Genomic DNA, 55,653 nt, shown 5'->3' with positions numbered 1-55,653 from the left:
CGCGGCGAGCGGCAGACGAACGTCTGGCTGTCGGAGCCGATCAGTGAGGCACTCGATCAGGCTGTGAGGAGCGGGGTTTTCCCGTCCAAGCAGGTTGCGATCTCCCACGCGCTGGAGACGGTCTTCATTCGCAAGGAGGCGAAGACAGTGACGTAACCCGGCAAAGCAAAAGGCCCACGAAGCTGGAAACTTCGAGGGCCTTTGGGATCACCGCCGGAGCGGCAATAAGGATTTGTCTAGCAACAACCTTATGCCATCCGGACAGTCTGACGTCAATAGCATCGGATTCGGTGAACGCTCCCGCTTTGCCCTGACATGGAGGGTGCGATGCAGGTGGCATCGACAGGAGGCCGGCGGCTCAGCCATGCCGCTCTGGCCGCGAGGAAACTCGCGCTCGAAAACGGCCGTAGCGTGACTCGTAAGGAACTCTCGGCTGCCGGCCGGGAGGCGGAGAAGGCGCTCCAACTGCGCCCTGCCCTGCGACTGGTGCTTTCGGAACTCGTCGCCTGCTGGGGCGAGCAGGATTGGGAAAGGCTTCTGGTCTGGCCGTCGAACGATTACCTGGTCAGCCGGACTGGGCTCAACGAGCGCACGATCCGGTTCGCGTTGAAGGCCCTCATCGAGATGGGACTGATCATCGCGAAGGATTCTCCAAACGGGAAGCGGTATGCCGTGAAGGATCTGGCAGGGGAGATTATTGATGCGTTCGGGTTCGATCTGACGCCGATCTACGCCCGTCGGGGTGAATGGCAGGACCTTCTCATTGAGCAGAAGCAGCTGCGGGAGGTCCGGAAGCGTGAATTCGACGAGGTGACCATCTGCCGGCGAGCGAGCGAGGAGGCTCTGGCGTCCCTTGCGGAGCATTATCCGGAGGTCGATCGCACCGACCTCGAGGAGCAGTATCGCAATCTGATGGCAGAGACGCCGCGGAGGTCCTCGGGGGCGATCCCAGCAGGGGTTCTAAACGCGTGGCAAGCATTGCGGATTAGTACAGAACAAACGTTCTATGACTCCGGGAAAGGCGGAATCGGATTCCGCCACATAGAAGCAAACAACGGATCTCCTAGCGAATCTTGTAACAAAGGCTTTCCGAAGAAAGCTGAGGCGGTTCGTTCAACCGAACAAACCCCAGAGCACCTATCACCGGAATTGATCCTTGAGGCCTGCCCTGCCGTTAGCGAGTACGGACAACCGATCCGCGATGTGGCAGATATCGTGGCGGCCGGGCGGTTCCTGCGGGCATCGTTGGGCGCTCACGAGAGCGCCTGGCGTGAGGCCGTCGATGAGCTGGGGGCCGTCAAGGCGGCGGTTGCCGTGTTGCTCGTTGTGCAGCGTTACGAGGACGACGTCGCATCCGGAGAAAACAGAATCCGAAACCCGGGTGGGTATTTCCGCGCGGTGGTTCGGATGATCAAGGACCGCAAGATCGATCTTGAGGTCGAACTCCTGGCCATGAGGAGGCGCCGGATGTCATAGTGGGTCAATACCAGGTCGTTCAAATTTAGCCTCACCGCATAGCGCGCCGCTTTTTATCTTTGAGGAACATCCTATGCGCCGACGTCCCTCAGCCCGACTGCTCGTCCTCGATCCGGACGGAAGAGTGCTGTTGTTTCGCTTCTCCTTCCAGCGAGGAGCCCTTGCGGGTCAAACTTACTGGGCCACACCGGGAGGCGGCCTCGAAGAGGGGGAAACGTTTGAACAGGCGGCCATCCGGGAGCTCAGAGAAGAGACCGGCCTCCACGTCGACACGATAGCACCTGAAGTGGGGAGCCGAGAGTTCGTCCTACAGCTCCCAGACGGCGAGCATGTGATGGCGGAAGAACGTTTCTTTGTTGTTCAGGCCGAGCATACGGACCTGTCGCGGGACGGATGGACACCCGAAGAGCATGAGGTCATGGCAGACCATCGCTGGTGGTCAATGGCGGAATTAGCTCAAACGTCTGAGACGGTCTGGCCAGACAATCTCTCCGATATCCTGAGCAGGATTGAGATCCCTGCACCTGCAGGTCGGACTGTCCCATCCAATTGCGTTCCATAAGGCCCGTTCCGCGAAATTCTATATTCCAAGCAGCAGGGTGGCAAAGCCTCCAAGATCCCGCCCGAATGCCACCGCGAGGAGGATCAGGAAAAGGGAAAGCCCCCAGACGGCATGGTGGATGAGCCGGTAAGCCTTACCAGGCGCATCAGCCATAAAGCAGGTCAGCCAGATCCCGCTGACGATGAAAAGGCTGCTCATCCAGAGGAGGAGCCAGACTCCAGTCTCACGACGCGCCCCGACCTCGGTTTGTGCTTCCACGGCTGAGAGGGGCAGCATGAAGAAGCTGATGGCGGCCGCTACCATGACAACGGGGAGACTGAGGAGGAGGGCCAAGCCTAACGAAGTGAAAAATGAAATGGCACGCTTCATAAGCGCCGCTATAGGAAGCAGCGCCGTAAAAGTCGACGAATAGCGCGAGGGGCAATGGGCTCAAACCCCGTATCCAGACAGATCAAATCAGCGGTGGCCTCGGTTGGCTTGGCCGGCCTGATGGCATGCTTCGGTTTACCCCAAGAAGCAGGGGCGACGGGTGCTGAGATGAAGTGGGCCTACAACTACCTGGAGCCTTGCTCAAAAGGCTCCCCGAACCGGCCGGTTTGTGTGCGCTTTATCGATGGATTCCTTCGAGGGGCAAAGGTCCAGGCTGAATATTCGAACACTCGCCTGCCCTATTGCCTTCCGGAGACGACAGGGCCTGAGCAAGTTGCAGACGCCTACTATGCGTTCATGGAGAACTATACCCACTTCCAATATCTTGAAGCGGGTGGGCTCTTACACATCGTCCTAGGGGACAAATGGCCCTGCGTGCAATCTTGAGCCGCGATTTGGATAGGAAGGCGACCAATCGCATGCAGGTACTGCGCTCCGCCCTTAGAACGCTAATTGTACTGGCTATCACCTGTGTCCTGGCCGCAAGCCCGGCCGCCGCCAAAACAAGTCGCGGAGCCCAGATCGGCGGGAGATTTTCGGGCTTCTTGTATGAGATCCTGTTTGCCGCAATCGCGGGTGAGCGGCTCCCTCAGGTGGTCACAGTTCACGCTCCGCCGTGCTCAGCCGATGATTATCGTCGTTTCGAGTCCTTCTCAGCCGCAGGGGACTTGGCTGGAGCTCGGCAGCTCTACAGCACCTGCGCTCTGAGCAAGACACTGACCCTGCTGGATGAGGATGATACGGTCCTTATTCAAAATCTCTTTAGGGTTCCGGACGAGCACTGCGCAGCCTACGCCACGATCTTTGAGACCGCCTTTGCCCGGTTCCGGCCTCTCAATCCTGACATCACCAAAGACCCGGTCGTTCTGGACAATCCCACTGGCATCCTGCGACCGCAGTTCGCCGTCTCAAGCAAGGCCATGATCCCGAGCCCTGCTAGCGATGGGACGCTTCGGCGCGGCGTCTTTGCAGTTGGTTGCAAACCGGGCGAGGGGCTGCATGCCATCTACATTTGGAAACTCAAACCCGACAAAATCACTCCCTAATCCGATCAGGAATATCTAAGTAATTGTTGCCCAACTGAGGCTCTTTGGAAGGCCAGTTAGACTGGCAATTTACTGAGCCCGGGCCGTCGGTCGGAAATTCATCTTCCGAATAGTTTAAAAAGACATACTATCCGGTTCCATAAAGGCTTATCGGAAATTCGCCGTTGTCCCACAGGCTGCGCTGCCAATGCTCAGCCTGCCATGATGCCCGTCGCTGCGCCTTGTTCGGCAGTGTTCTTGATCTTCTCGACTAGGGCCATCAGTCCCAGCTTTTCGAGTTCTCCTTTAACAGCATCAGCCTCAGTACCTGATGCTGTGTCAGGGACATCAAAGGGCAAAGTTGGGTTCTCCCTGACGGCAAGAGGCGCACCTGGGGCAGCAAGCGCTCCGTCCGCATTGTAAACCTTCTCCCACGCGACAAACGCCTCAGTCCCGCGCAGAGCCTCGAACTGCTGCGACAGTTCATCAAGGCGAGCCTTGATAGCCTTCATGGACTCACCGCCTTTGAGCACCTGCATGGCATAGGTCATCCGTTCCAGGTCGGCCTGGATCATGTCCTTCTGCTCGGCCGTTCGCTCCTGGGATGGGATTGCCGTGAGCTCCTTGAAATCGGCTGTATTCCAGTCAAGAGCATCTTGGTAGCCCTGATAATATCTATGATCCGCCTCAAGAAGTCGGAACTCGTCGAAGATCTTGGCAACAGGTTCGGCCTGCCATTTCAGCAGAACAGGATCATCTGGGGCCCGATCAGACATCAGGATTGATTTGAAGGGGCCAAGCTTTGGCGCTCCGCTACCTGAAGTATAGCCTCCTGCCTTGATCTCCTTCGACGTCGTTTCTTGTGACGTGGCAAGGTTCGCAGAGACTGAATTCTCTGCCTTCGGGCGCATGGTGATGATGGGAGATCGTGTTGCGCGAATTTCCATGGCTGCCCTCAGTTATAGAGCGGGAACGTATCCGCTCATTCAACGACAGGTAGCTTGCTTGGAACTGACCCTGGATTGGCAACTCAGGTTCCGTAAACGGCCTTACGCGCAATTGCGCAGCACATCCTGCGGTCTAAAAGGAGCTATGCCGCCTCCCATCCATAGGTTCAACCCGCCGATGATCAGCTCTCCGACACGAGCCTTTTGGACCATCCTCTGGAGCGGACTTGGTTTTGTCATCCTGACCGTGATGGCTCGTGCGAGCTGGGATGTCTTCTGGATCGATTTTGCGCAGCAGAACCCAAACCGGTCCCAAACTCATGCCCTCATGCTCATACCGGTTATTGGGATTTTCGGGGGGCTGGTGATCACGCTGGTGCATCTGTCTGGCGCCTTGGTCATGGCTGCTGCGGTCACGGCGGCTATCGTGCGTCGCCTCGGGCAGGCCCCAATTTGGACGGTGCCTCTACTTGTGCCCGTCTGTGGGTTGGTCATCTACGGACAGGACGCGCTCCTCGGATATCCACTCTCGCTCGATGGTCCCGACGCTTACACGCCTGTCCGCCGGGCACTCGTAATGTCCGCCACTTTGCTCCCTGCGCTGATCGGCAGTTGGTGGGTGATGCGCTATCGAACCAAGCGCACTTCATCCTCGACCCTCATTCCGTAAAGGGGCTTATCGGAATTTGGAGCTCGGATTTATTCGATCAGCGCGGCCACAAGCCATGAAATCCCGAGCCAGGTGACCCCGCCGAGGACGAACAGGGCTCCGGCCGAAATGCCAGCATTTCTATCTATCCAGAGTGCATCCATGATCCTGCTAGGCTGATCCGCTGCACTGGCAGCCATTCCTTCAGATCCGCCCGTGCTGGAGCCGGCGAACATGATTGCCCCCAAGGCTCCTATCCCAAGCCCCACATAGGTGGCGGTGTCGAGGAGATCGGTGGCAGATCTCTTATCGAAGAGCCAAGCCGCAACAGCCGTCGAGACGAAGGCCGCAATATTGAGGACTGCCAGCCCTTTGGCGATGGTCTTCAGGTTCATGGCATTCGCCCGGGTGCTGTAGATAGGAATACCAGCCTTCAAGCTACATCCTAAATGTGCATTCCATAAAGGCGGTTTTCGGCAATTGGTGCTTGTCTGAGAGCGTACATACCTCTCAATTGAGGCAGACAACGGTAGGGAAGGCACATGTACGAGCTGAAGAGGGTGGAGGCAGCAGAAGATTGGAGACAACTCCACGCAATCAGACGTGCCGTTCTGTTTCCTCCCCATCGACATAGGTTTGAATACAATGAGAACCATCCGGATGATCGTGCGGAGGGCAACGCGCCCTATCTCCTGCTCCTCGACGCAGAGCCCATTGGGGTTGTGCGGCTTGATAAGCGCGGTTCTCTTGGGGTGGTACGATTGGTTGCCATCAGATCAGAGCGGCAGCGGCAAGGGCATGGCCGGATCATGAGTGATCTCATTGATCTGGAGGCGTTGCGCCTTGGGATTACCGAGTTGCGCGTGAATGCGGCAGCCGATGCAGTAGGGTATTACGAGAAAACAGGGTGGTCGCGGAGTAGTTGGGATCCAACAGAGTTGACCGGCGTGGCTGAAAACTGCGTGCAGATGGCCAAGTCGCTATCAAGCATTTCATAAACGGCTTACCGGAAATTCGAGCCGCGAAAGTCAAGGTTTGGATCAAATCCTGAGGCGGCTGAGGCAGCCTGCTCGAGCCTTCACATTTTGGATGAAGCCGTCCAAATCCATGTGATGCACATCGCGGTATAGCAGCCAGATTTCTTCGCCCCGCAGATTAGTGCTCTCAAGGTCCATGAGGATTATGAAGCCGGCGAACGGATCCTGTACGATCCGTCCCAGAACACAGGCAGCGCCTACATTGCCGGCAGCGAGCTTTCCGACCGCTCCAGCGAGGGTGTCCGAGGCTTCGAGCATCTGTCGACGGTAGCCTTCCCGCCGACGACCGTCTAGGCCTATCCTAGGATGCAACCCCTCAGGTTCCGTAAAGCGTCTTTCAATCCCCCGGCGTGAGTTATGCGGCTTTCTGGAGTAGCCCCAAGAGGCGAGCTTCGCGCCGTGACAGCATGGAGCGGATATGCGCTCTCACGCGAGCGGCTTGAGCCTCTTTGATGAGAGTTATCTTGCCAATGAACGCCATCGTTGAAACCGTTTCCTGCTGCTCCCGCTCCACAACACAACGGCTAAGGTTTTGTTCCCGTGGTACGCAAGGCAGTCGGGCAACACTTCAGCGGCCGGGCCGGCTCGATGTGTTGATCGTAACGCGGTTTCCAGTGATCGGATCGAGAATGGTCATGGGCAATACTCCCCGCTCAAGCACACGGTGAACGCCGCCGCCTTCGGGTTGGATCAATTTCGTTTGTGATTGTGGTTAGGGGACCGTTACTGCACAGGAACACCTACCGAAAACAAGCGAGGCGCATGCCTGCGCCCCGTTCGCATTAGTAGGGAGACCTGCTCGTTGTCCCAGATCGATCAGGCAATCTGAATTTGCCCGAGTATGGTTAACAAGGTCTTAATCAGGACTGTGGTTTGGCAATGGCCTCACATCGAAGCCTTGCCATCGGTTTGCGTGACACAGATTCTGTGATCTCTGGACGGCTGTGGGCATGCATGTGGACGAACTGTGATGGTTCCGTCGCTCATCGATTATAGCTGGCTTGGGCCGCTGTCAGGCCGATTGAGCGTGTTTGTCCATCATAGCTTCAATGGCCTCAAAGCTCCTTGTGAGCGCTCGCCAAAGGTTGCCGATCTCCTCTGAACCGGACGACCTGGAGTTTAACTCGTTAACGCCGGCACCATGAGCCAGGGAGAGGGACAGTTCGGGGTTATGTGTGATCTGACCGGCCCATGTCGGAACGTCGAGCGCCTGCATCGCGCTTCGTGCATCCGCAACAATCGGGTCATCCGAGCCACTCTTGGCGGGCGCGGCGTTGATCACCACCGCATAAGGCTTCTTCAGGTCACGGCACATTTGAATCGTGGCCTGAACGGCGTCGACATCGAACAGCCCCGGACGCATGGGGATCACGACCAGATCTGCGTGCCAGATCGCCTCGGCCACTGGGGCTTCGGCGTTGGGCGGCGTGTCGATCAGCACCCATTCAGCCCCAGCTCGCCGCGCCTTCGCCAAGGTGGCTGCCAGATGCTTGGTGCCAACATGGAGCGGAAGGTCCTGTGCGCCCCGAACCTGGTGCCAAAGGGCCAGAGATCCCTGTGGGTCTGCGTCAATCAGGAGCGTCGGCCGAGAATGCTCGGCCATATAACTCCCCAAATGCGCGGCAAGGGTGCTCTTTCCAGAACCACCCTTACGGGAAGCAAAAACCAGGACATTCATGACAGTACCCCCATACTGAGCAAAGCGATTTTGATTATGTGATCGTGACTGAGCTGGAACACTTACGGAAACAAACCAGGTGCATATGCTCGCCCGGCTTGTTTACGTGGAGAGACCCGCCCGTTGTCCCAGATCGATCAGGCAATGCATCGTTGCTTTAGTATGGTTAACGGAGGCTTAATTACGAAGACGGGTTGAAAATCTCACCTCGGAGCCCTCGGTTATCAAGCGTATCAGAAGTAGAATTCAAGCGGGCGTCCAAGCATTCGAAGCTAAAGTTCTCACGGGAACCGCGTCACGTTTCTGTTTAAACCTCGCCCCCTGGAACGGTAATTGCGGAGGATAATGATCAATCACGGAATCGTATGGTGCCCGATCGGATAGAATTGAGTGCTGAATCGAAAACTGAGCGGCGATTTAAAATTCCAGCGAAAGTTGCGGAGTTCCGGGATCATCATCATCCGTGTTCAGGGTGGAAAGGGAAATGCCGAGGAGGCGAACCGTTTTGTCCATCGGAAACAGCATGGAGAGGAGACTGACGGCAGCATGGTCGAGATCGGGTTCACTCTCGATATTTCCCGCGAGCGTGCGGCTGCGGGTGATCTGCTGGAAATCTGAAAACTTCACTTTGAGCGTCACCGTGCGCCCACGTACACCTGTCTTGACGCAGTAGGCCCAGACCTTGCTGATAATCGGCTGAAGGGCTGCTTTCATCTCCTCGAAACCGGCCAAGTCCCTATCAAAGGTGTTCTCAGCTCCGATGGATTTTCTGATGCGATCGGGCTGAACCGGACGATTATCAACGGCTCGAACGATCCAGTAATAATGTGTGCCCGCTTTGCCAAACCGGTCCTGTAGGAACTCGAGGGATTGAGCCTTTAAGTCACGGCCTGTGAGGATCCCGAGCTCGGTCATCTTCCTTGCAGTGGCCGGACCAATGCCATGAAACTTCCCGATGGGTAGAGCTTCGAGGAAGGCTGGAGCTGTTTCGGGAGTGATTACGAACTGACCATTCGGCTTGTTCTGATCAGACGCCATTTTGGCGAGGAACTTCCCAAAACTGATCCCGGCCGAAGCTGTGAGATGGGTCTCCTCCCAGATCCTGGCTCTAATCTCCTTTGCAACTTGGGTGCCGTAAGGAATCCCCTTCAGGTTGTCAGTCACATCCAGGTAGGCCTCATCTAATGAGAGAGGTTCAACCAGTGGAGTGTACTCGAAGAAGATCTCTCTGATTTGCTGCGACACCGCCCGGTACACGTCAAACCGCGGCTTCACGAAGACGAGCTCAGGGCATTTGCGGCGTGCCGTGATTGAGGGCATGGCGGAATGGACGCCAAAGCGTCGAGCCTCGTAGCTTGCTGCTGCAACGACACCCCGTTCACGGGAGCCCCCAACCGCGACAGGCTTGCCGCGCAGATCGGCATTATCCCGCTGCTCCACGGATGCGTAGAAAGCATCGAGATCCACATGGACGATACGGCGCTGCCGCTCGGCCGGGCGTGGTTGCTCGGCAGGGGCTCCGGTCGTGCCGGCGCTGGATTGATGTTGGTCGGTATCCAACATGATCTTGCTCGTGCCTTAGACCCTTCGATTAGAGCGTCCGGGGACTTCTGGAGTGAGTTCGGAGAGCCGTACGGGTACTCATCTCCTGATCGGAGATAGGCCCAATCTCGCCAAAGGGAGCCCAGTTCGCCCAGTGCGTCTGGGAACCCCAGTGCCACTGTGCATGTGGGGTGATCCCAAGATGAATTCCATGGTTCGGTATCGCGATGCCGATCGGAACGACGGTGAGTGTCGGAGAGGCCCATTCCTGAGCTTGGTAGCGAATATCTCGCCGGCAATAAGGGCAACGCGACATCAGACCTTTCCGGAAGGGCTGAGGGTGATCGGCAAGGTCGGGAAGAGCAGCCTGGGCCTTGGTATAGGCTTCGCGATAGCCGGCGAAATCACAGGCCGCGGAGAGATCAATCGGCGTTCCGCGAGTGGTCTGGATCCTGATGGTCAAACGGACCTTTCGCCGGCAGGTCCTGTGCCAGCATTGATCTTCCCTGAGGACAAGCTGAAGGACTCCATGGCGACCGTCCCCGACCCAATGGAGCTGCCTGGAGAGAGCTCCGGAGACGAACTCGGCGATAGGTAACGATTGTCCGTCAAGGAGGACGTGAGCGCCTGGGCGGCCGCGCTCGTCTTTCCAGATGTGGGTCTTGAAGGCAGGGAGTCCTTGATCAGGCTCAAGCCAGTACCGGTTCAGAAGGCTGTGCTCATGGCCGACAAGCCAGAGGGTGCGGATGCCGGAGGCGGCGTAGCGGGCCTGTCGCCGACGATATGTTTCCTCGGCCTGCAGTTGGACCTGCGCCTCGAAGGCGACGCTCCAATCCATCCCGGGTCGTCGGCAAAGGACATCGGCCCGCCAATCTTCCCCCTCCGGTGTGATGCCCGATTGTTCCGGGAGTGCCTCCCAGCCGGCGACCCGGGTGCCGAGCAGACATTGTGCCTTGAGGTAAAGGTGGATGTCCGTTTCCTTTGCGCCCTCACCTGCGTGCCCCGGCGGATGAGCAAAGAAGCGGGTTCCGAGTATGGACTCCTTGGGGATCGCCCTCCCCTTACCGTAAGGCATCCAGGCGTCACGGGCAGCAGACGACTTCAGCCGTTCCCATTCGTCATCTGACAAAAATGGGGCAACAAGGGGCTGTCCCGACTGGGTGTAAGCGAGAAGCGGCATCCACCCGCTTATAGCATTTCGGCGACGATGTTTGGATAGCCAGGGCAGTCGTGATTGCTCCGAGCTGCGGCTAGATTCCGAATCCTTTAGCGCCGCGGTCCGGCTTCCCGCATTTCCGGCTTTGAAGAGGACGGGCCCAAAGAACTCTCGTTCTTGAGGAAATAGGTGTTGATCAGAGCGACAACCCTGTGGCCCAGGGCTTTATCTTCCTCGTGGTTCCCCGTCTCGATGATCTCGATCCGCGTCTCGAAGTCCGGGTCACAAATCAGGACCGCCGGGTCAGGATTGCCCTCGCCCGGGCCGTCGACGAACCAGCCCTCATCCGGGTTTGGATCCGTCGGGCTCAATCCCGCATTCATGTTATCAAGGATGTACCTGGCGAGACGATCGTTGATCCGCATACCATCATCATCATCAAAGATAATCCGAGGTTCCCCCTGAGGGTCTCTAAGGAGGTGCCGCCGGTTATTACCGGGTCGGGCGATGAAGAGGGTCCATTCTGACGACTGGCTCATTGGCAAATCTTCTGGTGAACGATGGTAGGACTAGGGCAGAGCGCAGGTTCTGCGTCAAGTATGGCAGCTATACGTCACCTGTACTGTTTAGATTAGGGTTATCGTGTCGGTGCCGTACTGCCTAAACGACGGTATCGAACGTTACGCCTCCCGTTCAAGGGTGAGCACCTTATAGGTCGCGAATGTGATGGCACCCGACACAGCGATGGCAACTACGCCAGCGATTCCAGCGAAGAATGCAGGCCCGTCGTCCCCTTCTACGCCTTCAAACAGCGCGACATAGATCAGAGCAAGAGCAGGCGCAGCCAGGATTAATCCGAAGATCCATCGGAAACCCCAACGCCAGACCCGGTAAACAAGCTTTTCTCCACCTATTTGCTTGGCGAGAACGAGGATGAGTGCCGGCCCGGCCAGAAATCCGATGAGGATGGCTATTGCTCGCATTTAGTCCTGCCCGATCTACCTGTCGGAAGTAGGAGGGTTAAAGGTGACAGCGGTCAGTTCAGGAGTTTGGCGATGTTCTGTCTGCACTTGTCGACCGAAACAGCCGTTCCGAAAGCGCTACCGATGCGGTCAGACCCGAAATCCTCGGCGCCGAGCGTATAGGCTACGGTTCCGATGACGATATCCAACACAGAGGACTCAACTGTGCCATTTGCACTGGTCATGAGGCATCCGATTAGCTGGCTCGGATCGCTGAATCCCTTGACCTCGTCAATCGATTGAATGACGTGTACTTCGGATCCGTCATCCTGCTTTTGCTCCGCTAGTTTAGCCGTCGCGGCGACATCGTCGTCTCCGATGGTACCGAACTCGAGCTGTTGTGATTTGAAGAACAGCCCTTTCGAGCGGAGACGGACCTGAACGCCCTCTTTCGCGGCGCTGCAAACGAGCGTGGGGAAATCGACATTGACGAGCTTGTCATTGCTCCCGACTACGGCAAATCGCTGCCCCTTGAATACGCCGTCAGGATCGGACACGGGGGCCGCTGCCACGCATCTGCGAGTAGGGATGTCCCTCTGTTTGAAGCTGCAATGGTCCGCGAGTTCCTTGCGAACGCTCATCGTCAGATTGTCCAAAGGACGCTTCTTGCATTCAACGAACCCTGACATGCAGGCTTTGACCTGAAATGGCTCGCACAACGCTGACGGGGCACCCAGGCCATCGTCAGAAAGAGGAGCATGATCGTACTCCTGGCTAATCCTCTGCTTAACCTGTTTAACAAAGGGAGCCATGATAGGCCCCACGACGTTATCGTGCATCTGGCTGTAACGCATGCGAACAGGATGATTGCTGATAAAGGAGAAGGGCTGTATCGGACCAGCGAACTCAGTAATGTCCTCTTCCTTCATGACGAATCCGGCCAAGTCCAGGGTTTCGATATCTTTCTTGGCTCTCAGTTCTGCGGCAACCTTCTCTGCTCTTGCCTTTGCTTTCTCAATTTCTGGCAGGAGTGCACGCTCTCTATACTTTTGCGAGTCTGCCTGACATTCACGATTAGAGGCATAGCCCTTCGTATTCCAAGCTAGATCTCGATCACATAGCATGCCGCCAGACAGGACGGGCCTCGCGTCAATCGAAGCAACTCCCAGGCGCCTTAAGATCGGCTCGATGTCTTCTCGAACGGCTACGGTCGGCTGATTGTTAGTTGGCGTCGAGGCCGTCGGGGCAACATTTGTGGCGGCTCCCCTGGGAGCTTGGGATTTGACCCCGCTGGCTGACACGCCGGCCGATCCTGGAGTAGCGCCCCCCGGAGAGGTTGGCGTTGTTTGGCTCCAAGTTGCGGTAGGGAGGATGAGCAATGCCACTGCAACATTGATTAACGACTTCATTGGGATTGTTCCTAAAAAAACCTACTGGCTTGAGCTTCCAGATTTAAAAAGTGACAAACCTTAATAGTGGCCTTCACTGAACGAAAATTGAGGGTTTGTTAGCACCTTCACAAAGTAGGCCGCCCGTTTGGGCGGCCTACTTTGACTAGTCAGAGGATCAGCTAGCTGCATCCGCCGGCGCTTGTCCCGCAGTTGGTGCAAGTCAAACATTTGCCGGTTCTGACGAGAGAGAAGTTGAAGCAGCTACTGCACGCTTCGCCGGCGAATCCCTTGCTTATCGCAATAGATGCCTCCGAACGAACTTCCTGAGCTAGCCGCACGTCTGCCGGCTGGAAGTCGAGAGCTTCGACAGGATCGAGCGCAAGAGCTGCGTTTCCGTTGAAGGCCGCAACAGGAGCGGAGGCAACCAGGCGGGTTTCCTGGCCGCGGACAAAGCCGCGGGAGATTGGGGAGACCACCTTGAATGCGTCTGGAGCCTGTCCGTCCCCTCGGCCCTTGCCGATCTGATCGAAGCCGATCTCGTTCGGATCCACGTGAGCAAGGTCGTAGCGGCCGAGATAGGAGATGGCGAGCTCGCGGAACACGTAGTCGAGGATCGACGTGGCGTTCTTGATCGACGGATTGTCCTGGACGAAGCCTGCGGGCTCGAAGCGCGTGAAGGTAAACGCGTCGACATATTCCTCCAGCGGCACGCCGTATTGCAGGCCGAGCGAGATCGCGATAGCGAAGTTGTTCATCATGGCCCGGAAGGCGGCGCCTTCCTTGTGCATGTCGATGAAGATCTCGCCGAGGCGCCCGTCCTCGTACTCGCCCGTGCGCAGGTACACCTTGTGGCCGCCGACGACGGCCTTCTGGGTGTAGCCCTTGCGGCGCCCGGGCATCCGCTCACGGTCACGGATGGCGACTACGCGCTCGATTACCTTTTCGATGATCTTCTCCGACACGTGCGCGGCCTTCGCGGCGGCCGGCATGGCGGCCAACGCTTCCACGGCGTCCTCCGAATCCTCCTCCTCGTCGGCGATGAGGGCGGAGTTCAGCGGCTGCGAGAGCTTGGAGCCGTCGCGGTAGAGGGCGTTCGCCTTGAGCGCCAGCTTCCAGGACAGCATGTAGGCGTTCTTGCAATCCTCGACGGTGGCGTCGTTGGGCATGTTGATGGTCTTGGAGATCGCGCCCGAGATGAAGGGCTGCGATGCCGCCATCATGCGGATGTGGCTCTCGACCGAGAGATAGCGCTTGCCGATCTTGCCGCACGGGTTGGCGCAATCGAACACCGCGTAATGCTCGGTCTTCAGGAAGGGGGCTCCCTCGAGAGTCATCGCTCCGCAGATGTGGATGTTCGCGGCCTCGATGTCGGCCTTCGAGAAGCCGAGGAAAGAGAGCAGGTCGAAGGACGGATCGTTGAGCCTGTCCGCCGGCACCTTGAGCGTGCCGGTGAGGAAGTCCTCGCCGAGCGTCCAGCGGTTGAAGACGAACTTGATGTCGAAGGCCGATTTCAGGCCCTTCTCCACCGCGTCGATCTTCTCGTCCGTGAAGCCCTTGGAGCGCAGGCTGCCGGGGTTGATGGCGGGCGCCTGCTTCATGGAGCCGTGGCCGACCGCATAGGCCTCGATCTCGGCGATCTCATGCTCGCGGTAGCCGAGCGCGCGCAGCGCATCGGGCACCGCCCGGTTGATGATCTTGAAGTAGCCGCCGCCGGCGAGCTTCTTGAACTTCACGAGGGCGAAGTCGGGCTCGATGCCGGTGGTGTCGCAATCCATCACGAGGCCGATCGTGCCGGTGGGGGCGATCACGGTGGACTGCGCGTTGCGGTAGCCGTGTTTCTTCCCGAGCTTATAAGCCTGATCCCAGGCCTTGACGGCATGGTCAATGAGCGCCTTGTCCGGGCAGGTGACGTGGTCGAGAGGGACCGGAGGCACTGAGAGACCGTCGTAACCGTCGAGAGCGCCAATGGCGGCACGACGGTGATTGTGGATCACGCGCAGCATGTGCTTGGCGTTGGCCTTGTAGTTCGGGAACGGTCCGAGTTCTTTCGCCATCTCGGCCGAGGTGGCATAGGACACGCCGGTCATGATCGCGGTGAGCGCACCGCCGAGGGCACGGGCCGCATCAGAATCGTAAGGCAGGCCCATGGTCATGAGCAGGCCGCCGATGTTCGCGAAGCCGAGGCCGAGCGTGCGGTACTCGTAGGAAAGCTGCGCGATCTCCTTCGACGGGAACTGCGCCATCATCACGGAGATCTCGAGCACCACCGTCCAGAGGCGGCAGGCATGCTCGAACGAGCCGGCGTCGAACTTGTGGTTCTTCCGGTCGAAGAACTGCAGAAGGTTGGCCGAGGCGAGATTGCACGCCGTGTCATCCAGGAACATATATTCTGAGCACGGATTGGATCCGCGGATCGGACCGCCCTCTGGGCAGGTATGCCAGTCGTTCATGGTGGTGTTGAAGTGCAGGCCCGGATCGGCGGACGCCCAGGCGGCGTGGCCGATCTGCTCCCAAAGGTCGCGCGCCTTCAGGGTCTTCACGACCTTGCCGTCCTTGCGGGCGGTGAGGTGCCAGTCGGCGTCGGTTTCGACTGCCCGAAGGAACTTATCCGTCACAGACACAGAGTTGTTGGAGTTCTGGCCCGCAACGGTGAGGTAGGCTTCCGAGTCCCAATCCGTGTCGTAGATCGGAAAGTCGATCTCAGTGTAGCCCTGGCGCGCGAACTGGATGACGCGCTTGATGTAGTTGTCGGGGATCATCGCCCGTCGTGCGAACTTGATCTCCCGCTTTAGGACCGGGTTCTTCTCCGGATCGAAGCAGGCGTCACCCTCGGCCTCACAATTAATGCACGCCTTGAGGATAGCCTTAAGATGCTTGGCATTGGTCTTGGAGCCGGTGACGAGGGCCGCGACCTTCTGCTCCTCCTTCACCTTCCAGTCGATGTATTCCTCGATATCGGGGTGATCGACGTCGACCACGACCATCTTGGCCGCGCGCCGGGTGGTGCCGCCTGACTTGATCGCGCCGGCGGCCCGGTCGCCGATCTTGAGGAAGCTCATCAGGCCGGACGAGCGGCTGCCGCCGGAGAGTTTCTCTCCAGACCCACGAAGCTTGGAGAAGTTGGTGCCGGTGCCGGAGCCGTACTTGAACAGGCGCGCCTCGCGGACCCACAGGTCCATGATCCCGCCCTGGTTCACCAGGTCGTCCTCGACGCCCTGGATGAAGCAGGCATGCGGCTGCGGGTGCTCGTAGGCCGACTTCGACTTGGTCAGCTTGCCGGTCTTGTAATCCACGTAGAAGTGGCCCTGGCCGGGACCGTCGATGCCGTAGGCCCAGTGCAGGCCCGTGTTGAACCATTGCGGGGAATTGGGCGCCACCATCTGGTTGGCGAGCATGAAGCGCAGCTCGTCATAGAACGCCCGGGCGTCCTCTTCAGAGGAGAAATAGCCGCCCTTCCAGCCCCAATAGGTCCAGCAGCCGGCAAGGCGGTCGAAGACCTGCTTGGAGGAAATCTCGGAGCCGAAGCGCTGGTCCTCGGGCAGCTGGCTAAGCGCTGCCTCGTCGGGCACGGAGCGCCACAGCCAGCTCGGGACGTCGTTTTCCTCGACCTTCTTCAGGCGAGCGGGAACGCCCGCTTTGCGGAAGTACTTCTGCGCCAGCACGTCGGAGGCCACCTGGCTCCAGGTCTCCGGCACCACGATGTTCTCGAGCTTGAAGACCACCGAGCCATCCGGGTTGCGGATCTCGCTGTTGGTGAGGCGGAAGGTAATGGCCTCATAGGGCGACTTACCTGGGCTGGTGTAACGACGTTCGATCTTCATAAAACTCTCTCCGTGCGATCGGCGCTAGGCCGATCTCGGCGTTCGCGGGCATCCTTTTGTGGTTTATCGAGGAGCCACTAAGTGGTTCAGGGGCCACCAGCTGCGGAAGATTCCACGATAGAAACCCCATTAGGTGGGTTTATGTATTTTCCAGGATTTCCTGCAGCCGTGTCCAGCGGCGATTCTGTTTATCGTTACGAACCGCCATCGAGATGGCTTTCTTCTGCCCAACCACGATGACCAGCTGCTTGCCTCGGGTCACGCCCGTATAGAGGAGATTCCGGGCGAGCATCATGTAATGCTGTGTCGCCATCGGGATCACGACTACCGGGTATTCCGAGCCTTGGCTCTTATGAATCGTGGTGGCGTAGGCCGCTGTGAGGACGTCGAGCTCGTCGAAGGGGTATTCGACAACATTGTCGAACTTCACAAAGAGTTTTTTCTCCTCGTGGTCGATCCTATCTACGATCCCGAGGTCGCCGTTGAAGACATCCCGGTCGTAGTCGTTGACGGTCTGCATGATCCTGTCGCCGACCGTGAACTTCCAGCCGAACCGCTCGATCGAGTTTTCGTTCGGAGGGTTAATGACTTTCTGAATCTCGATATTCAGGTTTCGGGCGCCCAGGTCCCCGCGTTGCATGGGGCAGAGCAGCTGGATTTCCCGCTTGGGATCGAACCAGAACCGGCCTGGAATCCGCTGGGAGACGAGATTGACGATGACCGTGACCCCCTCCTCCGGGTTCTCGACCGGCCAGATATAGAAATCGCTCGCCTCGCCGTGGGCCGGCGGAACGGGCATCTCGCCCTGGTTGATGCGGTGGGCGTTGGTGATAATCCGGCTGCTGGCAGCCTGGCGGAATACTTCGGTGAGACGGGCGACGGGAATGCGCTTGCTTCCAATCAGGTCGCCGAGGACAGCGCCCGGGCCTACGGACGGTAATTGATCGATATCCCCGACCAGCAGGAGGGCAGCCTTCTTCGGCAGAGCCCGTACGAGGGCCAGCATCAAGTTGACGTCGAGCATACTGGTCTCGTCGACTACCAGAAGATCGCACTCGAGAGGGTTGGTCTCGTCGCGTTTAAAGCCGCTCCCTTGCACTTCGAGAAGGCGGTGCACGGTCTTCGCTTCCAGACCGGTCTGCTCGGTAATCCGCTTGGCGGCCCGGCCCGTAGGCGCCGCAAGGGCGATCGTGATGTTCCTTTGGGCAAGAATCTTCAGGGTCGTGTCCAGAAGCGTGGTCTTGCCGACGCCAGGGCCGCCTGTGACGATCGTGACCTTAGACCGGAGAACGAGACGGAGGGCTTCCTTTTGGGAATTAGAGAGGTCCTTGCCAGTCTTCGTTTGGGCCCAGCCGATCGCTTTATCGGGATCAATGGCCTTCCAAGGGGGAGAGCCATCAAGGAGAGCGAGGAGCTTCTCGGCAATCCCATCCTCTGCCTGGTGGAGCCGTCTGGTGAAAACGCACCCGCGTCCCTGAATTTGATCTTGGACTATGTCGCCATCGTTGATCTCTGCGGTCAAAGCCACTTTGAGGAGGTCGCGGGGCGCTTCGAGCAGTTCGACCGCCTTGTCGAGCAGCATGTCGACCGGCAGACCGCAGTGGCCGTCCGACGTGGCCTCCGAGAGAGCAAACGTGACGCCCGCCCTCAGGCGGCGGGGATCGTCCTTCGTGAAGCCGAGACGCTGAGCAATCTGGTCCGCCGAACGGAAACCGATGCCGCGGATGTCTTTGGCGAGGCGGTAAGGGTTCTCGGACATGATCTTGACCGCCTTTTGCCCGTACGTCTTGTAGATCCTGGCAGCCCTGGCGGTGCCAACACCATGGGCATGGAGAAAGACCATGATATCCCTGATGGCCTTTTGCTCGGCCCAGCCAGACATGATCTGTTCTGCCCGCTTCTTGCCAATGCCTTTGACGGTAAGGAGAAATTCGGGATTCGTGTCGATGATGTCGAGAGCATCGGGGCCGAGGGTCTTTACGATCCGCTTGGCCATCTCCGGGCCGATGCCTTTGATCAGGCCAGATCCGAGATACTTTTCGATGCCGGCGGCGCCCGTCGGCGGGGTGGAAACCATCGAGGAGGCTTTGAACTGAAGCCCGTAGGAGCGGTCGTTGTGCCAATTGCCGACGGCTGTGATTTGTTCACCCTCGATTAGGGAGGGCGCAAATCCGACCAGCGTTGTCAGATCCCTTTGTCCGCGCGCTCGGACCCTTAAGACAGCAAAGCCGCTGTCCTCTTTATGAAAGACAATCCGCTCAATGGTACCGGCGAGGGTCTCGCCGAGTTGAGCGGGAACTGAGGAGGATTGCATCCTGACTACATGTTTCAGTTCAGACTGGGGCCATAGGCGATACTAAGCTTGTGCTCTGGCTCTCTCTCGATAGAGCCGGCGTATAGAAGAGCGTCCCGGACGCTCAGGGCCGTGGCGCGGCTGATGACGCCCTTGCCAAATCGGACATCAATTCCGTTCGGGGCGATAGCGAAGAGGCGGTCCGGATCGGGCGGAACCGTGTCTAGGTCGTCGGACAGTAGCTCATCCAGGACGTCCATAATGATCTGAGCCTCCTGGTCACTGTGAGTGAGCGTGCGTTCGGTGATCTTCTTGACGCCTTGGATATGGGTGAAGATGAGCCTCATCCGCCGTCATCCCCTTCTGCGTGTCTTGGGCTTGGGGACGTCTTGGACGGAATCGTTGTCCTGTTCGTGGACCTGGCCGAGAAGGTGATTGATGGTCTCCACCATTCCGAGCACGACAGGGTTCTTAGAGACTTGCCCCGCAAGGTTGAGGATCTCCTTGGGGGTGACGGAGGATTGTCCGAGCGGCGCGCTCATGAACGCGTCGATTTGGGCGAGGCTGTGCTTCGCGAGGGGCCGGATCGGCTGATTGGCGCCGATATAGTCTACGAGCCGCCGGGTGATCTCGGACGCCTGGAGGCGAAGATCGCTTTCTTGGGCTCTGAAGCTGACGAGCTCCTCTGTCAGAGCTCTGATGGTCCGAGCCGTATCCGCGATTGGCGTCTGCGTATCGGGGTCATCGTGGACTTTGAGACCAGGAAAGGTCTCTTCCCGGCTGTCGAATTCAAGGTGCGTGGCATCGATCGGGTTCTTGTAGGCCGAGGCGACGCAGTCGGCGAGGTCGGCAGGAAGAACAGCGTGCCATTGCGGATCGCCTCTCTGCTCGGGCAGGCTGAGGATCCAGCCAAAGGGAGTGCAGGCAACAACGTGGCCTGTCCTCGCCATGTTCGCGTCGTTTGCCCAGACCCCAAGAATCGTCTTTGTCAGCGGGCTCAGGTGCCGCGTTGACATAATAGCGAAGCGGCGAACCGAGATCCTGTACTGCATGATCTGCCTGTTTGAAGAGGTGAAACAAACAAGACATCCGTCCAACGAGAACAGGTCGGCTGCCTAATGGTATTTTAGCATTGCCTTGGGAATGTAGTCAGCACCCTTGGGCCGATTTGATCCCCTTTTTGGGGTTGATCGAAATAAGGTGGAAGACTGGGGCTTTCCCAGCCTCGGGCCTAGCGGTCTCATAGACTCCGACGACATCGAGAGTGGCGCCGGTAATGAGGTTGTCCCTAAGGCGCTGGTAATTCGGGCCGATCGCAGCGCAGGGGAAGCGCCGTCCATTGGGAGCCGTACCCCAGAAGTCGCAGCGGGGCCGCTTCTTCTGATCTAGAGTAACCTTCATGCCTGAAATCGTCATCGTCACTGGATAGATCTTCGAGTAGGCACGCTTGCGAGCGACCTGACGAGACATCTCTTTCATGGGGTTTGCTCCATCACATGTCCACGTGGTGGAACATCTGACGGGAGGGACGGCGAAGCCGCAGAAAGCTTCGCTAAAATTTAACGACAGCAATGTCTTGCAGAGATTGCGGCTAGGCTTATAGGTTCCCTCAAAACAAAGGGTTGGGGGCAATGCCGCACTGGGTTTTGAGAAGTCTCTGCGTTCTAATGTGCTTGTTTTCGGTTGAAGCGGTGGCTCAATCCGTGCCGCAGAATGCATCACCTAGTCGGTTCGGCGGCGGATGGCAGTGCAATCGAGGGTTCTACCGCTCCAGCGATCGCTGTTTGCCTGTCCAGGTGCCCGTGAACGCGGAGCTTAATGCTCTGGGGAATGGGTGGCAGTGCAGGAGGGGTTATTTCCGTTCCGGAGACAACTGCTCGCCAGTTCAAGTGCCACAGAATGCGGAGCTCAACGCACTCGGAAACGGGTGGCAGTGCCGACGGGGATATTTTCGCTCGGGTGAAAGCTGCTCCCTGGTGCAGGTTCCAGTCAATGCGGAACTGAACGCCCTTGGAAACGGATGGCAGTGCAAGAGAGGATTTTATCGCTCTGACAGCAACTGCCAGCAGGTACAGGTCCCACAGAACGCGGAGCTGAATGCTCTGGGCAATGGCTGGCAATGCCGGAGAGGATTCTATCGGTCGGATGATGGGTGTCGTCTAGTCGTTGTGCCGCAGAACGCGGACCTGAACTCCCTTGGAAATGGCTGGCAGTGCAAACCCGAATACACCCGAGAGGGCGATGCCTGCAGGGTGATGACCACCGAAGAACTCAGGTCATACAGAGAGCGGATGGCACGCCTTGTTGAATTGGCAAGGCAGCGGGCGGCCAAGGGCGACTGCGAGACTGAGAGTCAGTCGGGGGCGGAGGTCTGTGTTTCAGTCAAGCATGCAAGCTTAAACTGTGACGAGGCATTCGATGGAGAGAGCTATCGTTCCTGCTCTCTGTCGATCTCTTATGAAGTGAGCACTGACTACCGGGGGCAATCGTCACTCGATGTAGATGTCGAGTGTGAGGCATCGATCGACACTAAGAAGCGCCAGGGATTTTCTGGCTATGAAGTGGCCCAGGACGATGAATCTCACACACTCTATGCTAATGACAGCGAGAGTGAGACGATGCAGTTGTCGTACTTCTTCTCAGGCTTCGACGAAGTTTATAAAGCCTCGGTCTCAACGGCTTCGTGCGAAATCGACGACGTGTCGCTTAACTGAGGCCTAAGGCCTCAGTACATTCGTTTGGCAGTCCTCAAGGGCTCATAGAAGCGGGTAATCGGCACCTTCAGTGCGGCGGAGATCTCATAGAGCGTTCCGGCTGAGATCCTGTTTGTGCCCCTTTCGTATTTCTGAACCTGCTGGAACGTGACGCCGATTAGGTCGCCAAGAGCTTCCTGAGACAGTCCTGCCGCAAGGCGGGCCGCCCGGATCTGTTCGCCAATGAGCAGATCGTATTCGCCAGCTCTGCGTCTGTTCATGAATATCCCAATAGATGAGAGATCAGTCTGAACTAGAGCAAGGAGCTAGGATTCTGTTCCGGTTTCTCAAGGCGACCCCAGATCATGGGTGATCGGACTTGCTTGCAACCCCTATTCAGGCAGTCTTCTTCGCCTTCTTTGATGCCTTTTTGGGCGCGCCTTTGGCCTGCTTCTTGGTGTTCTCGGCATCAGCCTTGGGCTCGATCACGAGTCGATCCGCCCATTTGAGCATAATCGGCATGTTCTGCGCGTTGCCCTGAGCTAATCGGACTTGGTCCGGGCCTCGTGCCGGGAATACCTTGATGCCCTGCTGTTCGAGGTCACTCTTGCTCAATTCCTTGATCAGAGCATCGTGGTTCTGGGCAGTGGCATAGATGAGGCAGAAGCCAAAGCCCCTCGCCTTCTCCTCCTCGATCTTCTCCGAGATCCATAGAGGTGCAGGATGGCTTCGGGACTGGGTGCTTCCTTCAAGAGCGAGCATAGTCGGTGTTCTCACATACTAGGGTTGGCGCCGGCGCCGACGCTGGTCCGTTAAGGGTTTTGGGATGAGGTCTGGGCACCTTGCAGATAAGCAGGTGCATAGGGGATCAGGTCGGCGTCATATCCAACATAGAGGGAGTGGCGGGGGGATCCGTCCTGTGTCGTGCCGAGGACCCATAGACTATGGCCGTCGGCATGGAGAGCCTTGACGATGTCCCGCCCATAATGGGCAAGTTTCTTGTGAAGGGTGCCGTAGGCCAGGATGATGAGTTCGGCTTTCGCGGCGATCTTAAGGATGCTGCTGATGTTCTCCGAGCTGCAAGGCTGGACCCCTGGCTCAAGGAGCATCTTCGGCTTGGTGGCCCTGAAGTCCATAACATTGCACTTGATGTAACTATCAAGTCCGAGGGCCATCGTGCGTTTGACCTCGCGCAAGCAGGTAGGATCGTCTACCTCCGGGCGATGGAAGGGTTCATGCCGATCCATAGGGCGAACCGTGGATCCTTCTTATCCGTCCACTCCCGCGCAAGGACCGTCCGATAGCGTCCGCACGGGCTGAACCTAGCAGAGCCTCTGATGCCATCTTGGATCTTAATGCGAACCTTGCCGCCGGGATCGTGGAGATGTTCTGAACTCATAGCTGGGCAACCGTTTCTCGGATCTGGCCGATGGAAGGCCTATTGCGGGATTCAAAGCGGATCACACGGTAGCCGCAGGAATTGAGGATGGCATCCCGCTTGCGATCTCTGGTTGGATCATGGGTGCTGTCGTCCAATTCCACGACAGCGATCGGCTTCTGATCCTTGAGGATAACCCAGTCAACCCTTGCGTTGCCGATAGCATTGAAGGTGCGCCAGTAACGCTTGTTCCTGGTCTTCAGATCAGGCTCCAGCAAGGCGAGCATGCTGACTTGGGGCGCAATCTCATAGCCAGGGAGAGCAGAGAGCAGCCGGCGGTGAAACTCCCGCTCGTTATCCGTCAGCAATGGTCGAGGCCGGTATCGGTCTTTACGAAGGAGAGCAACCAGACCGAAGAGGGCGAGCAGGACGGCCATCCCGACAACCAACCCGGTTGCGAGGACATCAAGAGGAAATCCGAAGATAAGCCGTTGAGAGAGCATCGCGCTGCTTAAGATTGCTTTTTGCGCTTATGAGTGAGCCAGTCGTCGCAGACCAGCCTGGACATGTAGGCAGGGCATTCGCTCGTCGCCGGGCGGCTGGCGAGAGGACCTGATGGAGCACCGGTGGCAGCATCGAAGATTGTGACCGGTGCGGACGGCGCTGGTGCAGCATCAACGAGAATCGTCGTTTTAGGCCGGTGGTTCACCGTATGCCACGACGAGAGATTCTGATCGAAGTGCGTTCCAGCAGGGTGACCATCGAGTTCGGCTAGAACGGGCACGGTGAAACCGGATGTTTGGGTGCTATTGCAGGCAGCGAGCAACGCCGTAGCGCAGAGAACGGTGGCAAGTGAACGAAAATGCATTGCTGTGCTCAATCCTTGTAAACCGGACCGGGACCGGCCTTCCTTGATCGTGAGGGGCGCTTGACTGAGGCGGCGCGGGTCTCCGGCAGAGGTTCGATGACTTCCGTGCCCTCATAGATTGTGGTGACGAAGCGCCGGGGATAGCGATAGCCGGCCTCGAACCCGGAGTTATAGCCGAACGTGTAGTCCGAGCCTGCGGGAGCCGAAGGGGACGGATCGAGCACGGACCCGAGACCTGAGATAGGGTTCTGCCCGTAGTCAGGACGGTGCCGATAGGCGCGACGCTCGTTGGGAGCATATCCGGAGACGGAGGTTGCACTGCTGCAGCGATTCCGAGCCTGATTGGAATCGTAGAAGCAATGATGTGGGCTCACGGTGGTGATGGCAGTGGTGCCATCCGACACGCATGCGCCGAGGCTCAGGGTCAGGCCTGCGACAAGAAAGAAGCGACGCTTGATCAAGGGAGATTCCAAATTCCTGGTCGGACGTGATGTTGCCAAGAATACCACGCCTGATCGGGTTCGAGCGATTTGGTGAAAGGGCCTGAAAACCAGGGAAACCGGATCAGAGGGCCCATAGGTCGAAAGAAAGAGAACGGCGGTCCCGAGTTTAGGGGGCAATAAAGCAGGACCGCCGTGTCAGTGAGATTCTCTCTCCTCGACAGACGCCAGAATACAGCAAAGCTTGGCTGCGTGGGAAACCCAGCAGGCCAAATTCAGAAGTAGTTAATGGGATTAAGCTGGATTGTTCCACGCGGCGGTTTCTCATGGAAAACCGCCCGGAACGTGGAGTTCCGAGCGGTGCCGCTGTGTTAGTCGAACATGTCGGCGGATGCAGGCAGCGGGACCGCGAGGGCGATGGACCGCGGTTCGGGCTCGACGTCCGATGCGATTGCGTCAGGCTCCTCCTGGGGAATCTCTGGGGCGACTGGTGCTTGGTCAGCCGTTTCCTCGACCTGACATTCCACCGGGGCGGTAGCGGGGTCCGTTTGAATAGGCGCCTTCGCTTTCGGTTCGGCCAGCTTCACGATGCGGAACGACCGGGTCGGGAGGATGCCGTTCGCGGGATCGGCCTGGCGCTGCTCGTGAGCGCCGAGTACCCGGATCTCCTGACCTTCGACCAAATGGTCTTTCACGCGCTCGTAAGCAGAACCAAGCGCCTGAGTGAAGATTGTGACGGGCTTGCCCGACTTCCGGTCCGTGAAGGCTCCGCGAAAATTGGCGTAGGGCCGGCCCTTACGGTCCATTTTGACTGAAAGATCCTGTACCACGAGCACGCGGTTGTAGAGCTTCTGAGAGGATTGAGCGACGCCAGCGGTTTCCATGGAATTTTCCTTTGTGGGGGTTTGAATCTTGCCCCTTTTCACCTGGGTCCCTTGGCTGACTTTGTCTCGCTACGCGGCTGAAAGAAGATCCTCCCGTTTACTGAGCCCTGCCCTCTCGACCAGGCTGGAGGCACTCACTTCGCCCTGATAGCGTTGCGCGCTGCCGCGTTTCGTCATGAATAGCTTTACCCGGCCGGTGTTGGGGTCGACCTGCTGGATGGCGGCGGTCGAGAACTTCTTGTGGTCGACCATCAAGTCCTTGAAGGTCATTCCGGCCTGAAGGCGATGGTCGCGAATGGCAGTCTGATCCCTAGCCAGCTGGCGCTGGGCTTCTACAACCCTGCGGGCGAGATAGATCTCGTAGCCGATCATCCGCTCGTAGATCTTCGGATAGTCTGGCGGGGTGTCATAGCTGTCGTGACTGCCCCCTGTGGAGATCTCGCCGGTGCCGTCGCTGATGAGGGTACTGTAGAAGATCCTCCCATCGTGGCAATTCGTGACGACGATTGCCCACGTGCCGCGTGGCCCCGATGCAACGCGCCGTGCGAGGTCCTGATTAAAGGCTCGCTGCTCTTTCCATTCCGACGGCTTCGTGAAGGTGCCGAGCGGGAGATCACGAGCTTCTTCGAACTGAGCAATCCGGGGGATCACATAGGCGTCCATGTCGGTATCGTAGTGGATGTTCAGGTCGAGCGCCTGTCCGACGAATTCCTCGAGCTTCGCCTGGCGTATGTCTGCTGCGGTGTTCATAGGAGCTCCAGTTAGATCCACTCGAAGGTGTCCAGGCCATCCACGGTATCGGCGGCTTGGTCGAAGAGGATGAAGTGAACGTCTTGCTTGCGGGCGTAGTCGAAGACCTTGCGGAGATCTTCGGGAACTCCCCTGCCCTCATCACCGCCTGCTGCGGGCAGAGAGATGAACCATCCGTATGGCGTGCCACCAATCGTGAAGGCTGGAGCGGGATCCGCGTCAGTGCGATACGCGGCGGCGAGACGTCCTTGGGCGTCGAGCCAATCTGCGGTGGTCTTCGAGACGTGTTCGGTGGAGAGATCGAGGAAAGATTTGATCATGGGTGCGTTTCGTTGCTGATGGGGCTCAAGCGGCGATGGATGGATCGAGCGTGAGACTGAAAAGGTCCTGCGACTGAGCTCGACGGGCGGCCTGCACCTCGCCAAAGTCAGCAGTCACGATCTCAACCATCGGAGAAGCGCCGCGCCACTGCTTGCGGTAGCCAGAGGTATCGAGGCCGCAGTTGGCTCCGAGCGCGATACCCGTGGTGCGCTGGAAGACTTTGTAGGACTCCGATTCCTCGTGCCGGAACGCGGAGCATCCGCTGTAACGGAATGGCGCGGACCCTTGGGGAATGATGAAGGTTCCGAAGCGGGCGAGGTCCGAGGCGATGTCGATGACGTGGTATTCGAAGAGCGAGCCGGTATAGCGTGGGCTTTGCGAGCGGCCGCGAGGCGTGGCCCCGAACGGCGGGTTGCTGATCGCGGCGTCGAACCGGCCCAATCCCTTCTTGGGAAGGTCGAACACGTCCATGCAGATCCAAGTGGCGTCCGGGAGGAGTTTGCGCCCGACGGCGATGTAATCAGGGTTCTGCTCGATACAGGTAATCTCGTACTCGTCGGAGCAGCCGTTCTGAACCATGAAGGCGAGGCGGCCGATGCCCGCGCAGAGGTCGATGATCTTGCGTCCGGGGACCTCCACCGCGAAGTCGCGAGCGAGATCCAATGGCGTAAAGAAGGCTCCCGCCACGGAGTTGATGTGACGAGCCCCCTCGTGCCAATGCTCAAGTACGAACAGGCGCTCGTCGAGGGAGAGTTTGTCCTTCTTGAGAAGCTCCTCGGCTTCTGCGTGGCGCCTGGCCTCCTCTTTCGTCAGCTTCGACATGGATAATGACCTTCGTGCAAAGGCCCGCTCTCCCAATGGCGACGCCAGCGGGTGATGCAGGATTGTGGTGGGTAGGAATCTGATTGGGCCCGAGATGACGGAGACTAGGCGGGATACCCGCAATCAGATTAGGGATATCCTCGGGCCTGTGCCCGTCAATGAGGCCGGATTAGGCAAGTGCGGGCAAGCCTCGTGCCTGAATTGTTTTCGTGGTGAGTTTCAGATGGCCGCCCTGGTCATGACACAGCCAGCCATTCTCCAATCCATGGATGGCCATCCATAACCGATCGAATGAATGGCCTGAGAAGTTCGGGATGTATCGCCGCTCGCTTTTGGAGGGGCTCATGCTTGTCCCCAGTAGGAGCTGTTCAGATCGTCCGTCGGGCTCCGGGATTTGGGCGGCTTTGAGAACGTGACGGGCGTTTACGGTTGAGAGATAGCCGTAGGAGACCCCGAAACCGACCCCGCCCGCAATGTGCTCAGGCGTCGTGAGATGCCGGGTTTCGAGCAGCTCGCGCCAGTCGTCGTCGGTAGAGAGATCCACGGCGTGATGGTACTGGCGGTGATTGTCGTCCTCATCGAGGACGGGACCTAGGCCCGTGAGTTCGGCGACCTTTAGGACGAAGGGATGTTCCGCCAGCTGATGGGACGCAAGTTTGAGCAGTGGGCCGCCGCGGGCGACGCCGATATAGGTCAGAGGCCATTGCAGTAGCCGAGACTTGGATTTGCAATCTGGGTCTCTGAGCGCGCCCCAGTTGAGCTCGAGGGTGAATTCGGTGACAATCCTATTGCGGATCAGGATGTCTGCGAAGATGTCTGACTGGCGCGGCGTGGGCGGCGGAGATGGGGATTCCGCTCTCTTACGCGCCATGGGTCACCGTCGGACGTTCTAGTTCCACGCCGAGCTGCTTGAGCATATCGCGGAGGCGGCCGACAGCCTCGGTGACGGGCTGTTTGGCGTCGAAGGCGAGGACAACATCCTTAGCGGCGTCGGCGAGCTCATCCTTTGTGACTGGTTCTGGGATGCAGTCCGTTATTTCGATACCTTCCATTGTGTCGAGGAAGTCTTCAAGACCGTCCCGTTCAACGGAGCTTCCCTGGTTCTCGGCCATTTGCCACTTGGCATCGAACATCGCGTCCTCGTGGTCGACGCCGAAGACACAGTCGGACCAGGCGCCGCCGTCGTTGCTGTAGAGTCCATAGACGCTGAAGCGGACAGGGGTGCCGACCTTGGAGATGTTTTCGACAATGCAGGCCCCAGCCCGCCTGTCGATGGTTTCGAGATAGGCGCTGTCATTATCGAAGGCATCAAAGTCCGTCTGGCTGGCTGCAACGCTCTTGCATGCGGCTTGGCCAGCCTCAAGGGCATCATCGAGCATGGAGTTACACTCCTCGCTCTCGACCTCCACGGTCTCGTCGTGGACTTGCTGGTCAGCGTCCCTGACCTGGACGCGATAGGATCTGGTGATCATTGATAGTCACTCGCAAGGCATTGCTGCGCGATGCGCAAAGCACGGTTTTTCTAGGGATTTGGACAATGGACTGCCTGTCCAAGGCTCACGCTCCGAAGGATCTGGCTGTTTCCGCCAACTGTGACTGTTGGGGTTCGGAGCGCATGAAAAGGAGGTCAAGGACTACGGCCGGCAAAAAATCGGCGGGGATAATGGGAACAGATCCTCTGAGGAAACTCGAGGTTTGATAAGAGTTGGATGATTTCGAAAGAGATTCGGGTTGGATCGGATGGCTGCAGCGGACCGCATCACTTGGATCAAAGTCACGACCCATAGGCACAGTGAATGGTCGGACTTCTTCCTACAGTCGGCACCGGATGGGAACGATCCGATCCTTGCTGTTCAGTACGGAAATGGACGCCGGCGGTCAATCGATCCGTGCGAAAAACCGGAAGACCGCGATATCGCGGTCAAGATACGCGCTCTTCTCGACCGTTTTCAGTGAAGCGGTCTTTTCGGGCAGCACGCCGGGAGCCCTTAGGTTCAGGGTTACGGATAGAGGCACAGAAGGTTATCGCAGCCTCCAAGAATGCCTGACGGGCTTCCGTATGGGCGCTTACAGCCTCGATCCATGGCGCGTCCGCGATCAGCGTGACGAGACGGTCCGGGGCAAGGCGCTTCTTGTGATCCTGCGTCTCCAGCATACGCTCGTAGGCTTTCAGCAAAGCGGTTTCCTTAGCCATCGGCACTCCTACTGGACCATGTCCGGCGGACCGAGAATCTATTTCCCGGGCCGCAAGTCTGCATTTTACAGCATCCAGCTTGTAAAGACCGTTAAGTCGGTCCCGCGTTCTCGCCGAAGGCTCCTGCGGGCAAGCGCCATTGCCCGGGCTCCAGGATGATAGGTTCGTCGAAATGCTCAGAGAGGCAGCGACCCATCGTGTACTCATTCGCAGCCTCGTAGGGTGTGCCCTTCGCAGCACGTTCGAGAACGGTCAGGGTCCGGTGGATTGTCTTGCCGAACTGCTTCTCGTAATTGGCGATCGGCATGAATTTATGAGGTGCGAACTTAAGGATCGTACTTAATTGAGCCGGCGAGGCAAAGATGCAATTCATGCACGAAACCCTGCCGAAGCCAGCGTCGTAAGCAGGATGAGGCGCTACCCTGTGTCGCTCAATGATCTCCCAAACCTGGCGCTCATCCCAGCCATGAATAGGCCGCCAGTGATCGACATGTCGGTTGCGCCGGGTACCGTCCCGACGATCCGTGCGATGTGGTTCGAATGTCTTATAGCGCGCTCGTGCAGAGCTTTCTTGGGCTCGTTCGCCAGTAACGAAGAGAGTTTTCTTGCCTAAGAAGCGGTCCTGATTGCATATTGCAGCGGAAGAGACGTCGATTTTGGCGTATGCGCTGCAAAAACGAGTTGTCAAATCTGCTGAAACCTGGGGGAACTGCAGGCGCGTCCCGAGCTTTCCGGAAACTCCGCCTACACTTCTTATCTCACCTTCAGGTGTTTGGAAAGATATTGGCGCAGTTCTAGCATTTTCGCGGAGCATTTCTCGTTCAAGACCGCCCTGCTTCCAGGAGAAGTACAAGGGGAGGTCAAAGGCTTTGGCGAGTGCAGAAACGTAAGAACGTGTCACTGGCCAGTCGAACAATGCCGATCCTTCTCTCCCGTCAACGTCGTGGTGCCATAGCTCTATGCGCTCCAACGGCGCGCCGTTCTCGATGCATGCTAACAGGCACGATACCGAATCCTTGCCACCAGAAGCTGCCACCACGATTGCATCATAGCTCGATAGATCGGGCTGGATTTCGGGAGGGTGCTCGACCACCGGAATCGGAGCCGGATCGAAGGCGAGCTCCATCTGTCCGCGGCCAAGGCCTGCAGAGGATGTAAAGGTCATGTGAGGGTTCCCTATCGGGCGGTTAGCTGGCTTGGTGAAGCAACTCTCGGACGCGCTCGATCTCCTCTGGAGAATGAGCAATGCCACCGGCGTTGAGCTCGAGGTACCAATTCAGCACAGCGGAGCGGGTCGGCAGATCATTTACGTGAGCCGTGAACCGAATGCTGCGCGGCAATCGATCCTGGAATTCATGGTAGCGGCGTCCGAAAGCGCGGATCTTCCCACTGAGAAATGCTTTTGTGGCCGTCAGGCGCTGAAGTCCGTCAACGAGTTGGATCGGTGACTTGCAATCGCCATCCCAATCGACGCAATTGAATAGGAGATGCCTGGAGGAGCGATCCAGACCCCCGCGCAGTGCGAATTCAACGAAAGCCACTTGCTGGCCTTCAGACCAAACGTGACCGCGTTGAAAGTCGGGTTCGTATTCGACACCGCCAGGTGCCCGTTCCCATCGGGCTAGGTCCTCGAACAGGTCGCCCCAGGAGAGATCGACAGAGTAGCGGCCGTTGGCTGTCAGTTGCGGGATATCCCGGAAGCGGGAGTAGGTATCCGTAGGCAAGTGAACCTCGAAGGTGAGAATGCAGAAGAGGTTCAAGAATGGGTGTAGCCGTCGGCTTCGATGCCGATGAACATATTGCACCACCTGGCGCCCAAGCAATCGACCGACGGGAAGTGCTCAAACCGGCGGCGAAAGGCGAGATAGGAGGGAGATCCGTCTGGGCTACGATCGTAGAGGCGTTTGATGGCCACGATCTGTTCACGTGTCGGTCTCTGCTTCATGACAGGAGATCCTTTGAAGGGATTTGGATGCTGAAGGGTTCTGCACGCTAGGCCGAGAACAGTGCTGGGTGCTCTTTCCGGACATCCGTCATATCTGCTCCATCGCGCTCAGCCTGCTGCACGGCCCTGGCCGCGTCGGCGAAAGCGAGCGACATGTCTGCACCAGATGCGTTTCCCTCGTTGTAGCGGCGGCAGGTATCGTGCCAGCGGTTTTTGATCGCGAGGGCGTCTTCACGGGTCATGATCGAGCGGACCATCGAGGGGGTCTCCATCGGGGTTTGTGAGGCTGTCGGTTTCATTTCCACCTCGCGAGGTGGAGAGACTTCATCGCTTAAAATCGGGAAGGGAGGCCGGGGTCGGCCGCGATCGTGTTGGGCCCTGATCACCCGGACAATGAAAAAGGCCGTCATCGCGAGATGACGGCCCTCTGGGCTTCTTGATGGCTAGCCGGCCTACTTGTTTGGTGGAAGGGTCACTATCCGCCCGGCCACGATTGCTGCAGCCTCGTAGGCGCTCAGCGGCCGATCGGCACGGAAATACGGATCTCGCTTGATGGGGAGATTCAGGACGCCCCGCTGTGCGATGATGTCGGAGAGGCGGAACCAACCGCTCTCCGGGGCACCCATGCCTAGATCCGCGAGGCCATACGCCAAATCCGGGTCGCTTGGCTTCAGCTCCGTGATGAGCCAAGTTGCCTGGCTATCCGGCATGAACAATTTGACGACGGGAATGTGGTCACTCTTCGTCCCGTCCTGAGAGGCCTGGCCGTTGGCGATCAGGACCTGGCGAAGGTCTTCGGGAATGAGGTCCATAAGAGTTCCTTTGGGCGCTACTCCTCATCTGATATCCGCTTTGTTGTTCGCAATCCAAGGGGGTGGAGGTCAATCGTCGGTCGAAAACAGGGCATCCGGCATGAAGAGGGTAGCCCGGAGCATCAGAGGCAGGCGTTTGGTATTAACGTCTTCTCCCCTCCTGAAGGAGGGGCGATTTTTTCACGTGGCAGGTGCCGCGCGAGATTTTCGCGCAGAGCTTTCGCCCCGCGACGGCCGCGTTCCGGCCCGGAGGATGTTGATGGCAGCGTTCACGTCGGCATGGGCCTTGTGACCGCATTCAACACATCGAAAGAGCGCTTGGGTTTCGCGATTTCGTGCGCTGACATGCCCGCATTCTGGGCAGCGTCGGGAGGTATTCCGGGCCGGAACAAGGATGAGCGTCCCGGCTCGTTCTGCGACTTTGTAGGTAAGAAGTGTTTCGTATTGGCCCCATCCCGTATCAAGGATGGAGCGGTTAAGCTTAGCTTTCTGCTTTATGTTCCTGCCGGGCTCTTCGAGGGTTCCGCGGGCCGTGCGCGTCATGTTCTTTATGCGCAGGTCCTCGAGAACGACGGTGTGATAGCGCCGCGCGATACGAGTTGTCTCCACGTGGTTCGCATGCTTGCGCTGTCGGGCCGCCCGTGCGCGCTGTCGCGCGGCGAACTTTAATGCTTTGGCGCGGCGGTGCGAACCGTTGCAACGCTTCGAGGCAGTCAACTGATGGGCTCGCGCTTTAGCCTCTGAGACAGTGATGGCCTCGCGCGGAAAGAAGGGCATTTCCCCGTCAGAGGTTGCCGTCGAGCAGGTCACGCCACGGTCGATGCCGACTATCCGATCCGCGGCAGGGGGCGTGTCGATTTCGACGTGCGTTACAAACGTCACGCGCCAACCGAGCGGATCCCTCGAGATCGTCGCATTAGCGACATGCCCTTGAAGCGGCCGCGACAGACGAAAGCGGATCCGTCCGAGCTTTGGAACTCGTATGGTGGCGTTGCGCCGGTTTAAGCGTTTGACTGTCAGCCGGCAAGAAGGGAACCGGATGCTCACGTTCGCATGCTTGCGTCGTGGCCGTGGATATCCAGCGCGACCGGCAAAAAAATTCGTGAATGCCTGATCGAGATCGCGCAGTGCCTGCTGTTGACAATCTATCGGGCAGGCTTCGATCCAGTCGAAGCTGGCACGAAGTTGTGTCAATTCCCGGCCCTGGGACGCGAACGAAATGTGCTTTCCGTGGGCACGTAGAAACGGGCGCCAATAATGTGTTCTTTGTTCCAGAGCGGCATTATAGACGGCCCGGCATGTTCCCGCGAAGCGGCTAAGCGCTTCCGCCTGGGTTTGTGTCGGGTAAAGCCGGTATGTCATGCCACGGGCAACGATCATGTTTGCGCGCTATCGGTTATTCTTGGTCGGTTCCAGCGCCTTCGTGCCTCTCGTAAGAGTGGGATTTCGGCACGGGAGTTTCGGACGAAGATTAAAGGGAGACGACGTGAAGGTTCGGATGCCGACCTGGACCCTGCACAAGACGCGACGGGGCTGCTTCACGGGTGATTTGGAAGCCGGCCAAAGCCAGAGCAGCAGCAATTTGACCTGCCTCCAGCAGGAAACCGTGCCACTCGGCGTCCTGGGCCTCCTCACTCACCTGAGCTTGGGCCTCGCCAAGCATGAGGCAGGCGCGGGTGAAGGCGATCTCCTCGACGGCGGTACGCGTCTTCGGGAGGGAGGACTTATAGGCAGGATAAGCCATAATCAGACCCCTTTTTTAATGGGATTTTGAAGCCGGATGATATCATCGAGGCTCAAGAAGATTCTCGTTCTTAATCAGCACTTTGGAGCCAGCGTTGTTCTCTCGTCATTTCCTCTCGACCGTTATTGCCGGGGCTTCTCTCTTTATCGGGGTTTCATCAGCGCTCGCCGACCAGACATCTGAGGACGTTGTCCGTAAGTTTCTGGGATTGGAAATACCGGGGGCGACTGGGAACATGTCGTCAGAGGGCCAGACGGTAACCGTGTCGGGCCTAAAGGTCGCGATTCCGAAGAACGGAACCCAAGAGTGGGTTTCTGCGGGCAAGATCGTTTTTGAGAATGTGGCCGTGACCGGTTCCGAAGCGTCGATTGGAGCCCTGATAGCTACGGGCGTCGCGATGACAGCACCGGATAGCACGGTTCAGATCGGAACCCTTTCAGCAAAGGCCGTCGGCACGAGAAATCTCGGCAAGACACCTCTGACGACTGACCGCATTGGCGATCTGGTTCTCTCCGACGTGATCTACCGGCAAGCGGCGGGCCACTTGCTGAAGGTCCAGAGTTACCGGACGTCTTATAGCGTCGGGACAGAAGGAGATCTGACAGGCCGGATCGATGTGGATGGCCTAGCCTTCGGAACTCTGCTCGATAACGCGGGAACAGCTTCTACCCAGAGCGGCCGAATTTCGCTCGTGCTGGCCGGCAATCAGAAGACGGGCGATCTTCGCGTGTCCGATATTGGAATCTCTCTGCCGACCATGGCGGAAGTGACCGGGTCCGTGGAACTGACTGGTGTGGATCTAACGGGCCGGACCCTCGATCTTGGGCAGGTCCTGACGGTTGGCCGTATCAGGTCTGCCCGCCTGACATATCGGGACGCCGGAGTGGTGGCACAGTTTCTGAAGATCCTACCGGCCAGCAGTCGCGACACCGAGCTCAGAGCGGCACTGCTGCAGCTGGCACCGCTGTTGGGAGGCAAGGCCGGTCAACTCACTGATTTTGTGGTGGCCTATACCGGTAACCTGGCGCCGCTGACGATCGAAGCCAATCCGGTCCAGCCGGTCTCCATCAGCGAGCTGATCGGGGGCTTCAAGAATGCAACTGATACACTGTCAGGACTGCGAGCGAAGCTCTCCCTTGATGGCTCTCAAGTGGTCGTCGATGCGTCAGCCGGCCACTAGCCTTTCGGCTGAGGCACTTTACACATGTTCAGGATTCTGCGCGGTACCTCTATCTACAATAGAATCAGATATGCCCCCGCAACGTATATGAACCTGATTGTGAAGCAGGGTATGCCATTATCTTGCTGCCCTCAACTTCGCGCATGACAGGGTGATTCTTGTATCACAAACCAACCACCGCATGGGCTAAGCTTAACAGATCAGAGTCACGAGATCTGGAAAGTTGGCACTCCCTTGCTGACCATGAGCCGTCGACGGTGAAGGACGTCCACATCGCCGCCGTGAGGGCGGTGTTCTCCTGGGCATGCGGCCAGGGCAAGATGGAGGCCAACCCGGCCGAGAAGGTGAAGGTCACGGTGCCGGTCAAGCCCAAGCTGCGCAGCAAGGGCTTCACGGACGACGAGGCACGGAAGATCCTGTCGGCCGCGCTGGCGCTGCCCAGCCGCCTGACTACGCCCGAACATGCCGCAGCGCGGCGCTGGGTGCCCTGGCTGTGCGCCTACACGGGCGCTCGGGTCAACGAGATCACCCAACTGCGCCGCAAGGACGTTCTCGAAGGCACCCTTGTTCGCGAAGAGGAAGGGCGGCAGGTCGAGAAGACCTATTACTTTATCAGGATCACGCCAGAAGCCGGCAGTCAGAAGAACCATACGTTTCGCGAGGTCCCTCTGCACGACCATCTCATTGAGCAGGGCTTCATCGACTTCGTGAAGCGGTGCGAGCAAGAACCCCTGTTCTATTCGACCAGGCGCCAGAAGAAGGGTGTGACGGGATACAATCCAACCTATGCCCGCGTCGGCCAGAGCATCGCGGTGTGGGTCCGTGGGCTTGGGATCGATCACCCTGACGTCCGGCCGAACCATGCGTGGCGCCACCGCTTTAAGACCATCGGTCGCCGGTGTGGGATGGACTCCGCGAAGCTCGACGCCATCCAGGGGCACGCGCAGGCCGACGAGGGCGGCTCCTATGGCGGATTCCCCTGGGACTCGCTCAAGTCCGAGATCGACAAGCATCCCCGGTACGAGGTGGTCGCCGCCGAGACGACCGACCGTCGCAAGACCCGGCACAGCAAGGACCGAGCTAGCAATCCTTCGCCAGAAGCGCCGGATAACACCTGATGTGTCTTTGAATACTGTTTTGATCTGCATCTGGAGGACAGCGTCCGCTCCACCAGCCGCAGCGCCGGCCCTCGATGTCCTGATCTGCGCGGGCGACCGGGTCGAGGGCACCCCGGCCAAGAGTGTCGAGGCGGTGGCGCGCCCAATGTCGTAGTGGCCTTTTATCCGCCCCATGCCCAGATCGTGAGCCCCACCGACCAGAGCCGCCTCCTGCCGGGTGAATGGATTCGGCAGGCGGACCTTTCGATCTCGGGCACAAGTGAAGCCTCATTAGGTATATGCACCTCTCAGCGCAGGTGCTTAGGCCGCCTCGTCCACCTCAACAGCGTCGACCTGCGAAGGAGCCGGCAATGCGGGTGGAGGCGGGATCCTATCCCAGGTAAGCCGGCCATAGTCGACCTTCACGAAGCTCATGTATTGAGCCTCGTCGATGCCGAGCCTACGGAACCCTGCCCGAAGGCGCTTCCTGGCGAGACGGTCGAGCAGATTTCTCAAGCCGAGCTTGGGCTCCTGCGTGAACTCCTTGAAGGTGTGATAGCTGCCTGCCAGCGTGAAGAAACCACCCACAATCTGCAGGAGCACGCTCTCGGACGTCCAGCCGAAGATGGTGCTGGCGAGGGACACTAAGGTGAGCCCGACGAGGATGCGCACCGCTACCGTCCATGTGCGGGACGTCCCACGGCCGATCCTTACCATGAGGTCTTCGACCTTCGCGACCTCCCTGTCGTGGTTCTCGCGCACTCGGAGCGCCAAGGCTGCCTTGTCCCGCTCAGCTTCGTCGAGGAGCGCAGCACGTCTTTCCAGCTCGCGGTTCTGTTCGCGCAGCGCCGCTTCCGCGGCTTGGCGTTCGGCTTCGGCGACTTGGCGCTTCGACTCGGCCTCCCCCGCCGCAGCGGCGTGCTCCGCCTTAAGCGCGGCCTCGACCCTCTCGCGCTCGGCTTGGGCCTCGGCGGCGAGGGCCGCCTTCTGGACCTCCATCTTGAGGCGGTACTCCTCTTCGATCTCCGCTGCGGTCGCACGGCGCATCTCGTCCCAGAGCTTGTCGATGTTCTCTGGTGTGACGAGGCGCTCCTCGCCGAGCGTCTCGTCCATGAGACGTTGGACGCTGCGCTGGTCGGACATGAGGAGCTCAAATTGAGCGAGCCGGTCTGGGGCGATGTCGCTAAGAGTGCGGTGGACCGCTTCTGTGACCTCCTTGCGGGTCCGCAGCACGCGCTCGCAGGACGCAATGAGATGACTACGAGGAATATCGACATTGGCGGTGGCTTCGTCCTCACCGGCGAAGCCCGTCCTGAGCCACGCGGCCATGGCAACCTCCCGCTGGAGGACAACTGGGGGCACGTGGTTGTCCCCGATCATCCTGTTCGCGATGCAGAAATCACGTGCGATGCGCTCAAAGCGCGGATTGGTGGTGACGAACACGTACTTCGCCCGAAACAGGTCCGAGGTTCGGTTGCCTGCGCGGAGCCGCATGGTCAGGGCGGTGCTGGTCGCGTCGTGGTCGCGAGCATCGATGGATTGCCATCGGAAGTCGGACAGCAGCTCCTCGTAGTGGGCCTCCGAGAAGTGGCGAATTTGGTAGGGGTAGGTTGTCAGATTGACGGGGCGGACTGTCACACCGACGCCTTCCAGCGCACGCTGCGGGTCATTCATGACTGCCCTGACGTAATCCTCCTGCACCTCACCCTTACGCATAGCGTCGTAAGTCGGGCCGTGCCTTTGGGTAAGCGGGAGGCGAAGCATGCTGGCAAGATTGCGGCTCATCTCGTCGCAGCTGACCGGCAACACGATGAACGAGCAGCCGATGCCCCGCAGCGACTCGACAACGTTCCGGATGTCGTCCCGGGCCGCCGCTCCCGAGAGGCCGAGCAGGTTCAGGGCCACGGGCGCGTCGAGAACGACCACGAGGTCGGACCGCGTCTCAATGGTAGTCGGCTTGACGAAGTCCTCCACGACCTCGGCCAGAAGACCGGCCGACGCGAGCCTCGCGAGGTGCGGCACGAATTCGGGCTTGTCCTTCACGAGGTCCCGCAGGAACCGGGCGCAGAGATAGCGGAGCTCCGGCGTCAGCGCTTTCCCGCCCTCCTCAAGCTGTTCGAGGATGTTTTGCTTCTCGATGTCGAGTTGACTGCGGTCGACCCACTCAGAGAAGGCCTGCTCCGTGTAGGCGTCGAGTGAGACGAGGAAGCCGATCAGCAGGTCCTTGAGCTCCTTGCGAGCAAGCGTCACCGGCGCGATATCGCTTACCTGCGGGGCGAAGGCTTGGAACTCGTCCGTGATCCGCTCCAGCACCTCGGCGATCCTGATGCCCTCCTCGCCGGTCGTAGCCTCAGGCTTGTAGCTCACCTTGAGAACGCTCGGCGTGACCCGCTGCAGATAACCCCGGGTCAGCAGGCGCTCGGCGAAGAACTCGGCGACGTCGCGGTTGACGCGCCAGCCGTAAAGGCGTCGCAGTCCAAGGGCGACGACATGCGGATCATAGATCTTGCCGTCGGCCGCCTCCAGGATCGGCTCCATGAAGGGGATCAGCGCATCGAGGACGTCGCCACGGCCCTCTTTCAGGCTGGAGACGGCTGCATAGATGCGGACGGCGTGGCGGGTAATATTCTTCATGTTGGAGGAATTTCCTGGGCTACCAGACGTGCCGCTTAGCGCAGTTCAGCGTGCTGGTCACGCTGTGCTTTAGCCGCGGGTGGGGATCACCATCCTGCCATCCCGTCTAGGATCACCCCTTCTTCAAAAGGAGGGTGTCCGATGGCGAGCTGCGAGGCAACTTGGATCAGGCCGCGCCGGCGCTCCATCATAGGCCACAGGCCTGAAGTACGATCAGCAGCAAGGCATCGGATGACCTTTCAGACCGGACTTGGCGATTACGGGATCTTTGTCTGGATTGGACCTATCAAACCGAGCAGATGATCCCGCCCTTGTAGCGCGGGTCGAAACGGTCGAACCGTGCATCGGGCGTGAAGTCCGTTCCGGTGATCCGGACGTCTGCGATTTTTCCGATCTCGAAGATCCGAGGCTCATAGCGATCCATCGGCTGGCCTGGATTGCTGATCTGCGTCCCGACGACATTCACCTTGTCCTTGGTGGACTTGTAGACCGCATGTGGGGCGATGAGCCGGTATGAAAGATCGTCCTCGTAGCGGATCTCCACCAGTTTTCGGACTTGAATGGCCTCACACAGTTGCCGTTCCAGGTGCGGCTTGCGGGGATACGGTTGGTCCGCCTGCTTTGACGAGGCGAATGGGCTTGTGGGTCGCTTCGGCGGGGTGCCCCATCCTCCGAACCCGCTTGTGCGCTTTGCCATCTGCTCCTCCTGAATCTGAGCATGTCGAGCCACACGACTGCTCATATGGAATGTGACGGCCCCAAGTTTCCGAGGCCGTGGCGGGACGGGGTTGCGTAGCGGACTGCAATGGGCAGGAGGTCATCTTCCCGCAACACTGTACACTGCGGCGCCTCATCTCGGCCCAATAGTCATCTAACGCCTTTCGCCGCTCCCGCTCGGACATCAAGAGACCGACAATTTTGCGCCGGTGCGGACAGTTTCGGCGGAGCATGGCCATTCCGTTTCGTCGGCACCCACACGAGCACATGGCCCTGCCATTGATCAGGCGTGGCTCGCGTTTGGCCAAGAGCGGGAAGAGGCGGCCGAGGATCGATGGCTCGCCAGCAAGCAGGGCTTCGTAGTCCCCGACGAGGCCGATCTCGGCGGCGAGCCCCAGGGCTTGAAGATGGTGCATGCCAGCCGCCCCGTGCGACAGCGCATGGTGGTCCGGCCACAAGCCCGTCCGCGCGGCTACACGCTGCATGCGCAGGAAAGAACGCAGGCTCTCCCACCACTCTTCCGCTGACGCCGCGTCGATGATTGTCGTCCCGGATGAGAGCCCGAGGCAGAACCATCCTCCATCCTCGACATGCCGTTCTGGGCACCGGGCCGGAAACTGCGTGCCGGGCACAAGCTCCCGCACCCTGACCCCAGATCGCAGCACCATGATTTCAAGGAGCACGATCCACGGCTCACCAGCCGCATTGAGATCCAGAGTGACGGCTCCGGTCACCCGCAGGTCACCCGTCGTGTGAGCTTGGAACCAACCCGGTGCGGCCGTGAGCGCCAGGCGCAGGCGCTCGGTGTCAGCCATTGCCATGGGCGCGGAACTCACTTCGGGGCGCCGCAGGCACGACAGCCGGGACTGCCAGCCCTGACAGCATGAGATCAGCGCTCTCAAAATCGAGGTTGCGGGCGACGCCGGTCTGGAAGAGGGCCTTCACCCTGACACTGGCGCTCGCCAGGGCTGTGTTGCCAAGCGCGGTTTCAGTCCCGTTGCATTTCCGCTGCAGATCCTCGGACGCCGACACGGCCTTGCTCGACGCGCACCGCACGCTGCGCTCGCCGCGGATGCCGAGCCGTGTCACAGGGGTCGCCCCAAGCTCCAACCCGATGGCGAGGCCGAGATTGCCGATTCCGGGGAGGAGCTGGCGGCAAAGGTCGAAGGACGACCGCAATCCGCCGGCCAGGAGCACGGCCGACGTGACCGAGGAGGTCTTGTCCGTGTCGACCCTGCTCCCTTCGGCGATCAGGCCGTGGAGGCAATCCCCGATGAAGCGGACCTTGCGCCCCTTGAAGTCGCCCTTGAGGACGGCTGCGAGCTCTCCGCGGATCACGTGCAGGTTCATGACCATCTCGGGGATCTGCCTGGTCGCGATGCAGCGGTCGACGTATGCCGTGAAGCCGTCGATGTCGGCGAACACGGACATAAGGGGCATCCGGATCGAGTTGCTCGGCATCAACTCGGCGAAGCTGATCGACCGCAGCGGCGGCTCATGATGGTGGAACCGGAAGACGGCTTCGGCGCCGAGAATGGACTTGAGGGTCGTGTCCGCCTGCAACGCCCGGATCGCCTCGTCCACCTTCTGGCGGGACACCTGCGATCCCGTTTGCCAGTAGTGGCCGCCTGCATCCCGATGGACGTAGCCGAGGGCCTCGCTCTCCGAGATCGCCATTACCCGTTCCTGCAAGAACGAGCCGGCTGTCCTCATTCCAAGTACCGCACGCGCCCTGTCACTGAGGAAGATGCCGGGTTCCGTCCCTTCAGCGAGCTTCGCAGCATAGTTGGCAGGGCTGCCGAGGAACAGCGGCTCGGGCTCGCTGCCCCTTCCGCTGTTCACGGCGACAGCCATGCCGGTGTCGATCCCGATTCGGACGCGTGCCTTGAGCTGCTGGTTCCCGAACTTCGCTCCGGCTTCCTCAATGGTCGCCTGCAAGGTGCTTGCCATGGCGATGGCGCGGACGACCCTTGCCCGCTCGTTACCAGCACCTGGCGGCGTCACAATGACCGCATGAAGCCGAGGCCCATGGAAATCGACCCTCTGTCCCTCGAACGCCGCGACGATCCGGTCGGCGGCCGAGTAGTGCAGGTGGAGGAACTGGAGGACACGCCGATGGCTGGCTTCTGTCTCACGCCCCTGATCCTGGAGAGCATCGTGGTAGCCGAGGAGCTGGACGTAGACATGGACCCCGTCAACCAAGATGGCTTGGTTCACGGGGATGTTGATGATCGGCGCCTCGTCCAGGAAAAGGCGCTTTCCGAACCCCTGCGCGACGATTTGCCGGTGCTGCAGGAAGCCCTGGTCGAACGTCCTCACCGAGACGTTGCCCTTTGGCACGCTCTGGGTGAACTGGAGGATCCGACTGCGGCTGCGATTGACGTCCCAAGACATAGGAATGGCGCTCCTTCAGAAGATGGACAGGTGGGCCGCATAGTGGCGGTCGTGCTTGGCGGGGATGAGAATGGGATCGGGGTGGAAGCTGGCACGGATCGTCTCGTCCAGCCGCGCGTACACGTCGGCGCTGATGCGGAGCGCGCCATTGAGTTCCCCCTCACCGGGCTTGTACTGCTCGTACCGGGAGGCCGTGTTCACCGGCTCTCCGACGATGGTGAACGCAATGCGGTCGGAGCTGCCGAAGTCGCCGACCGCCACATCTCCCACGTGGAGGCCGATGCGGATGCCAAGCGGCAGACCATGGGAAGCGATCACCGCCTGCACGTGCTCGGCCGCAGCGAGGGCGGCACGGATACCGGCCTGGATCGCCTGGGCCAAGCGTGCGTCGTCAGGGCAGAGCCAGAACGCCATCACACCATCGCCCATATGCTTATCGATCTGTCCGCCAGCGGCCTCAATTTGCTGGCCCTGCGGGTTCATGACCAGCCTGAGGAGCTCGGCTACCTCGGTCGGCGTGAGCTTCTCGGAGTAGGTGGAGAACCCCGCGATGTCGCTGAACCAGATCAAAGCCCGCTTGCGGACCGGCGCAATCTCGGAGGTGCCCGTGCGCATCGCCGCCCGGACCGCCTGGACACCCTCGGGGCACACGAAGCGCCGGACCATCACATCGTGCTGGTCCAGGTCACCGGTAAGCGAGGAGCGCTGGTCAGTCGCTTCGTCCAGCTTGACGACGAGAGCCTGGCAGATCGCCTCCAGCCAGAGCACTTTCTCTTCGAGCGGCAGGCTGTCGAGTACGGTGCGGTCAATCTTCCATGCCGATGAGCGTCCCCGGGCAATAACGTCGGCACCCCGACGGGCCGCGTTCGGACCGCTTGTTCGGAAGAACGCCGCTTCGCCGATGATCTCGCCAGGGCCTCTCTTGGCAATCGCATGGGTCGACCGAATACAGAACTCACCCTTCTCGACAATCCAGAAGCAATCAGCCGGGTCACCGGTGCGGCAGAGGTGCTGGTCATCGGCGCAGCCCTCCAACCGAGGTTCGGCCAGGAGCGCGGCCTTCAACCGGGCTGGGTCGGCGCAGAAGCGCTTCAGGAAGATGTCGATGCCGCCGCATCCAGGGTCATGTTTCGTCATTGCGCAAATCCGCTAATACGCTGTTTAGCATATTAGCTAATCGGCATGAGTCAACAGGTCGCAAGGACTAAATGCACAATTAATCGAAAAGTGTCGGCGTGCGGACCTCGGTGGTCAGGAAGCCGAGCTTGATCAGGCGGACCTTGGCAGCCTCCTTGGACACGGCGAAACGGTCGATTATGACCTCGATGAAGGCCGGTGCCTCCTCACCAGCAACGTGAAAGGGAGGCAAGCGCTTTGATGCCGTGACTGCCGGGCGTAAGAGGTCATGGACGGCTGATCTGGGCATCAGATACGCGCCGGAGGCGTAGCAGGCCTGCCACTCCATCCAATCGGTCTGGGGCGCGTCGATCATCGTCTCGCGTTTGCAGACGATCTTTGCCTCACGCGCCTCGGAGAGAAGGTCCCCGGACGAGAAGGCCATCTGGAACACCTCGTCGTGGAACTTGGCGTGCCCCAATTCATGGGCCAAGGTCGTGCGCAGACGGTTGGCCCGACGCTCGTCGGACGACAGGGGGTCGGCGATGGCGATGGCTGGTTGATGGCCCACAGCGAAACGCGTGACTCCCTCGACGTCCGTTCCATCGTCTGAAAGATCGGCATAGAGATCTAGATCGCGGACGTTCCGCTCAATCAGGATCGTCAGATCGTCGGTGGTCAGCGGATACTCGACTTTTCCCCTATGTTTGAGGAGGAACTCGTTGACGAGGCGTTCGCAGGCAGCGTCGATTTCCTCAGGACGATAGAAGGGGCGCTCGCGAAAGCGGCGGGTAGGGTCACGCATCCAGTAGACCATGAGGCTATTTGCCCCCGCGCCGGAATGCCTGGAAAATTTCGATTACTTTTTCTGGCGCTATATCAGCTTCTCTCGCGTATGTTGGGAGCGTGCCGGCCAAATAAAACAGGTATTCTGGCTTCATTTTGAGAGATGACGCGAACTGTTGGATTATGTGATCGGAAGTTGGGTTTCTACGATCACGTTCAATGTCATTGAGATACTGCGGCGATATCGGTTTATCGTCCTCCTCACGGAGGATAAGCTGAGCCAATTCCTTCTGACTAAGCCCAAGTTCTTTACGTCGTTTGACTATGAAGGACCCGAACGTCTCTGTCATAGCTCTCTCCATTATCTGCATATTCGCTGATTAGCGTATCATGGTCACTTTGGCCGCGCCAGAGGCCTCATACGCAGTTATTCAAGAGGGTTAACGATGCCACATCTAGCCCTGGCAGCTCCGCCGCCTCGGCTTGCAGGGCATGCAGGCTTCATCCGGCTAAGGCAGTCATGAGTTATACGACCACCTTGGCCTGGATCTCTTGGACGATGTCTTCTCAGCTGTTCAGCAAACCAAACTAGCCACACGACTGATCAGCTTTGCTCGGGCAGTATCAATCAAGTCAGGATTGGTTTTTACGGACAGGTGCGCCTTGGCTTTCCGGCCAAGAAAATAGGCGCTGCGCTCAGCATTCGCAGGTGACGGATGCGGGAGGCCATCAAGAACCTTGTCGTGATCGAGCTTTCCTTCGCGAACGAGCCTTGATAGCGCTGCGGCGGACCAAGGACCCATGGGGATCCAAACCGCATCACGGAGCTGGCTCACCTCAGCTGCGAGGCATTCCGAAACATAGCGGCGAAGCATCGGATGAGTCGTTACCTTGGAGCTTCCAGAATAGTTCGCCCCCTTCAGATATACCGGGTACCTGAGCGCTGAGGTGTAGTGCACCAAACCAGCATGGGTTCCGAATAGATATTGGCACGACTTCATACCCAGGCATCGATTGAGCCCGACATGATCGAGCATGTCTACGAGGGTCTGCCGCATTGGTCCGGAGAACGAGGCGGTCTCTTTCGCCGCCTTGGATGCAGCGTCAATGTCATGGCCGGCAACCAGCTGCCGCCGGGCCTCTAGGAGGGCGTTCACAGCCTGCTGGCGTCCTGGCGTGAGGCCAACCAGCACAACGCGCGCCCGGCTGTTGACGTAATCGAAGGGCGCGTAGGTCACGCAGAATGGGTCCTGCCGATCCAGGACAAGGTGTCCACCCAAGGATGGATCGGATTGGATTTCAGTCTGAGAGGCGGCTGCAATGATCTCGGCGAAACGGGGAAGAAGGTTTTCCATAATGGTGTGCGCTCACTTTTGGGCATGAAATGGTCGTCCCGAGACGATGCGTGATCGACCCTGGTGGCAGTTTCAGAATTTGAAGGGTATCAGGGGCGCCGGAAGCGCCCTTCCTGGTGTGCGACCGTGACAACGAGGCCGTTGTCACCGAGGATCAAGTAGACGCCGAGCCAAGTCTCAATGCCCCGCAGCCCGCGCGATCCGCCCAGATAATCCTTCAGACGGCGCCTGGCCGCCTTGTCGAAGAACAGCCGCTCGGCACCGCCGCAGCGCATCGAGGATCCGAAACGCTGCAGGAGGTCGACGATGAATGGCGGGATGGCGCGCTGTTGGAGCCGCTCGCGGGCGTGGACCGTAAGATCGTCCTGCATCAGGCGCCCTCCCCTTCCACGGCAGGGAGTTCCTGAACGATTCGTCGCTGCCATGAGACGCCAGCGACGATGCCCCAGTTCCCGGCGCTGTTGCGGCGGCGCCAATAGGGCGTCCGCATACGCGCCAAGCGCTCCAGTGCGAGGCGGTAGTTCTCGACCGGCTCCTCAGCTCCCTTGGGACCAATGGTGTAGCCCCGCGAGTTCCGGCATTCGACCGGATCGAACCAGCTGCCGTCCTTGGCCACGGGCACGAATACGACCTCACCAACATCCTCGGCTTCGACCGATGAAGGCACCAGAAATACCGCAGATCCGGAGCGCCAGATCGAGGACTTGAAATCCTCACGCCCTTCCAACCACCGGAGGGCATCGGCACCAGGGATCTCGCCAGCCGCGTTGAGACGGAGGTCACTTGCTCCGGCCTTGGGCGTCAGCATGTTCTTGATGCTCTTCAGGCTGATGCGGGCCAAGGCAGCCAATTGCTCGGACGTGACATCCTTGCCGGTGTCAATGCGGATGCGCGCCTCCGCAGCCAACACCGTCCGGCGCAGTTCCGACACCTCGCCCCAGCCAAGCGGGATGGCGTCGAGCAGCGTACGGGCCCGTGCCACGTAAGCCTCGACGGCGGCATCGATGTTGTTCTGGCCTCCCAGCTCGAAGAACTCGACGTCCGGGCGCAGGCCCCAGAAGGCGAAGGCGTTCAACCCGACCATGAACTGTGCGCCCCGCGGTTCCATCTGGTCGTTCAGGGAGACGCCACCCCAGAGTTCGCGCCAGTTTTCGGGCGCCTCCTCGTTGTGTTCGGCACCGAAAAGTTGCTCGTAGAGGGCCGTCATCGTCGCGTTGACGGCTTTTCCGTCCATAAGGAGCGTTTCCAACCACTCGCCGGTCCTTACGGCCAAGCCGGCAATATCTGTGCCTTCGAAGTCCTCGTATTGTGCGCCAAACTCGTTCTGACGCGCTTGATAGAGCTCGTTTGTGTCCATGCCATTCCTCATCGGGACGCGGGATGTCCCGGCTCCCAACGATGTTCTGGGAGGGTAGCCTGAGTAAGTCAATAGGAAACGGGACATCCCGCGTCCTAAACTTTGAGTTCCAGTGATGGGGCTTGGTCCGAGCTGGGTGAGTCGCTGTTAAGGATACAGCCACAGCTAGGACGATTAACTCTTTACGTGAACGGCAAAGCTGCGATCCTGATTCGACCTATCATCCTATCGGACGATTCGAGTGAGCAAATCTGAGGCGAAGAACGATCCCAGCATACCGTCCAGCGACGAGCGGCGACAGATTCTGCTGCATCTAGACGCGAGCCTGATCAAGGACCTCAAGAAGGCAGCCGTGGACCTCGACCGGTCCGCGTCGGCCATCGCGAACGAGGCGATTGACGGATGGCTAAAGGATCGGGCGCTCCGTAAGGGCGCGGACGACAACTAAGACGCAGTTCGGGGGCAAAATTGAACCGGGAAACCATCGATCCCGCATGGCTGTTCAAAGTCCGTGTCGCGGTTGCGCGACATGGTGAAATGGATCGCGCCAAGTGGTGGAATACCAATAAGGCTCTTGGATCAGTCGGGGCACTTGCCCTCAGGCGAGGGTTGCCCCGCACGCATTCGTTCGCCCAAGCCCGCATCGTATTCACCGTTGCCCGGCACCGGTGTGACGAGGTGTTCAATCCACCGGAGAGCGCCACCCTTTGGAAGCTCCCGGAACGGATCGAGGAGAGCATCGAGGCAGCGTGGGAAGGCTGGCTCGACGATGTGTCCTCTTGGGCAGACTTCTTCAACGAGATCGCTAATCCAACCGAATCCGAGCTTGGGGCGCTCCTGCGCCGGCTTGGGCTGGTTGCCGATAGCGATGTTTCTGCCGTCTCCAGCCTGCGTCGGTCATCCGATGGCCGGGCGGTTGCCTTGCCTCGGGTCTTCGGTGGGACCCAGGACGAAATCGCCCAGCTCGCTCTTGGTTTCACCAAAGGAGCCATTGGCGACTTGGTGGTTCCCTACGCGAGGCTTGCATGAGTTATCCGGTGACGTGGTCGCAGCGCCTGCTGAGAAAGGGCGCATTCGCGGAGGAGACGCACCGTCTCTTCTCCGAATGGTCATTCGACGAGACCGTTAAGAGCAATCTGGATCGGCTTCTCGGCGGAAACTTCAACACGGTTGGATGGGAGAAGGAGGTCCGGACCACGGTTGGTGCCCGCTTGCGCCACATCGAGAGGATGAAGCCGCTTATCTTTCTCGCCCAGGGGAGCATGCCTTTCCATGACTGGCGGGATTGCCTCCGCTTGTGGATCACTGCAACCGAGGATCCGTTCCGGTCCTTCGTCTTCGACTGGCTCGATCCTGAGAGGGAAAAGGGACGTCAGCACGTTCGGTCGGAGGATGTCCGTCCATTCGTTACGGCGGCCTGGACCGAGGCAGGCAAGCCCGCCTTGAGCGAATATGGAGTGATGAGAACCGCGCGTGATCTACTCAAGACCGCTGGCGACCTCGGCCTCCTTACCGGCTCCTCAGCCGTGAAGGCATATCGCACACCCGTCATGAGCGACGACGCGATGATCTTTCACGTCCATATGATCGCCGACTTGGAAGGAACGCCTTCGCGGGTGGTCGACAGCGTGTACTGGCGCTCGGCCTTCATGTCGCCAAGTGACGTGCACGCGACACTCCTGCGCCTGCATCAGTACCGGCGCCTCGACTACCAAGTGGCGGGCAGCTTGGTGCAACTCACGCTGCCCTATGGCAGCGCCTCCGAATACGCAAAGGCGATGGCAGCATGAGCAAGTTCACCGAGCGCCTGGAGCGCACCCTCCAGCCAATCCTCGAAGCGCGAGATCCGCGGCAACAGCTCAGCGCCTACCACGACATGCCGTACGCGATCTTCAGATATGATCCCGACGAGGAGTTCGCCCTGCGCAAGGCTGTGTCGCTGCTTGCCACGCGTCTTCAAAACAAAGGCAAGCGACTGACGCGCATCTACCTCTCGGAATGCCTCACGGAGGCTCTTCAGTCCCAGGCCCCCCTGGAAGAGTGGTTCCAGATCGAAAAGGATGTTGGCCTGGAAGAGACGGTCCAGACCATGGCGAATGTGCTTAGCGACATTCGCCCTCTCGTCGATCTCGTTGCGGAGCGCATGCCCGCCGATCCTGACCCACTCACGGATGTTGTGTTTATCACGAGGACCGGCTCCCTGTTTCCCGTCTACCGGACCTTCTCTCTCCTTGAGCAGCTCAAGGGCCGAGTGACGGTCCCCACCGTGCTTTTCTATCCGGGCGACCTCGATGGCGCCGCCGGCCTCCGCTTCATGGGGGTCATGCAGCCCGAGCACAACTATCGCCCCAAGATCTTTTGAACGGACAACCGACGCCATGACCACTATCGGCACACTTTTCGCGAGCGACATCACCCGGAAAATCGAGGAAGTCATCAAGGTCGACCAGGTCGACGGCGATGTGCTGCGCTCGGAAATCGATGAATACATCGTTACCGACGCCATCCAGCGGCACTATGTCGATATCCTGGAGCGCTACCAGGAGGCGTCGCGCAAGCCGACGGAGGGTGTGGCGATCTGGATCTCCGGCTTCTTCGGCTCGGGTAAGTCCAGCTTCGCCAAGAACCTCGGCTTGGCCATCGAGAACCGCGAGGTCGTCGGCGTGAAGGCGGCCGACCGGTTTGCCCAGCGCGTTAGGGATAACCGGCTCAAGGTGGTCCTCAAGACCATCAACGAGAAGATCCCCACCCACGCTGTCATCTTCGATGTCTCCACGGACCGTGGCATCCGGTCGGGCAACCAGATGCTCACCGAGATCATGTACCGGCTCTTCCTGGAGAGCCTCGGCTACGCCCGGGACCTGGATTTGGCCGAGCTTGAGATTGACCTGGAGTCGCAGGGGCGGCTCAAGGAATTCGAGGAGACGTACCTCAAGACGCGTGGGCAGGCTTGGAACGCTGAAAAGTCCATGCTCGCCTTCGCCATCAACAGGGCGAGCGCCGCCCTCCACGCGATGGAGCCGACGACTTATCCCGCTCCGGACACCTGGGCCCGCACCAGGTCCAAGGCGGACATCACCCCTGGGCTGTTCGCCAGGCGGGTCGTCGAACTCATGGAACGCCGCAAGCCCGGGCATTCTCTGCTGTTCGTCGTGGACGAGGTCGGCCAGTTCGTTGCCCGCGACATCCAGAAGATGCTCGACCTGCAGGCCATCGTCCAACAGCTCGGTGTTCGTGGGCGCGGAAAGCATTGGATTGCGGTCACCTCCCAGGAGAAGCTGAACGAGCTCGTCAGCGGCCTCGACGACAACCGGATCGAGCTTGCCCGCCTGATGGACCGTTTCCCGATGGACCTGCAGGTCCATCTGGAACCTTCTGACATCTCAGAGGTGACCAGCCGCCGCGTCCTGGCGAAGAACGCCGGGGCGGAAACGACGCTGGGTAAGCTGTTCGACGATCATCGTGGACGGTTTGCGCAGGCCACGAAGCTCAGCGCCGACATCACCCTGCCGGAATTGACCCGTCAGCGGTTCGTGGATCTCTACCCGCTGCTTCCGTACCAGATTGATCTGATTATCCAGATTGTATCAGGTCTTCGTACCCAAGGAGGTGCGAGCAAGCATGTGGGCGGCGCCAACCGGACTATCATCAAGCTTGCGCAGCAGCTCCTCATCAATCCGGCGACGCAGATTGCCTCGCGGCCGGTTGGATCGCTGGTCACGCTTGATGAAGTCTATGATCTCGTTGAGGGGAACATCGCCTCGGAGGTCAGGGCGAAGATCAGCTCCGTCAAAGATCGGGTGCCGAACGCGCCGCTGGCGCAATCCGTCGCCAAGGTCATCTGCCTCCTGCAGTTCGTGAAGAGCGTCCACCGCAGCGCAGAGAACATCGCAGCAGCCCTCCATCCTTCCGTCGATGGCGACAGTCAGCTTGCCGCCGTGAAGGAGGCCTTGGAGGCGCTTGAAAAGGCCCTGGTGATCCGGGTTGGCGATGACGGCTACCGGATCCCGACTCCGGCAGAGGATGACTGGGAGCAGATGCGCGCCGGCATCGACCCGAACCGTGCAGCCGAGAACAAGCTCATCCTCGAAGCTCTTACGAAACTCTGGGGGACGGGACCGACGTTCAGCCTGAGCGACATCAAGCCCTTTAAGGCCGGACTGATGGTGGACGGCAAGGAGGCCATGAAGGGGGACGTGACCTTCCATATGAAGGTCGCCGGAGATGCCGCCGAGTCACCACAGCTCATTGCGGAGGCCCGCACCCGCAGCCAGACAGAGACCGCCAGCGTCTTCTGGGTGATTACCCTGACGCAAGAGATACGGCGTGAACTCCGGGAAGCCTACCGCTCCGCCCAAATGGTCGAGCGACGGGGCCGGACGGCCAGTACGGTCGATGAGAGCAATCTTCTTGTCGAGGAGAAGGCCCGCCTCAACCGCCATACAGACACCCTGCGAGGCTACATCAAGGCTGCCTCTCTTGCCGGTTCGGCCTTCTTCCGTGGCAACGACCGGAGCCCCGACGACCGCACCAGCGATGTCGCTAAGGCCGCCTCAAAGATCATGGAGAACATCCTGCCGGACGTATACGCCCGGTTTGACGAAGCCGCGGCCAAGAAGACTGACCTCATGAAGGGAACTGACGCCCTTCTGACGGCCGAGAACCTCAACGGGCTGCCGCCTGTCTTCTCCGCTCTGGGACTGCTCCGAGACGAGGGCGGCAGGATCACCTTCAAGACCGACGTCGCCCCCCTTTCGGAGGTGATGGGGCAAATCGAGCAGCGTGCGAATTACGGGGATCCCGCGCCTGGCAGGTTCTTGGAGGACAAGTTCCAACAGGCGCCGTTCGGGTGGGACTTCGATGCGATACGCCTGTTCACTCTCTGCCTCCTGCGGGCTGGCGTGATCGAGGGTCTGAGCCGGGGCCAAAGCATCGAGACCGCCACGAGCGTCCAGGCCAAGGAGGTCTTCTCAAACAACATGCTCTTCCGCGGCGCCACGTTCAGACCCAAGAAGGGCGTCGACTTCGAGGAGATCGTCAACGCGGCCGAGAACTACCGGCTCACGTTTGGCCAGGAGATCCCCGAGCTCAACGCCCCGAAAGTCGCTGCAGAGATCCGGACCGCTGTTGAGCGCTGCGAGGATAACGTAAGCGGTGTCCTCGGCACGATGCGCACCGCCGGCTTGCCGGGCCGAGATTTGATCGAGCGCGCCGCGGACCAGATGAAAGCGGTGCGACGTGGATCCGACGAGAGGGCGATTCTCGATTTCAACGCCGCGCATACCGCGATCAAGGAGGCCCTCCAGCGCGCCGGCGAGCTTGATAAAGCACTGGATGTTGGGACGCTCGCGATGCTGGCGAAAGCTCGGGAGGTCAGCGGAAAGCTTTGGCCGGTCCTGAGAGAGGAAGCCGACCTCTCAGACGAGATGCGCACCAAGGGCGATCTGCTGTCCGACTTTCTTGAGCGGGAAACCTTCTACCGCGAGCTCCACCGCATTGAGGAGGCCGCCGCGTCTCTCCAAGGTGACTACGACCGGCGCTACGCCGAGGCATTGAATGCGCGGGTGGCGGCCTATACCGATGCCTTGGAGCGGCTGTCCAAGCTGCCCGAGTGGGCAAAGATCTCCCCTGCCCAACAGGATGTGCTCGCGGAGCCTCTCCGCCGGTGCGCAGATAGGAACTACAACAACCAGACCATCCACCATCTCCGCTCCGAGCGAGAGGCTTGCGAGGGGCGCCTGCGTACCGTGGTAACCAAGATCCACGAACTGCTCGAAGGTGAACGCTTGGCAACTGTCCGTGTGGCGGACTTCTTCCAAGGTGGCATCGAAACAGAAGAGCAACTCGATCAGACACTGGCTGGCTTGCGAGACGAGGTCGCCCGCCTCATCGGGGCCGGCAAGAAGGTCTTCGCGACCTGGGGGGCATGATGGACAAGGAAACCCGCAACTCTCTGCAGAATGCAACCCAAAAGGCGCGCTCTATCCTGACGAGTGACTTTGAGGAGCAGCTTTCCGCTACCTTCGACATTATGGCTTCTGGTGAGATTGCACCTAAGGGAGGAGCCCACCTTAGCAAGTCGCAAGTGGCTATCCGTGACCGTATAGTGGCAGCCATTGAGCACAAACGTGCTGTCGGCATGAAGCCATCCGAGGCAGTCCAGGATTATATCCGTGACGCTGCTTTCACGACGCTTAACCGATTTGCAGCGCTCAAGATGCTGGAGGCTCGCGAACTCGTCCGTGAATGTATCACGCGGGGTGACCAGTCGAACGGGTACGTCGAATTCATTGGAGCGGCCCCTAGTCTACGCCTTCTGGCCGACAGCGAGGGCTACCGTCTATTTTTTGAATGCATCTTCGACGAGCTCTCAACTGAGATTAAGGTGCTCTTCGACAGACGGGATCCAGCATCACTTCTTTGGCCAAGGAAGCTGGCATTCGATACGCTTCTCGAAGTCCTCAACGCTGCCGATCTCAACGGCGTGTGGGGCGAAGATGAGACCATTGGGTGGATTTATCAGTACTTTAATTCCCGGGAGGATGTCCGGCGCGCTCGCTATGACGAAAAGGGCAAACCTAAGCCGCCCCAGAATTCGCGCGAGCTTGCGGTCCGCAACCAATTTTTCACGCCAAACTACGTTGTACGGTTCCTCGGGGATAACACACTTGGGCGCATTTGGTATGAAATGCGCCAGGGCAACACGCGCCTAAAGGACGTATGTGAGTACATGGTCCGGTTGCCCGGAGAGACCTTCGCTGAGATGAACGAGGAGGTCTCATTCGATGTAGTACCGGATGGTCTATCGTATGAGGAATCGTGGCACCGCCCCGTCCGGGTTCCCTTCCGCCCGAAAAAGGACCCCCGCTCGATGCGGGGCCTCGACCCTGCCTGCGGATCAGGGCACTTTTTGCTTGGGTTATTCGACCTATTCCTCATCATTTACGAAGAGGCTTGGGAGGATGCCAATTCTCCCGCATTTGATGAGACCGGAAAAACGCTCCGGGAGGAATACGCAACCTTGGAGGAACTCAGGCGTGCGCTTCCTGGGCTGATCCTGAAACACAATCTACACGGTGTAGATATCGACCCCCGCTGTGCTCAGATTGCGCAATTGGCGCTCTGGATGCGTGCCCAACGCGCTTTTAAGGACTTTTCTGTCCCGCGTGCGGAGCGCTCAAAGATCAGGCGCTCGAACATCGTGATTGCTGAGCCTATGCCAGGTGAGAAGGACCTTTTTGCAGAATTTGTTCGGGGGCTTAAGGAAGACCGGCTCGAAGAACTTCTCCGCAAGGCCTTAGCGATCCCTCCTGAACAGACTGTTAGGGCAACCAAAGCTATGGCCGAGACGCTGGCTGAGCTTATCGAGACCGTCTGGGAAGGCATGAAGCTTGCTGGAGAAATGGGAACACTTCTGAGGATTGAGCAGGATCTGACACGAGCCATCGAGAAAGGGCGTGCGGAATGGGATGACCGGCTACCTCTGTTTAGAGTAGCCGAATTTGGCATCTCCGACGTAAAGCTCGGGAAACTCGCTCGTGTGCTTCCTGGCGGCGGCGATGATTTTTGGACAAAAGCGGAGAGGCTCGTTTTTTGTGCTTTATCAGATTACGCCTCCTCAGCCACAAACGGGCGGGCGGCTCGGCGACGTCTCTTCGTGGAGGATGCAGCCCAGGGGTTTGCGCTAGTAGATCTTGTTAATAAGCGCTTTGAAGTGATTCTTATGAATCCCCCCTTCGGAGCAGGATCATCTGTAGCGAAGCCAGTCTTCGAGAGGCAGTACCCTCGCACTAAGAACGATGTTTATGCCGCGTTCATTGAACGTGGCGTTAGCCTACTAAACAGCCGCGCTCGCCTTGGCGCCATCACATCACGGACAGGCCTATTTCTCTCAACCTTCAAGAAGTGGCGAGAGGAAATCTTACTCAAAGAGGCCCGTCCTGTCGTAGTTGCCGACTTGGGTATGGGAGTTCTCGACGGGGCGATGGTTGAGACTGCCGCCTACTGCCTTGAGGTGGTGTGATGACGATATTTATCCGCTTACTTGATGAACCGACCGATCAGAAGGCTATCAGCCTGTCCGAATCGTGCTCCGGTCGAAGAGGGGTTCACATCGTGGACGCCTCGAAATTCAGCCAGATTTCTGGAAGCCCTTTCGCATATTGGGCAAGTGCCGCGGTCATGAGATGCACCTCTAGCTATCCGTCGTTGGAGTCGGAGGAGAGGCATGCCGCTGCAGGGGCAAACACAAGAGATAATCCACGTTTCCTAAGACTGGCATGGGAAATCAACCCCGACAATATTGTCCAGTTCGGTGCGTCAAAGGATCGTGCATCTGCATGGGTTCTTTTGACGAAGGGCGGAAAGCACAATCCTTTCTATGCCAACGTACATTTGGTGGTGCGGTGGCCAGGCGAAGGTCGCGAGCTAAAGGCGGCGGCAAGTGCGTGGCGCGCGTCAAAGGGCTGGGGGGAGCAGTGGACGGCTGTACTCAATGGCTATGACTATTATGGCCGCCCTGGAATATCTTGGCCAGTACGCTCTCAAACTGGCTTCAGCGCTCGCGCGTTCGGACAAGGCGGGATATTCGGGCATAAAGGACCAACATTGTTTCTAGATGACGACTCTGATGTCGCGCTTGAGGCAATGTTGGCGATCATGAACTCCGCGCCATTTAAATACTTCATCTCCTTGCAGATGGCGTTTGGCGCCTATGAAGTTGGTGTTATTCAACGAACCCCGGTTCCCGAGCTATCGCCGAATGATCGAACTGCACTTGCTACGCTGGCTCGTCGCGCCTGGTCGCTAAAGCGGAACCTTGATACCGCGAATGAGGCATCAAGCGCATTTGTCTTGCCAGGTCCGTTGTTAACACTGCGCACAGGAGTTGACGCGGTTCAGATCGAGGCCGAAATCGGTTCTATTCAGACAGAAATAGATGACCTCGCCTTCAGGCTCTATGGTCTTGAGGGTCAAGATCGCGCTGAGATCGAGATATGGGCAAGTAAAGGCAAGGATGAGATTGCCGAAACCTCTGAAGAAGATGGCTCTTCGGAGCCGGATTCGGACGCTGAGGACGATGATGAAGAGACGAACACTGACGCTGTTGGCTCGGTGCATTCTTGGGCGCTCGGTGTCGCCTTCGGTCGGTTTGATCTCCGTCTCGCTACTGGAGATCGCGAACTTCCATCCGAGCCG

The 55,653-nt window shown here is 59.2% G+C and carries 60 protein-coding genes and 1 pseudogene (2 of these 61 running past the window's edge); 18 read left to right on the top strand and 43 right to left on the bottom strand.

What is annotated here, in order from left to right; translation table 11 throughout:
* The 3 genes from FS320_RS02535 to FS320_RS02525 all read left to right on the top strand — a co-directional run.
* A protein-coding gene (locus FS320_RS02535; protein WP_036367043.1) for a hypothetical protein crosses the window boundary here: on the top strand, positions 1–156 show its 3' portion. 57 nt of this gene lie to the left of the window's left edge; 156 of the gene's 213 nt are visible here — the last part of the coding sequence; its start codon lies beyond the left edge, outside the window; the stop codon is at positions 154–156.
* 171 nt (positions 157–327) lie between these two features.
* Positions 328–1,476, top strand: coding sequence for a plasmid replication protein RepC (repC, locus tag FS320_RS02530; protein WP_152709037.1), 1,149 nt, complete (start codon positions 328–330; stop codon positions 1,474–1,476).
* 73 nt (positions 1,477–1,549) lie between these two features.
* A complete protein-coding gene (locus tag FS320_RS02525) occupies positions 1,550–2,038 on the top strand; it encodes an NUDIX hydrolase (protein WP_152709036.1) in 489 nt (162 codons plus the stop codon).
* An 18-nt stretch (positions 2,039–2,056) separates the two neighbouring features.
* Here the strand turns inward: FS320_RS02525 and FS320_RS02520 are convergent, their stop codons facing one another.
* Positions 2,057–2,314, bottom strand: coding sequence for a hypothetical protein (locus tag FS320_RS02520; RefSeq protein ID WP_152709035.1), 258 nt, complete (start codon positions 2,312–2,314; stop codon positions 2,057–2,059).
* On the opposite strand from FS320_RS02520, the gene FS320_RS45030 reads away from it, so the two are divergent.
* From FS320_RS45030 to FS320_RS02515, 3 genes are read left to right on the top strand one after another with little or no spacing between them, the layout of a single operon-like run.
* Positions 2,313–2,450, top strand: coding sequence for a hypothetical protein (locus FS320_RS45030; RefSeq protein ID WP_153885279.1), 138 nt, complete (start codon positions 2,313–2,315; stop codon positions 2,448–2,450). The genes FS320_RS02520 and FS320_RS45030 overlap by 2 nt on opposite strands.
* 11 nt (positions 2,451–2,461) lie before the next feature.
* A complete protein-coding gene (locus FS320_RS50635) occupies positions 2,462–2,854 on the top strand; it encodes a Rap1a/Tai family immunity protein (protein WP_425294296.1) in 393 nt (130 codons plus the stop codon).
* 32 nt (positions 2,855–2,886) lie between these two features.
* Complete coding sequence (locus FS320_RS02515) at positions 2,887–3,513, top strand: hypothetical protein (protein ID WP_152709034.1); 627 nt, start codon at positions 2,887–2,889, stop codon at positions 3,511–3,513.
* A gap of 191 nt (positions 3,514–3,704) precedes the next feature.
* Here FS320_RS02515 and FS320_RS02510 read toward each other — a convergent pair whose 3' ends face one another.
* A complete protein-coding gene (locus tag FS320_RS02510; protein WP_152709033.1) occupies positions 3,705–4,067 on the bottom strand; it encodes a hypothetical protein in 363 nt (120 codons plus the stop codon).
* A 517-nt stretch (positions 4,068–4,584) separates the two neighbouring features.
* On the opposite strand from FS320_RS02510, the gene FS320_RS02505 reads away from it, so the two are divergent.
* On the top strand, positions 4,585–5,109 hold the full coding sequence (locus FS320_RS02505) for a hypothetical protein (RefSeq protein WP_152709032.1): 525 nt from the start codon (positions 4,585–4,587) through the stop codon (positions 5,107–5,109).
* 29 nt (positions 5,110–5,138) lie between these two features.
* Here FS320_RS02505 and FS320_RS02500 read toward each other — a convergent pair whose 3' ends face one another.
* On the bottom strand, positions 5,139–5,525 hold the full coding sequence (locus tag FS320_RS02500; RefSeq protein ID WP_152709031.1) for a hypothetical protein: 387 nt from the start codon (positions 5,523–5,525) through the stop codon (positions 5,139–5,141).
* A 105-nt stretch (positions 5,526–5,630) separates the two neighbouring features.
* Between FS320_RS02500 and FS320_RS02495 the strand changes: the two genes are divergently transcribed.
* Positions 5,631–6,086, top strand: a complete 456-nt coding sequence (locus FS320_RS02495) for a GNAT family N-acetyltransferase (protein WP_152709030.1) — start codon at positions 5,631–5,633, stop codon at positions 6,084–6,086.
* Positions 6,087–7,137: 1,051 nt separating this feature from the next.
* On the opposite strand, the gene FS320_RS02490 is transcribed toward FS320_RS02495, so the two are convergent.
* The 11 genes from FS320_RS02490 to FS320_RS02440 all read right to left on the bottom strand — a co-directional run bounded on the left by FS320_RS02490 (position 7,138) and on the right by FS320_RS02440 (position 20,447).
* Positions 7,138–7,803, bottom strand: coding sequence for a ParA family protein (locus tag FS320_RS02490; protein WP_152709029.1), 666 nt, complete (start codon positions 7,801–7,803; stop codon positions 7,138–7,140).
* Between the two features lie 417 nt (positions 7,804–8,220).
* Positions 8,221–9,366 (bottom strand): DNA polymerase IV, encoded by a 1,146-nt coding sequence (gene dinB / locus FS320_RS02485; RefSeq protein ID WP_152709028.1) that lies wholly within the window; start codon positions 9,364–9,366, stop codon positions 8,221–8,223.
* A 28-nt stretch (positions 9,367–9,394) separates the two neighbouring features.
* On the bottom strand, positions 9,395–10,525 hold the full coding sequence (locus FS320_RS02480) for a competence protein CoiA family protein (protein WP_152709027.1): 1,131 nt from the start codon (positions 10,523–10,525) through the stop codon (positions 9,395–9,397).
* An 86-nt stretch (positions 10,526–10,611) separates the two neighbouring features.
* Positions 10,612–10,926, bottom strand: coding sequence for a hypothetical protein (locus FS320_RS02475; protein ID WP_152709026.1), 315 nt, complete (start codon positions 10,924–10,926; stop codon positions 10,612–10,614).
* 255 nt (positions 10,927–11,181) lie between these two features.
* Positions 11,182–11,484, bottom strand: coding sequence for a hypothetical protein (locus FS320_RS02470; protein WP_152709025.1), 303 nt, complete (start codon positions 11,482–11,484; stop codon positions 11,182–11,184).
* A gap of 53 nt (positions 11,485–11,537) precedes the next feature.
* On the bottom strand, positions 11,538–12,872 hold the full coding sequence (locus FS320_RS02465; RefSeq protein ID WP_152709024.1) for a hypothetical protein: 1,335 nt from the start codon (positions 12,870–12,872) through the stop codon (positions 11,538–11,540).
* 161 nt (positions 12,873–13,033) lie between these two features.
* Entirely contained in the window at positions 13,034–16,675 is a 3,642-nt protein-coding gene (locus FS320_RS02460) for a vitamin B12-dependent ribonucleotide reductase (RefSeq protein WP_152709023.1), read from the bottom strand.
* Positions 16,676–16,814: 139 nt separating this feature from the next.
* Positions 16,815–18,989, bottom strand: coding sequence for an SF1B family DNA helicase RecD2 (gene recD2, locus FS320_RS02455; RefSeq protein WP_152709022.1), 2,175 nt, complete (start codon positions 18,987–18,989; stop codon positions 16,815–16,817).
* Positions 18,990–19,003: 14 nt separating this feature from the next.
* On the bottom strand, positions 19,004–19,315 hold the full coding sequence (locus tag FS320_RS02450) for a hypothetical protein (protein ID WP_152709021.1): 312 nt from the start codon (positions 19,313–19,315) through the stop codon (positions 19,004–19,006).
* Positions 19,316–19,321: 6 nt separating this feature from the next.
* Complete coding sequence (locus FS320_RS02445; RefSeq protein WP_476738982.1) at positions 19,322–19,984, bottom strand: DUF5983 family protein; 663 nt, start codon at positions 19,982–19,984, stop codon at positions 19,322–19,324.
* A gap of 133 nt (positions 19,985–20,117) precedes the next feature.
* Positions 20,118–20,447 (bottom strand): hypothetical protein, encoded by a 330-nt coding sequence (locus FS320_RS02440; protein ID WP_152709019.1) that lies wholly within the window; start codon positions 20,445–20,447, stop codon positions 20,118–20,120.
* An 812-nt stretch (positions 20,448–21,259) separates the two neighbouring features.
* On the opposite strand from FS320_RS02440, the gene FS320_RS02435 reads away from it, so the two are divergent.
* On the top strand, positions 21,260–21,682 hold the full coding sequence (locus FS320_RS02435) for a hypothetical protein (protein ID WP_152709018.1): 423 nt from the start codon (positions 21,260–21,262) through the stop codon (positions 21,680–21,682).
* Positions 21,683–21,693: 11 nt separating this feature from the next.
* Here FS320_RS02435 and FS320_RS02430 read toward each other — a convergent pair whose 3' ends face one another.
* The 19 genes from FS320_RS02430 to FS320_RS02345 all read right to left on the bottom strand — a co-directional run bounded on the left by FS320_RS02430 (position 21,694) and on the right by FS320_RS02345 (position 33,819).
* Entirely contained in the window at positions 21,694–21,942 is a 249-nt protein-coding gene (locus FS320_RS02430) for a helix-turn-helix domain-containing protein (protein ID WP_152709017.1), read from the bottom strand.
* Between the two features lie 115 nt (positions 21,943–22,057).
* The gene (locus tag FS320_RS02425; protein ID WP_152709016.1) at positions 22,058–22,423 is read right to left on the bottom strand and encodes a hypothetical protein; all 366 of its coding nucleotides are present in this window, start codon (positions 22,421–22,423) and stop codon (positions 22,058–22,060) included.
* A 50-nt stretch (positions 22,424–22,473) separates the two neighbouring features.
* Positions 22,474–22,857 carry a DUF1643 domain-containing protein gene (locus tag FS320_RS02420; RefSeq protein WP_244626928.1) on the bottom strand — a complete coding sequence of 128 codons (384 nt, stop codon included), beginning with the start codon at positions 22,855–22,857 and terminating at the stop codon, positions 22,474–22,476.
* Positions 22,858–23,056: 199 nt separating this feature from the next.
* Entirely contained in the window at positions 23,057–23,476 is a 420-nt protein-coding gene (locus FS320_RS02415) for a DUF2726 domain-containing protein (protein ID WP_162002814.1), read from the bottom strand.
* 439 nt (positions 23,477–23,915) lie between these two features.
* Positions 23,916–24,368: a hypothetical protein gene (locus FS320_RS02410; protein ID WP_152709014.1), complete on the bottom strand. Its 453-nt coding sequence runs from the start codon at positions 24,366–24,368 to the stop codon at positions 23,916–23,918.
* 350 nt (positions 24,369–24,718) lie between these two features.
* Positions 24,719–25,231, bottom strand: coding sequence for a hypothetical protein (locus FS320_RS02405; RefSeq protein WP_152709013.1), 513 nt, complete (start codon positions 25,229–25,231; stop codon positions 24,719–24,721).
* A gap of 69 nt (positions 25,232–25,300) precedes the next feature.
* On the bottom strand, positions 25,301–25,981 hold the full coding sequence (locus tag FS320_RS02400; RefSeq protein ID WP_152709012.1) for a hypothetical protein: 681 nt from the start codon (positions 25,979–25,981) through the stop codon (positions 25,301–25,303).
* A gap of 11 nt (positions 25,982–25,992) precedes the next feature.
* Positions 25,993–26,301 (bottom strand): DUF5983 family protein, encoded by a 309-nt coding sequence (locus FS320_RS02395; protein ID WP_152709011.1) that lies wholly within the window; start codon positions 26,299–26,301, stop codon positions 25,993–25,995.
* A gap of 25 nt (positions 26,302–26,326) precedes the next feature.
* Positions 26,327–27,124: a methyltransferase gene (locus tag FS320_RS02390; protein ID WP_152709010.1), complete on the bottom strand. Its 798-nt coding sequence runs from the start codon at positions 27,122–27,124 to the stop codon at positions 26,327–26,329.
* 169 nt (positions 27,125–27,293) lie between these two features.
* A complete protein-coding gene (locus FS320_RS02385; protein ID WP_152709009.1) occupies positions 27,294–27,995 on the bottom strand; it encodes a hypothetical protein in 702 nt (233 codons plus the stop codon).
* Positions 27,985–28,596 carry a hypothetical protein gene (locus FS320_RS02380; protein ID WP_152709008.1) on the bottom strand — a complete coding sequence of 204 codons (612 nt, stop codon included), beginning with the start codon at positions 28,594–28,596 and terminating at the stop codon, positions 27,985–27,987. The genes FS320_RS02385 and FS320_RS02380 overlap by 11 nt, the downstream gene beginning before the upstream one ends.
* 449 nt (positions 28,597–29,045) lie before the next feature.
* Positions 29,046–29,318: a hypothetical protein gene (locus tag FS320_RS02375; protein ID WP_152709007.1), complete on the bottom strand. Its 273-nt coding sequence runs from the start codon at positions 29,316–29,318 to the stop codon at positions 29,046–29,048.
* 91 nt (positions 29,319–29,409) lie between these two features.
* On the bottom strand, positions 29,410–30,483 hold the full coding sequence (locus FS320_RS02370) for a phosphoadenosine phosphosulfate reductase domain-containing protein (protein WP_202882824.1): 1,074 nt from the start codon (positions 30,481–30,483) through the stop codon (positions 29,410–29,412).
* Positions 30,484–30,505: 22 nt separating this feature from the next.
* Positions 30,506–31,042, bottom strand: a complete 537-nt coding sequence (locus tag FS320_RS02365) for a DUF262 domain-containing protein (protein ID WP_162002813.1) — start codon at positions 31,040–31,042, stop codon at positions 30,506–30,508.
* Positions 31,043–31,074: 32 nt separating this feature from the next.
* Complete coding sequence (locus FS320_RS45770) at positions 31,075–31,263, bottom strand: hypothetical protein (RefSeq protein WP_162002812.1); 189 nt, start codon at positions 31,261–31,263, stop codon at positions 31,075–31,077.
* Between the two features lie 47 nt (positions 31,264–31,310).
* The gene (locus tag FS320_RS02360; RefSeq protein ID WP_152709005.1) at positions 31,311–31,562 is read right to left on the bottom strand and encodes a hypothetical protein; all 252 of its coding nucleotides are present in this window, start codon (positions 31,560–31,562) and stop codon (positions 31,311–31,313) included.
* 153 nt (positions 31,563–31,715) lie between these two features.
* The gene (locus tag FS320_RS02355) at positions 31,716–32,075 is read right to left on the bottom strand and encodes a DUF2958 domain-containing protein (protein ID WP_152709004.1); all 360 of its coding nucleotides are present in this window, start codon (positions 32,073–32,075) and stop codon (positions 31,716–31,718) included.
* 180 nt (positions 32,076–32,255) lie between these two features.
* Entirely contained in the window at positions 32,256–33,455 is a 1,200-nt protein-coding gene (locus FS320_RS02350; protein WP_152709003.1) for an RNA-guided endonuclease InsQ/TnpB family protein, read from the bottom strand.
* 91 nt (positions 33,456–33,546) lie between these two features.
* The gene (locus FS320_RS02345; protein WP_152709002.1) at positions 33,547–33,819 is read right to left on the bottom strand and encodes a hypothetical protein; all 273 of its coding nucleotides are present in this window, start codon (positions 33,817–33,819) and stop codon (positions 33,547–33,549) included.
* Between the two features lie 94 nt (positions 33,820–33,913).
* On the opposite strand from FS320_RS02345, the gene FS320_RS02340 reads away from it, so the two are divergent.
* A complete protein-coding gene (locus FS320_RS02340; protein ID WP_152709001.1) occupies positions 33,914–34,999 on the top strand; it encodes a hypothetical protein in 1,086 nt (361 codons plus the stop codon).
* Positions 35,000–35,256: 257 nt separating this feature from the next.
* Entirely contained in the window at positions 35,257–36,117 is an 861-nt protein-coding gene (locus FS320_RS02335) for a site-specific integrase (RefSeq protein WP_152709000.1), read from the top strand.
* 300 nt (positions 36,118–36,417) lie between these two features.
* Here FS320_RS02335 and FS320_RS02330 read toward each other — a convergent pair whose 3' ends face one another.
* The 10 genes and pseudogenes from FS320_RS02330 to FS320_RS46980 form a co-directional block, all read right to left on the bottom strand.
* A complete protein-coding gene (locus FS320_RS02330) occupies positions 36,418–38,730 on the bottom strand; it encodes a hypothetical protein (RefSeq protein ID WP_152708999.1) in 2,313 nt (770 codons plus the stop codon).
* A 286-nt stretch (positions 38,731–39,016) separates the two neighbouring features.
* Positions 39,017–39,427, bottom strand: a complete 411-nt coding sequence (locus tag FS320_RS02325; RefSeq protein WP_152708998.1) for a hypothetical protein — start codon at positions 39,425–39,427, stop codon at positions 39,017–39,019.
* Between the two features lie 166 nt (positions 39,428–39,593).
* Positions 39,594–40,115: pseudogene (locus tag FS320_RS50630) on the bottom strand (E2 domain-containing protein); the annotation flags it as partial.
* A 139-nt stretch (positions 40,116–40,254) separates the two neighbouring features.
* Positions 40,255–41,841, bottom strand: a complete 1,587-nt coding sequence (locus tag FS320_RS02315) for a nucleotidyl cyclase domain-containing protein (protein ID WP_152708996.1) — start codon at positions 41,839–41,841, stop codon at positions 40,255–40,257.
* Positions 41,842–41,856: 15 nt separating this feature from the next.
* Positions 41,857–42,978 carry an adenylate/guanylate cyclase domain-containing protein gene (locus FS320_RS02310; RefSeq protein ID WP_152708995.1) on the bottom strand — a complete coding sequence of 374 codons (1,122 nt, stop codon included), beginning with the start codon at positions 42,976–42,978 and terminating at the stop codon, positions 41,857–41,859.
* A 79-nt stretch (positions 42,979–43,057) separates the two neighbouring features.
* A complete protein-coding gene (locus FS320_RS02305; protein WP_244626927.1) occupies positions 43,058–43,762 on the bottom strand; it encodes an ImmA/IrrE family metallo-endopeptidase in 705 nt (234 codons plus the stop codon).
* A gap of 16 nt (positions 43,763–43,778) precedes the next feature.
* The gene (locus FS320_RS02300; RefSeq protein ID WP_152708993.1) at positions 43,779–44,093 is read right to left on the bottom strand and encodes a helix-turn-helix transcriptional regulator; all 315 of its coding nucleotides are present in this window, start codon (positions 44,091–44,093) and stop codon (positions 43,779–43,781) included.
* Positions 44,094–44,318: 225 nt separating this feature from the next.
* Positions 44,319–45,098 (bottom strand): hypothetical protein, encoded by a 780-nt coding sequence (locus FS320_RS02295; RefSeq protein WP_152708992.1) that lies wholly within the window; start codon positions 45,096–45,098, stop codon positions 44,319–44,321.
* Between the two features lie 89 nt (positions 45,099–45,187).
* On the bottom strand, positions 45,188–45,469 hold the full coding sequence (locus FS320_RS02290) for a hypothetical protein (protein WP_152708991.1): 282 nt from the start codon (positions 45,467–45,469) through the stop codon (positions 45,188–45,190).
* Positions 45,469–46,455 (bottom strand): hypothetical protein, encoded by a 987-nt coding sequence (locus FS320_RS46980; RefSeq protein WP_202882823.1) that lies wholly within the window; start codon positions 46,453–46,455, stop codon positions 45,469–45,471. Before FS320_RS46980 ends, FS320_RS02290 begins: the two co-directional genes overlap by 1 nt.
* A 241-nt stretch (positions 46,456–46,696) precedes the next feature.
* Between FS320_RS46980 and FS320_RS02280 the strand changes: the two genes are divergently transcribed.
* The 7 genes in view from FS320_RS02280 to FS320_RS02250 are tightly spaced (at most 20 nt apart) and all read left to right on the top strand, a layout consistent with a single transcriptional unit that may run on beyond the window.
* Positions 46,697–46,903 (top strand): hypothetical protein, encoded by a 207-nt coding sequence (locus tag FS320_RS02280; RefSeq protein WP_152708990.1) that lies wholly within the window; start codon positions 46,697–46,699, stop codon positions 46,901–46,903.
* Between the two features lie 20 nt (positions 46,904–46,923).
* The gene (locus tag FS320_RS02275; protein ID WP_202882822.1) at positions 46,924–47,484 is read left to right on the top strand and encodes a BrxE family protein; all 561 of its coding nucleotides are present in this window, start codon (positions 46,924–46,926) and stop codon (positions 47,482–47,484) included.
* The gene (locus FS320_RS02270) at positions 47,481–48,245 is read left to right on the top strand and encodes a hypothetical protein (RefSeq protein ID WP_152708989.1); all 765 of its coding nucleotides are present in this window, start codon (positions 47,481–47,483) and stop codon (positions 48,243–48,245) included. Before FS320_RS02275 ends, FS320_RS02270 begins: the two co-directional genes overlap by 4 nt.
* Entirely contained in the window at positions 48,242–48,817 is a 576-nt protein-coding gene (locus FS320_RS02265; RefSeq protein WP_152708988.1) for a BREX protein BrxB domain-containing protein, read from the top strand. The genes FS320_RS02270 and FS320_RS02265 overlap by 4 nt, the downstream gene beginning before the upstream one ends.
* A gap of 16 nt (positions 48,818–48,833) precedes the next feature.
* Positions 48,834–52,385 carry a BREX system P-loop protein BrxC gene (gene brxC / locus FS320_RS02260; RefSeq protein ID WP_152708987.1) on the top strand — a complete coding sequence of 1,184 codons (3,552 nt, stop codon included), beginning with the start codon at positions 48,834–48,836 and terminating at the stop codon, positions 52,383–52,385.
* Complete coding sequence (locus FS320_RS02255) at positions 52,382–54,478, top strand: Eco57I restriction-modification methylase domain-containing protein (protein ID WP_152708986.1); 2,097 nt, start codon at positions 52,382–52,384, stop codon at positions 54,476–54,478. Before brxC ends, FS320_RS02255 begins: the two co-directional genes overlap by 4 nt.
* On the top strand, positions 54,478–55,653 hold the 5' portion of the coding sequence (locus tag FS320_RS02250; protein WP_152708985.1) for a BREX-1 system adenine-specific DNA-methyltransferase PglX. The gene runs 960 nt beyond the window's last position; 1,176 of the gene's 2,136 nt are visible here — the first part of the coding sequence; its start codon is at positions 54,478–54,480; the stop codon falls past the right edge of the window. The genes FS320_RS02255 and FS320_RS02250 overlap by 1 nt, the downstream gene beginning before the upstream one ends.

The organism is Microvirga tunisiensis (assembly GCF_009296175.1).
Taxonomy (GTDB): Bacteria; Pseudomonadota; Alphaproteobacteria; order Rhizobiales; family Beijerinckiaceae; genus Microvirga; species Microvirga tunisiensis.
Note: the sequence above shows the minus strand (reverse complement) of the source record. Positions and strands in the feature narration are given on the sequence as shown.

Bases quoted from the DNA above. Each gene is read 5' to 3' on its own strand.
- repC (WP_152709037.1), top strand. From the start codon at position 328: ATGCAGGTGGCATCGACAGGAGGCCGGCGGCTCAGCCATGCCGCTCTG.
- FS320_RS02525 (WP_152709036.1), top strand. From the start codon at position 1,550: ATGCGCCGACGTCCCTCAGCCCGACTGCTCGTCCTCGATCCGGACGGA.
- FS320_RS45030 (WP_153885279.1), top strand. From the start codon at position 2,313: ATGAAGAAGCTGATGGCGGCCGCTACCATGACAACGGGGAGACTGAGG.
- FS320_RS02520 (WP_152709035.1), bottom strand. From the start codon at position 2,314: ATGCTGCCCCTCTCAGCCGTGGAAGCACAAACCGAGGTCGGGGCGCGT.
- FS320_RS50635 (WP_425294296.1), top strand. From the start codon at position 2,462: ATGGGCTCAAACCCCGTATCCAGACAGATCAAATCAGCGGTGGCCTCG.
- FS320_RS02515 (WP_152709034.1), top strand. From the start codon at position 2,887: ATGCAGGTACTGCGCTCCGCCCTTAGAACGCTAATTGTACTGGCTATC.
- FS320_RS02510 (WP_152709033.1), bottom strand. From the start codon at position 4,067: ATGATCCAGGCCGACCTGGAACGGATGACCTATGCCATGCAGGTGCTC.
- FS320_RS02505 (WP_152709032.1), top strand. From the start codon at position 4,585: ATGCCGCCTCCCATCCATAGGTTCAACCCGCCGATGATCAGCTCTCCG.
- FS320_RS02495 (WP_152709030.1), top strand. From the start codon at position 5,631: ATGTACGAGCTGAAGAGGGTGGAGGCAGCAGAAGATTGGAGACAACTC.
- FS320_RS02490 (WP_152709029.1), bottom strand. From the start codon at position 7,803: ATGAATGTCCTGGTTTTTGCTTCCCGTAAGGGTGGTTCTGGAAAGAGC.
- dinB (WP_152709028.1), bottom strand. From the start codon at position 9,366: ATGTTGGATACCGACCAACATCAATCCAGCGCCGGCACGACCGGAGCC.
- FS320_RS02480 (WP_152709027.1), bottom strand. From the start codon at position 10,525: ATGCCGCTTCTCGCTTACACCCAGTCGGGACAGCCCCTTGTTGCCCCA.
- FS320_RS02475 (WP_152709026.1), bottom strand. From the start codon at position 10,926: ATGCGGATCAACGATCGTCTCGCCAGGTACATCCTTGATAACATGAAT.
- FS320_RS02470 (WP_152709025.1), bottom strand. From the start codon at position 11,484: ATGCGAGCAATAGCCATCCTCATCGGATTTCTGGCCGGGCCGGCACTC.
- FS320_RS02465 (WP_152709024.1), bottom strand. From the start codon at position 12,872: ATGAAGTCGTTAATCAATGTTGCAGTGGCATTGCTCATCCTCCCTACC.
- FS320_RS02460 (WP_152709023.1), bottom strand. From the start codon at position 16,675: ATGAAGATCGAACGTCGTTACACCAGCCCAGGTAAGTCGCCCTATGAG.
- recD2 (WP_152709022.1), bottom strand. From the start codon at position 18,989: ATGCAATCCTCCTCAGTTCCCGCTCAACTCGGCGAGACCCTCGCCGGT.
- FS320_RS02450 (WP_152709021.1), bottom strand. From the start codon at position 19,315: ATGAGGCTCATCTTCACCCATATCCAAGGCGTCAAGAAGATCACCGAA.
- FS320_RS02445 (WP_476738982.1), bottom strand. From the start codon at position 19,984: ATGTCAACGCGGCACCTGAGCCCGCTGACAAAGACGATTCTTGGGGTC.
- FS320_RS02440 (WP_152709019.1), bottom strand. From the start codon at position 20,447: ATGAAAGAGATGTCTCGTCAGGTCGCTCGCAAGCGTGCCTACTCGAAG.
- FS320_RS02435 (WP_152709018.1), top strand. From the start codon at position 21,260: ATGGCACGCCTTGTTGAATTGGCAAGGCAGCGGGCGGCCAAGGGCGAC.
- FS320_RS02430 (WP_152709017.1), bottom strand. From the start codon at position 21,942: ATGAACAGACGCAGAGCTGGCGAATACGATCTGCTCATTGGCGAACAG.
- FS320_RS02425 (WP_152709016.1), bottom strand. From the start codon at position 22,423: ATGCTCGCTCTTGAAGGAAGCACCCAGTCCCGAAGCCATCCTGCACCT.
- FS320_RS02415 (WP_162002814.1), bottom strand. From the start codon at position 23,476: ATGGCCGTCCTGCTCGCCCTCTTCGGTCTGGTTGCTCTCCTTCGTAAA.
- FS320_RS02405 (WP_152709013.1), bottom strand. From the start codon at position 25,231: ATGGAAACCGCTGGCGTCGCTCAATCCTCTCAGAAGCTCTACAACCGC.
- FS320_RS02400 (WP_152709012.1), bottom strand. From the start codon at position 25,981: ATGAACACCGCAGCAGACATACGCCAGGCGAAGCTCGAGGAATTCGTC.
- FS320_RS02395 (WP_152709011.1), bottom strand. From the start codon at position 26,301: ATGATCAAATCTTTCCTCGATCTCTCCACCGAACACGTCTCGAAGACC.
- FS320_RS02390 (WP_152709010.1), bottom strand. From the start codon at position 27,124: ATGTCGAAGCTGACGAAAGAGGAGGCCAGGCGCCACGCAGAAGCCGAG.
- FS320_RS02385 (WP_152709009.1), bottom strand. From the start codon at position 27,995: ATGGCGCGTAAGAGAGCGGAATCCCCATCTCCGCCGCCCACGCCGCGC.
- FS320_RS02380 (WP_152709008.1), bottom strand. From the start codon at position 28,596: ATGATCACCAGATCCTATCGCGTCCAGGTCAGGGACGCTGACCAGCAA.
- FS320_RS02375 (WP_152709007.1), bottom strand. From the start codon at position 29,318: ATGGCTAAGGAAACCGCTTTGCTGAAAGCCTACGAGCGTATGCTGGAG.
- FS320_RS02370 (WP_202882824.1), bottom strand. From the start codon at position 30,483: ATGACCTTTACATCCTCTGCAGGCCTTGGCCGCGGACAGATGGAGCTC.
- FS320_RS45770 (WP_162002812.1), bottom strand. From the start codon at position 31,263: ATGAAGCAGAGACCGACACGTGAACAGATCGTGGCCATCAAACGCCTC.
- FS320_RS02360 (WP_152709005.1), bottom strand. From the start codon at position 31,562: ATGAAACCGACAGCCTCACAAACCCCGATGGAGACCCCCTCGATGGTC.
- FS320_RS02355 (WP_152709004.1), bottom strand. From the start codon at position 32,075: ATGGACCTCATTCCCGAAGACCTTCGCCAGGTCCTGATCGCCAACGGC.
- FS320_RS02350 (WP_152709003.1), bottom strand. From the start codon at position 33,455: ATGATCGTTGCCCGTGGCATGACATACCGGCTTTACCCGACACAAACC.
- FS320_RS02345 (WP_152709002.1), bottom strand. From the start codon at position 33,819: ATGGCTTATCCTGCCTATAAGTCCTCCCTCCCGAAGACGCGTACCGCC.
- FS320_RS02330 (WP_152708999.1), bottom strand. From the start codon at position 38,730: ATGAAGAATATTACCCGCCACGCCGTCCGCATCTATGCAGCCGTCTCC.
- FS320_RS02325 (WP_152708998.1), bottom strand. From the start codon at position 39,427: ATGGCAAAGCGCACAAGCGGGTTCGGAGGATGGGGCACCCCGCCGAAG.
- FS320_RS02315 (WP_152708996.1), bottom strand. From the start codon at position 41,841: ATGTCTTGGGACGTCAATCGCAGCCGCAGTCGGATCCTCCAGTTCACC.
- FS320_RS02310 (WP_152708995.1), bottom strand. From the start codon at position 42,978: ATGACGAAACATGACCCTGGATGCGGCGGCATCGACATCTTCCTGAAG.
- FS320_RS02305 (WP_244626927.1), bottom strand. From the start codon at position 43,762: ATGCGTGACCCTACCCGCCGCTTTCGCGAGCGCCCCTTCTATCGTCCT.
- FS320_RS02300 (WP_152708993.1), bottom strand. From the start codon at position 44,093: ATGACAGAGACGTTCGGGTCCTTCATAGTCAAACGACGTAAAGAACTT.
- FS320_RS02295 (WP_152708992.1), bottom strand. From the start codon at position 45,098: ATGGAAAACCTTCTTCCCCGTTTCGCCGAGATCATTGCAGCCGCCTCT.
- FS320_RS02290 (WP_152708991.1), bottom strand. From the start codon at position 45,469: ATGCAGGACGATCTTACGGTCCACGCCCGCGAGCGGCTCCAACAGCGC.
- FS320_RS46980 (WP_202882823.1), bottom strand. From the start codon at position 46,455: ATGGACACAAACGAGCTCTATCAAGCGCGTCAGAACGAGTTTGGCGCA.
- FS320_RS02270 (WP_152708989.1), top strand. From the start codon at position 47,481: ATGAGTTATCCGGTGACGTGGTCGCAGCGCCTGCTGAGAAAGGGCGCA.
- FS320_RS02265 (WP_152708988.1), top strand. From the start codon at position 48,242: ATGAGCAAGTTCACCGAGCGCCTGGAGCGCACCCTCCAGCCAATCCTC.
- brxC (WP_152708987.1), top strand. From the start codon at position 48,834: ATGACCACTATCGGCACACTTTTCGCGAGCGACATCACCCGGAAAATC.
- FS320_RS02255 (WP_152708986.1), top strand. From the start codon at position 52,382: ATGATGGACAAGGAAACCCGCAACTCTCTGCAGAATGCAACCCAAAAG.